At 75.1% G+C, this 57671-nt stretch carries 44 protein-coding genes and 3 pseudogenes (1 of these 47 running past the window's edge); 35 read left to right on the forward strand and 12 right to left on the reverse strand.

Annotated elements, in window-relative coordinates; all coding sequences use genetic code 11:
- Positions 1-53: 53 nt before the first annotated feature.
- Both ACFVVL_RS14740 and ACFVVL_RS14745 read right to left on the reverse strand, forming a co-directional pair.
- Complete coding sequence (locus ACFVVL_RS14740) at positions 54-884, reverse strand: PIG-L family deacetylase (RefSeq protein WP_380292379.1); 831 nt, start codon at positions 882-884, stop codon at positions 54-56.
- 244 nt (positions 885-1128) lie between these two features.
- Positions 1129-2364: a hypothetical protein gene (locus tag ACFVVL_RS14745; protein ID WP_387674966.1), complete on the reverse strand. Its 1236-nt coding sequence runs from the start codon at positions 2362-2364 to the stop codon at positions 1129-1131.
- 541 nt (positions 2365-2905) lie between these two features.
- Between ACFVVL_RS14745 and ACFVVL_RS14750 the strand changes: the two genes are divergently transcribed.
- Entirely contained in the window at positions 2906-3916 is a 1011-nt protein-coding gene (locus ACFVVL_RS14750; protein ID WP_387674969.1) for a hypothetical protein, read from the forward strand.
- Between the two features lie 209 nt (positions 3917-4125).
- Positions 4126-5142: a methyltransferase gene (locus ACFVVL_RS14755; protein ID WP_387674972.1), complete on the forward strand. Its 1017-nt coding sequence runs from the start codon at positions 4126-4128 to the stop codon at positions 5140-5142.
- A 60-nt stretch (positions 5143-5202) separates the two neighbouring features.
- On the opposite strand, the gene ACFVVL_RS14760 is transcribed toward ACFVVL_RS14755, so the two are convergent.
- A complete protein-coding gene (locus ACFVVL_RS14760) occupies positions 5203-5877 on the reverse strand; it encodes a TetR family transcriptional regulator (RefSeq protein WP_380292387.1) in 675 nt (224 codons plus the stop codon).
- 188 nt (positions 5878-6065) lie between these two features.
- Between ACFVVL_RS14760 and ACFVVL_RS14765 the strand changes: the two genes are divergently transcribed.
- A complete protein-coding gene (locus ACFVVL_RS14765) occupies positions 6066-7700 on the forward strand; it encodes an MFS transporter (protein WP_387674976.1) in 1635 nt (544 codons plus the stop codon).
- Positions 7701-7785: 85 nt separating this feature from the next.
- Here ACFVVL_RS14765 and ACFVVL_RS14770 read toward each other — a convergent pair whose 3' ends face one another.
- Positions 7786-8604: a class I SAM-dependent methyltransferase gene (locus tag ACFVVL_RS14770; RefSeq protein ID WP_380292391.1), complete on the reverse strand. Its 819-nt coding sequence runs from the start codon at positions 8602-8604 to the stop codon at positions 7786-7788.
- Between the two features lie 627 nt (positions 8605-9231).
- On the opposite strand from ACFVVL_RS14770, the gene ACFVVL_RS14775 reads away from it, so the two are divergent.
- The 11 genes and pseudogenes from ACFVVL_RS14775 (at position 9232) to ACFVVL_RS14825 (ending at position 17942) form a co-directional block, all read left to right on the forward strand.
- Positions 9232-10905, forward strand: coding sequence for an FAD-dependent oxidoreductase (locus ACFVVL_RS14775; protein ID WP_387674979.1), 1674 nt, complete (start codon positions 9232-9234; stop codon positions 10903-10905).
- 6 nt (positions 10906-10911) lie between these two features.
- Complete coding sequence (locus tag ACFVVL_RS14780; RefSeq protein ID WP_380292395.1) at positions 10912-11259, forward strand: antibiotic biosynthesis monooxygenase family protein; 348 nt, start codon at positions 10912-10914, stop codon at positions 11257-11259.
- Positions 11260-11297: 38 nt separating this feature from the next.
- Entirely contained in the window at positions 11298-11627 is a 330-nt protein-coding gene (locus ACFVVL_RS14785) for a TcmI family type II polyketide cyclase (protein WP_380292397.1), read from the forward strand.
- Between the two features lie 84 nt (positions 11628-11711).
- Complete coding sequence (locus ACFVVL_RS14790) at positions 11712-12140, forward strand: cupin domain-containing protein (protein WP_380292399.1); 429 nt, start codon at positions 11712-11714, stop codon at positions 12138-12140.
- Positions 12137-13414: a beta-ketoacyl-[acyl-carrier-protein] synthase family protein gene (locus ACFVVL_RS14795; protein ID WP_387674984.1), complete on the forward strand. Its 1278-nt coding sequence runs from the start codon at positions 12137-12139 to the stop codon at positions 13412-13414. The genes ACFVVL_RS14790 and ACFVVL_RS14795 overlap by 4 nt, the downstream gene beginning before the upstream one ends.
- Positions 13411-14661: a ketosynthase chain-length factor gene (locus tag ACFVVL_RS14800; RefSeq protein ID WP_387674987.1), complete on the forward strand. Its 1251-nt coding sequence runs from the start codon at positions 13411-13413 to the stop codon at positions 14659-14661. Before ACFVVL_RS14795 ends, ACFVVL_RS14800 begins: the two co-directional genes overlap by 4 nt.
- Before the next feature lie 73 nt (positions 14662-14734).
- Positions 14735-14977 carry an acyl carrier protein gene (locus tag ACFVVL_RS14805; RefSeq protein WP_387674990.1) on the forward strand — a complete coding sequence of 81 codons (243 nt, stop codon included), beginning with the start codon at positions 14735-14737 and terminating at the stop codon, positions 14975-14977.
- Positions 14977-15450, forward strand: a pseudogene (locus tag ACFVVL_RS14810) (SRPBCC family protein); the annotation flags it as partial. The gene ACFVVL_RS14805 and the pseudogene ACFVVL_RS14810, both read left to right, overlap by 1 nt.
- Before the next feature lie 15 nt (positions 15451-15465).
- Positions 15466-16470: a methyltransferase gene (locus ACFVVL_RS14815; protein ID WP_380292439.1), complete on the forward strand. Its 1005-nt coding sequence runs from the start codon at positions 15466-15468 to the stop codon at positions 16468-16470.
- 47 nt (positions 16471-16517) lie between these two features.
- The gene (locus ACFVVL_RS14820) at positions 16518-17549 is read left to right on the forward strand and encodes a methyltransferase (protein ID WP_380292407.1); all 1032 of its coding nucleotides are present in this window, start codon (positions 16518-16520) and stop codon (positions 17547-17549) included.
- A gap of 168 nt (positions 17550-17717) precedes the next feature.
- Positions 17718-17942, forward strand: coding sequence for a DUF6059 family protein (locus tag ACFVVL_RS14825; RefSeq protein WP_380292409.1), 225 nt, complete (start codon positions 17718-17720; stop codon positions 17940-17942).
- A gap of 50 nt (positions 17943-17992) precedes the next feature.
- Here ACFVVL_RS14825 and ACFVVL_RS14830 read toward each other — a convergent pair whose 3' ends face one another.
- The 3 genes from ACFVVL_RS14830 to ACFVVL_RS14840 all read right to left on the reverse strand — a co-directional run bounded on the left by ACFVVL_RS14830 (position 17993) and on the right by ACFVVL_RS14840 (position 21272).
- Positions 17993-19039: an alpha/beta fold hydrolase gene (locus ACFVVL_RS14830; RefSeq protein WP_387674994.1), complete on the reverse strand. Its 1047-nt coding sequence runs from the start codon at positions 19037-19039 to the stop codon at positions 17993-17995.
- 16 nt (positions 19040-19055) lie between these two features.
- Complete coding sequence (locus tag ACFVVL_RS14835) at positions 19056-20336, reverse strand: esterase/lipase family protein (protein ID WP_380292413.1); 1281 nt, start codon at positions 20334-20336, stop codon at positions 19056-19058.
- A gap of 144 nt (positions 20337-20480) precedes the next feature.
- The gene (locus ACFVVL_RS14840) at positions 20481-21272 is read right to left on the reverse strand and encodes a 3-hydroxybutyrate dehydrogenase (protein WP_387674997.1); all 792 of its coding nucleotides are present in this window, start codon (positions 21270-21272) and stop codon (positions 20481-20483) included.
- Positions 21273-21579: 307 nt separating this feature from the next.
- Between ACFVVL_RS14840 and ACFVVL_RS14845 the strand changes: the two genes are divergently transcribed.
- The 4 genes from ACFVVL_RS14845 to ACFVVL_RS14860 all read left to right on the forward strand — a co-directional run bounded on the left by ACFVVL_RS14845 (position 21580) and on the right by ACFVVL_RS14860 (position 27137).
- Complete coding sequence (locus ACFVVL_RS14845) at positions 21580-22167, forward strand: RICIN domain-containing protein (protein ID WP_387675000.1); 588 nt, start codon at positions 21580-21582, stop codon at positions 22165-22167.
- A 274-nt stretch (positions 22168-22441) separates the two neighbouring features.
- The gene (locus ACFVVL_RS14850) at positions 22442-22900 is read left to right on the forward strand and encodes a hypothetical protein (RefSeq protein WP_387675003.1); all 459 of its coding nucleotides are present in this window, start codon (positions 22442-22444) and stop codon (positions 22898-22900) included.
- Positions 22897-23628: a hypothetical protein gene (locus tag ACFVVL_RS14855; protein WP_387675006.1), complete on the forward strand. Its 732-nt coding sequence runs from the start codon at positions 22897-22899 to the stop codon at positions 23626-23628. The genes ACFVVL_RS14850 and ACFVVL_RS14855 overlap by 4 nt, the downstream gene beginning before the upstream one ends.
- Entirely contained in the window at positions 23625-27137 is a 3513-nt protein-coding gene (locus ACFVVL_RS14860; protein WP_387675009.1) for a WD40 repeat domain-containing protein, read from the forward strand. Before ACFVVL_RS14855 ends, ACFVVL_RS14860 begins: the two co-directional genes overlap by 4 nt.
- A gap of 91 nt (positions 27138-27228) precedes the next feature.
- On the opposite strand, the gene ACFVVL_RS14865 is transcribed toward ACFVVL_RS14860, so the two are convergent.
- The 3 genes from ACFVVL_RS14865 to ACFVVL_RS14875 form a co-directional block, all read right to left on the reverse strand.
- On the reverse strand, positions 27229-28197 hold the full coding sequence (locus ACFVVL_RS14865) for an LLM class flavin-dependent oxidoreductase (RefSeq protein ID WP_387675012.1): 969 nt from the start codon (positions 28195-28197) through the stop codon (positions 27229-27231).
- An 11-nt stretch (positions 28198-28208) separates the two neighbouring features.
- Positions 28209-28556 (reverse strand): hypothetical protein, encoded by a 348-nt coding sequence (locus tag ACFVVL_RS14870; protein WP_387675015.1) that lies wholly within the window; start codon positions 28554-28556, stop codon positions 28209-28211.
- A 325-nt stretch (positions 28557-28881) separates the two neighbouring features.
- On the reverse strand, positions 28882-29034 hold the full coding sequence (locus ACFVVL_RS14875; RefSeq protein WP_387675018.1) for a hypothetical protein: 153 nt from the start codon (positions 29032-29034) through the stop codon (positions 28882-28884).
- Between ACFVVL_RS14875 and ACFVVL_RS14880 the strand changes: the two are divergent.
- The 5 genes and pseudogenes from ACFVVL_RS14880 to ACFVVL_RS14900 form a co-directional block, all read left to right on the forward strand.
- Positions 28964-29386: pseudogene (locus ACFVVL_RS14880) on the forward strand (AraC family transcriptional regulator); the annotation flags it as partial. The gene ACFVVL_RS14875 and the pseudogene ACFVVL_RS14880 overlap by 71 nt on opposite strands.
- A gap of 205 nt (positions 29387-29591) precedes the next feature.
- Complete coding sequence (locus tag ACFVVL_RS14885) at positions 29592-29849, forward strand: helix-turn-helix domain-containing protein (protein ID WP_387675021.1); 258 nt, start codon at positions 29592-29594, stop codon at positions 29847-29849.
- 118 nt (positions 29850-29967) lie between these two features.
- Positions 29968-32781, forward strand: a complete 2814-nt coding sequence (locus ACFVVL_RS14890) for an SdrD B-like domain-containing protein (protein ID WP_387675024.1) — start codon at positions 29968-29970, stop codon at positions 32779-32781.
- A gap of 176 nt (positions 32782-32957) precedes the next feature.
- A complete protein-coding gene (locus tag ACFVVL_RS14895; protein ID WP_387675026.1) occupies positions 32958-33341 on the forward strand; it encodes a hypothetical protein in 384 nt (127 codons plus the stop codon).
- A gap of 131 nt (positions 33342-33472) precedes the next feature.
- A complete protein-coding gene (locus ACFVVL_RS14900; RefSeq protein ID WP_387675029.1) occupies positions 33473-33826 on the forward strand; it encodes a hypothetical protein in 354 nt (117 codons plus the stop codon).
- Between the two features lie 88 nt (positions 33827-33914).
- Here ACFVVL_RS14900 and ACFVVL_RS14905 read toward each other — a convergent pair whose 3' ends face one another.
- Complete coding sequence (locus ACFVVL_RS14905) at positions 33915-36293, reverse strand: ATP-binding protein (protein ID WP_387675032.1); 2379 nt, start codon at positions 36291-36293, stop codon at positions 33915-33917.
- A gap of 300 nt (positions 36294-36593) precedes the next feature.
- Here ACFVVL_RS14905 and ACFVVL_RS14910 point away from each other — a divergent pair, with 300 nt between their 5' ends.
- Entirely contained in the window at positions 36594-37598 is a 1005-nt protein-coding gene (locus tag ACFVVL_RS14910) for a helix-turn-helix domain-containing protein (protein ID WP_387675035.1), read from the forward strand.
- 7 nt (positions 37599-37605) lie between these two features.
- Here the strand turns inward: ACFVVL_RS14910 and ACFVVL_RS14915 are convergent, their stop codons facing one another.
- Positions 37606-39099 (reverse strand): alpha/beta hydrolase family protein, encoded by a 1494-nt coding sequence (locus ACFVVL_RS14915; RefSeq protein ID WP_387675290.1) that lies wholly within the window; start codon positions 39097-39099, stop codon positions 37606-37608.
- 324 nt (positions 39100-39423) lie between these two features.
- Between ACFVVL_RS14915 and ACFVVL_RS14920 the strand changes: the two genes are divergently transcribed.
- From ACFVVL_RS14920 to ACFVVL_RS14970, 11 genes and pseudogenes are all read left to right on the forward strand, one after another.
- On the forward strand, positions 39424-40653 hold the full coding sequence (locus tag ACFVVL_RS14920; protein WP_387675038.1) for a sensor histidine kinase: 1230 nt from the start codon (positions 39424-39426) through the stop codon (positions 40651-40653).
- Positions 40650-41309 carry a response regulator gene (locus ACFVVL_RS14925; protein ID WP_380292437.1) on the forward strand — a complete coding sequence of 220 codons (660 nt, stop codon included), beginning with the start codon at positions 40650-40652 and terminating at the stop codon, positions 41307-41309. The genes ACFVVL_RS14920 and ACFVVL_RS14925 overlap by 4 nt, the downstream gene beginning before the upstream one ends.
- Before the next feature lie 33 nt (positions 41310-41342).
- Positions 41343-41720, forward strand: a pseudogene (locus ACFVVL_RS14930) (TSUP family transporter); the annotation flags it as partial.
- Between the two features lie 39 nt (positions 41721-41759).
- Complete coding sequence (locus tag ACFVVL_RS14935; protein WP_387675293.1) at positions 41760-42593, forward strand: GntR family transcriptional regulator; 834 nt, start codon at positions 41760-41762, stop codon at positions 42591-42593.
- A gap of 383 nt (positions 42594-42976) precedes the next feature.
- Positions 42977-45835 (forward strand): LuxR C-terminal-related transcriptional regulator, encoded by a 2859-nt coding sequence (locus ACFVVL_RS14940; RefSeq protein ID WP_387675041.1) that lies wholly within the window; start codon positions 42977-42979, stop codon positions 45833-45835.
- Positions 45836-45844: 9 nt separating this feature from the next.
- Positions 45845-48793, forward strand: coding sequence for an AAA family ATPase (locus ACFVVL_RS14945; protein WP_387675044.1), 2949 nt, complete (start codon positions 45845-45847; stop codon positions 48791-48793).
- Complete coding sequence (locus ACFVVL_RS14950) at positions 48765-51506, forward strand: ATP-binding protein (RefSeq protein ID WP_387675047.1); 2742 nt, start codon at positions 48765-48767, stop codon at positions 51504-51506. The genes ACFVVL_RS14945 and ACFVVL_RS14950 overlap by 29 nt, the downstream gene beginning before the upstream one ends.
- Positions 51507-51874: 368 nt before the next feature.
- Positions 51875-52969: a cytochrome P450 gene (locus ACFVVL_RS14955; RefSeq protein WP_380296474.1), complete on the forward strand. Its 1095-nt coding sequence runs from the start codon at positions 51875-51877 to the stop codon at positions 52967-52969.
- A gap of 9 nt (positions 52970-52978) precedes the next feature.
- Positions 52979-53179, forward strand: a complete 201-nt coding sequence (locus tag ACFVVL_RS14960; protein ID WP_380296476.1) for a ferredoxin — start codon at positions 52979-52981, stop codon at positions 53177-53179.
- Positions 53180-53297: 118 nt separating this feature from the next.
- On the forward strand, positions 53298-54905 hold the full coding sequence (locus ACFVVL_RS14965) for a GMC oxidoreductase (protein ID WP_387675296.1): 1608 nt from the start codon (positions 53298-53300) through the stop codon (positions 54903-54905).
- 105 nt (positions 54906-55010) lie between these two features.
- Positions 55011-57671: the 5' portion of a type I polyketide synthase gene (locus ACFVVL_RS14970; RefSeq protein ID WP_387675051.1), read on the forward strand. It continues 20205 nt past the right edge of the window; only the first 2661 of its 22866 coding nucleotides appear in the window; its start codon is at positions 55011-55013; the stop codon falls past the right edge of the window.

The following is a 57671-nucleotide window of genomic DNA, read 5'->3' on the forward strand; positions in this document are numbered from 1 at the left end:
AGCACGTGCTTCGCCGGCCGGATCACCGGGGGCCTCGACACCGACGTCAGGGGCTAGCGCAGTCCGGCGAAGAGGTCGTTCTCGGGAAGCTCCGCGCCGGTGGTGTCGTGGACCCGGACGAAGGTCTCCACGCCCATCAGCTCGGTGAACCGCTCCTTGCCCATCTTCAGGAAGAAGATGTTCTCGCCCTGACTGGCGTGCGCGGCCAGCGCGTCGAACTTCCGGCCGCCGAACCCGGTGGCGTCCACCCAGGTGGTGATCTCCTCGTCGGGGAGGCCGATCTCGGGCATCTCCGACTCCCCGGCCTCCGGCTCCTCCCACTCCGCGCCCAGCTCGCGCATGACCTCGCCGAAGCGCGCCATCATCGAGCGCGGGGCCGTGGTCCAGTACACCTTCGGCGCCGTGCCGGCCAGCTCCAGCGCCCTCGCGGTGATGCGGTTGGCCTGGATGTGGTCGGGGTGGCCGTAGAAGCCGTTCTCGTCGTAGGTCACCACGACGTCGGGCCGGTAGTGCCGCATCAGGTCGGCGAGGCGGGCGGCCGCCTCGTCAACCGGCGTCGTCCAGAACGAGCCGGGCGCGTCATTGGCGGCCCAGCCCATCATCCCGGAGTCCCCGTAGCCGAGCATTTCGAGGTGGCCGATGTCGAGGACCTTGCAGCTGGCCTCCAGCTCCTGACGGCGCATCGCGGCGACGGCCGCCGGGTCGTGTCCGGCCTCGCCGGGCTTGACACCTCCCGGCCCGTCCCCGCAGGCGCCGTCGGTACAGGTGACGAGCACCGTGCGGATGCCCTCGGCCGCGTAGCGGGCGAGCACACCGCCGGTACCGGTGGCCTCGTCGTCGGGGTGGGCGTGAACGGCCATCAGCGTCAAGGGCCGGTCGGTCATGGGGCTCATCCTTCGGTCTGCCGAGTGTTCGGCCTCAGTCTGCGGCACGGGACCGACAACGGGGCGCCGTGCATCTGAACGACAGAGGGGAACGACGCGGCCGCGGCCCGCTATTCCGGGGAACCGCGCCGCCGCCGGGGACGGCGCGGTCCTGCAGATCCCGCGAGGGCTCCGCCCGGGTGGTCCGTGTCCCGCGCCGAGGGCCGGCACCACGACGTCGGCGCCCGAAGGGTGCGCGGGTGGCTCAGGACCCGGGCGGCAGGGTCCGCACGAAGACGTCCCAGGTGCCGTTGGTGTCACCGGGGACGATGTCGGAATCGCGTGACTCGAAGGCGAACGTGCGGCCGTCGCCGGTCAGCGCCGGCTCCCCGGGATAGCCGGCGGCCGGGTAGCCGTCCTTCGTGAGGGTCACCATCTGCCCCTGGCCGGTCTCCCGGTCCCACAGGAAGAGCGGGGCGATCGGCGTGTTGGGGCCGGGGGTGCCCGGCATGAGGAGCACGTAGCGGCCGTCGGCGCTGAGCGAGCCGAAGCTGGTGGGCCCGTTGAACGGGGTCGGCCGGGTGGTACCGGTCGCCATGTCGCGCACGAACGTGGTCGAGTTCTGGTCGTTCGCCGTCACCGGACTCGTGTCGGTGCGGTTGAAGAGCACCAGGTTGCCGTCCGCGCTCAGCGACAGCGGGCCGCTCAGGACCCGCTCCGGGGTCGATCCGTCCTGGGCGACGTCCACGATCTGCCGCCCGCCGGTGGTCCGGTCGACGAGGAAGACGTGCCCCTTCTCCGGGGGGACGGGCGGCGGGCCCCAGGGGACGGACTTGACGCTCGTGTAGGCGATGCGCTGCCCGTCGTCGCTGATGACGGGGCTGCCCACGTAGTAGGTGCCGGGCGTGGTGCTGGGGTGGCTCACCCACTGCGTCGTTCCGTCCACCAGGTCGCGCACGTACACCCGTGAGGCCTCGGCCGCCGTCGAGCCCGTGGGGCGGCCCACCGTGAACACGACGTAGCGGCCGGAGCCGCTGATCTTGGGGCTGCCCGTGCCGCCGCCGGTGAACTCGCCGAGGTCGAGGTCCACGCGCCGGGTGAGGCCGGTCGGCAGGTCGCGAACGTACAGGCCGGTGCTCGCCGCGATGACGATCCGGTCGCCCGAGGCGCTGATGTCGCGGACGTCCACCGGGACGCCGTCCAGGGTCACCCGCTCCACCGTGCCGTTCCACAGGTCGCGCAGGTACGACCTGAGTTGACGGGTCGGGACCGGATCGGGCACGAGGTTCGTCGCCCATGAGGTGAAGGCGACGTAGCGGCCGTTCCTGCTGATCAACGGGCTGAACGACCTGTCGTTGGCCTGTGTCCCGGCGGCGGTCACGCTGACCCGCACCGTCCCGGTCCCGCCGCCCCCCGGGTCGGCGCCCGCCGGTCCCGCCGGAACCAGCACCGCCAGCAGAGCGGCCCCCAGCACCCCCGCCGCGGGTGAAATCCTTCGCATGTCCCCTCCCGACCGTTCGTCGCCCCGGCCCGTGCCGAGGCACCCTGCGATGGAACCGCGTCGGCCCGGCCCGGGCAATCGGACCGATGACGTACAACCAAGGACACCCTCCGGGCGTCCCGGCCCGGCCGACCGGGCGGGCATTCACCCTTCCGGCCTATTGGGCGAGATGGTTCGAGGTCGATATATTTCCCGTATCGGGATGTTCCCCGCGAACCCGCGCACACGGGACCCGTGCCCGGCACCGTCGCCGCGACCTCCGGAACACGACCTTCCGGAACGTGGCCTTCCGGAGCGTGCACCTCCGGACCGTGAACCTCCGCCGTCCCGATTCCACCGGACCGACCCGACGCCCTTCCCGGGGGCCGCGCCCCCGACGACCACGGGACTGCCCGCCCGCCGCTGCGGATGCCGACACGCCGCCCCCGGCCGGAAGTTCCGCGACCAACGGATCACCGCCGAAGGGCCGTCCGCCCCCGCGCGCGCGGACATACCCGGGCCCGGCCGCGGTCCGGCACGCACCATCCACTCGGGAGGAACCATGAACGCCGCCGCCGGCTGGAACGACATCCTGGTCCGCGACAACTTCCCGGACGTGGGGCAGACCCCCACGTCCGACCCCGTCTGGGAGTCCCCGGACATCATCCCCTTCGGCAGCGACATCCTCGACTTCGGGCTGCTGGAGTCCAGCTACTCCGGGCCCGACCTCGGGCTGGGCCACCCCATCGTGTACGGGCAGCTCAACCGCATCTACGTGCGGGGGAAGAACCTCAGGACCGGCTGTCCGTCCTCCGGGAACGTCAGGCTCTACTACGCCCCCGGCGGGCTGCTGCTGGACCCGCGGGCGTGGACCCCGCTCACCGCCGAGGGCGGCGGCACCAGCGTGCCGCTGACCGTGCGCGGCGGCGGGAGGGAGGTCCCGCCCGGTCAGATCTGCGTCAGCCGCTCCGCCTTCCTGTGGCCGAGCAGCAATCCGCCGGGCCACTACTGCACGATCGCCACCGTGGACACGCCCGCCCACCCCGTGTCCGCCGTGCTGCCGACCTTCGGCTCGCTCGTCGACTACCTGAACTGGGTCAGGTACAACCCCAACGTCGGCTGGCGCAACATCGATGTGATCCCGTGTCAGCGGACCAGGTACGTCCTCTCCGACCTGGCCGTCTGCAACCTGAACAACACCCCGACGCGATTCGTCTTCGGGGTCTCCGGCACCGACCTGCCCGCCGGAACCGCGACCTTCTCCAACACCGACCAGCAGGCCCCGTTCAGCCTGACGGCGCAGATCTACCCGCCCGGCACCGACGAGGGGTACACGCGCTCGGTGCTCCTGCCCGCCAACTACTCCGGCACGGTCACGGTGGTGGTCCGGTTCGACCAGCCCCTCCCGTGCGACGCCCGGATCGTGCTGCGGGCCTACAACCCGGTCACCGCCCACGCCGGAGAGCGCGAGCGGCGGCTCGCGGTGCCCCTCACCGGTGTCCCCGGGCTCGCGGACGCCCTGTTCCTCGAACTCGGCGCCTACACCTTCGTCGCCGCGCCGGACGGCACGTGACGGCCGGTCCGGCGGCCCGGGTCGGCCGACGGGCCGTCCGGGCCCGCGGGCCCCCGGCCGTGCGGCACGCTCCGTCGACGTACGAGAATGTCCCGGTGAGCATTTGGGAAACACTCAGCTGGACCGAGGACGGCCAGGAGCACCGTGCCCGGTGGCGGTCCGAGAACGGAACGCCGGCCCCGAAACGGGTGCAGGTGGCCGATGACCGGATGACCGCCGACGCGGCCTTCCGGCTGGCCTGCGAGGGCACGGCGTTACTCTGGCGCGGCGACTACCACAACGCCCGGCAGCTGCTGTCGGCGATGAAGCGGCGGGCCGCCCGCAAGCCGCCGCGGACCGGCTCGACCGCCGCGGAGACCTTCCACCTCCACCGTCAGGCGCAGTCCCGGCATGCCCGGATCCTCGGCATGCTGGTGGTGCCGGTGGACCGCGGGCACATCGTGCCGCTCCGCAGGTCGCCCGACGTGCGCAGCGCCTGCGCCGAGGCCTTCGGGCCCGCCGAGGAGTCCTACGTCGTCTCGCTGCGCGAACTCCTCGGCGTCATCGGCGCCCACGAGTGGTCCCGCAAGGGGGTTCCGGTCCCCGCGCTCGGCGAGCGGATCCACCCGCGCTACGGGGTCTTCTCCCCGGTGCGCGGCGAGTACGTCGACCTGGTCGCCCGCGCCCCGCTCCCGTCGGCCGAGTCGGCCTTCGACATCGGCACGGGCACCGGCGTCCTCGCGGCCGTGCTCGCCCGCCGGGGCGTGCGGCGCGTCGTGGCGACCGATCAGAGCGCCGCCGCGCTGGCGTGCTCCCGCGAGAACCTGACCCGGCTCGGGCTCCTGGACCGCGTCGAGCTGCTGGAGGCGGACCTCTTCCCGCCCGGGCGCGCCCCGCTGGTGGTGTGCAACCCGCCGTGGGTGCCGGGCCGGCCGACCTCCCCGGTCGAGTACGCGGTCTACGACCCGGGCAGCCGGATGCTGCGGGGGTTCCTCGCCGGGCTGGCCGGCCATCTGGAGCCGGGCGGCGAGGGCTGGTTGATCCTCTCCGACATCGCCGAACGGCTCGGGCTGCGCTCGCGCGCCGAGCTGCTGGAGCTCGTCGAGGCCGCGGGCCTGCGGGTCCTGGACCGGCTCGACACCAGCCCCGTCCATCCGCGCAGCCGGGACACCGCCGATCCGCTGCACGCGGCGCGGGCGTCCGAAGTGACCTCGCTGTGGCGGCTGGTGGCCGCGCCGCCACCGTGACCGCGGACTGATCCGGAGTGGGGCGGGGGCGCCGCCGGGCAGCGCCCCCGCCCCACCCGTTCACCGGGGCGCGCCGCGTTCCGAGCGCCAGTCCCCGAACAGGTCCGGGCCGAGCAGGCTCAGGCAGGACTCCAGCTCCGCCGTGATGCTCTGCAGGTCGCCCTCGGCCCGGCGGAACCAGATGCGGGTGGCGACCCGTCCGATCGCCCCGAAGGTCGCGACGAGCACCCGCGGGCGCGGGTCGGCTTCCGGGTCGATCCCCTCCCGCCGGGCGACGACCTCGACCAGCCGGTCCTCCATGTCCTCGGTCCGCCGCAGGTGCTGCGCCAGGAGACCCGGTGTGCGCTCGATGAGCTGCATCATCGCCATGTGCAGGGTCGGGTCCACGCCGTCCAGCTCGCCGCTGTGGACCTGCTGGAGGACGGCGTGGAACGAGCCGCGCATCGCCTGCAGCGGGAACTCGTGCGCCGGGCGTGCCTCCAGCGCCGCGAGGAAGGCCTCGTCGATGGCGGTGATCGGGCTCAGCGCCACCTCCTCCTTGCTCGCGAAGTACCGGAAGAAGGTGCGCTGGGAGACGTCGACCTCGTCGGCGATCTGGTCGACGGTCGTGTTGTCGTAGCCCTGGAGGATGAACAGCCTCAGGGCTTCCCTGGCGAGTTCGTCACGGGTGTTCTGCTTCTTCCGCTGGCGTCTCCCGGCCTGCGGCGGTGACGCCACCGACTCCGTCTGCGGCACGGCCGCTCCTCCCTGCTACGTGCTGATCGTCCTTCACCTCCCAGTTTAGGGGACGGCAGCAGTGACTGACTCATGCCTGTCGTTGACATGTGTCAGCGACTGACATAGCGTCGGCGTCACACCATGTGCTCGCTTGAGCACTGATCCGATCCGACAAGCAGCACCCCTGCGGCACAAAGGTTCTGACCATGACTCAGAAAGATGCACCGGCGTCGGCAACCCCCCGGGGGAATCCGTCGAAACTGCGGGGAAGGCCGTGGCCGACCCTGCTGGCCGTGGCTGTGGGCGTCATGATGGTCGCGCTCGACAGCACGATCGTCGCCATCGCCAACCCGGCGATCCAGCAGGACCTGCACGCCTCGCTCGCGGACGTCCAGTGGATCACCAACGGCTACCTGCTGGCCCTGGCCGTGTCGCTGATCACCGCGGGCAAGCTCGGTGACCGGTTCGGGCACCGGCAGACCTTCCTCATCGGCATCGCCGGCTTCATCGTGACCTCGGCGGCCATCGGCCTCTCCGACAGCGTGACGCTGATCGTGCTGTTCCGGGTCCTCCAGGGCCTGTGCGGCGCCCTCATGCAGCCCGCGGCGCTCGGCCTGCTCCGGATCACCTTCCCGCCGGAGAAGCTGAACATGGCGTTCGGCATCTGGGGCGGGGTGGTCGGCATCTCCACGGCGGCCGGCCCGATCATCGGCGGCGCGCTGGTCGAGCACGTCAACTGGCAGTCGGTGTTCTTCATCAACGTGCCCGTCGGCCTCGCGGCGCTCGTCCTCGGGCTGCTCATCCTCAAGGACGAGCGTGCCGAGCGCGCGCCGCAGAACCTGGACGTGCCCGGTGTCGCGCTGCTCTCGGCGGCGATGTTCTGCCTGGTGTGGGGCCTGATCAAGGCCCCGGAGTGGGGTTGGGGCGACGCGCGCACGCTGGGCTTCCTGCTCGCCGCCCTGCTCGCGTTCACCGGGTTCGCCTTCTGGGAGAGCCGGGTGCGCGAGCCGTTGCTCCCGCTGCGGATGTTCCGCTCGGTCCCGCTGTCCGCCGGCACGGTGCTGATGATCCTGATGTCCTTCTCGTTCATCGGCGGCCTCTTCTTCGTGACCTTCTACCTCCAGAACATCCACGGACTGAGCCCGGTGGACAGCGGACTCCACCTGCTTCCGCTGACCGCGATGATGATCGTCGGATCGCCGGTCGCCGGCGCGGCGATCGGGAAGCTGGGCCCGCGGATCCCGCTGGTGGTCGGCATGGTCCTGACGGCGGTCTCGCTGTGGGGCATGTCCACCATGACGGCGGACAGCGGCATGGGGGTCGTGTCGCTGTGGTTCGTCCTGCTCGGGCTCGGGCTGGCCCCGGTCATGGTCGGGGCCACCGACGTCATCGTCAGCAACGCGCCCACCGAGCTGGCCGGGGTGGCCGGCGGTGTGCAGCAGTCCGCCATGCAGATCGGCGGCAGCCTGGGCACGGCCGTCCTCGGCGTCCTGATGGCCTCCCGGGTGGACACCGTGCTGCCCCGGGAGTGGGCCGACGCCCGGCTCGATCCGCTGCCCGCCGAGCAGGCCGGCCCGCTGGCGGCCGCGGCCAAGGTCGGCGCGGTGCCCCCGGCGGAGCCGGGCACGCCGCAGTCGACCGTCGACGCCGTCACCGGCGCCGTCCACGCGGCGTTCACCTCCGGGATGAGCCTGGCGTTCACCGTCGGCGGCGTGGTCGCGATCGTCGCCGCGGGTGTCGCGGTGTTCACCCGCAAGGCGCCGGAGGCCGCGGCCGGACCCCGGACGCCCGAGGCCGGAGCCCCGATTCCGGCGCAGGAGTCGAATTCCGCGAAGGTCTGATCGTCCGCATTCCCGTGGGGGTGTGCCGCCCGGTCCTCGCCGGGCGGCACACGCGCGTCGGGCCCCGGCTGGAAACCCGTTCCCGTCAGAACCGGTAGTCGAGGATGCGGTGCGCGAAACGCAGGGCCGGCACCCGCCCCGCCACCGCGCCGACCAGTCGTTCCAGCGGACTCGCCGTCCGGAGGTACGGCGAATCGTAGAGCGACCACTGTTCGACGAACCTCAACCCGGGCACCAGGCGTTCCAATTCCCGGGGATCGCCGACGCCCCAGTGGAAGCTCGCCCCGGTCGCGCGCAGGAGTTGTGAATACTTCGCGAATCCGAGGGTCCACGGCAGGACCGCGTCGAATATCATGCGGCCGGTCGGCAGGCGGTGGGTCAGACGCCTCAGCATCTCCTCCCCGTCGGCCTTCTGCAGATAGGGCGTCAGCCCCTCCGCGATGACCAGGGCCGGCCGGTCGTCCGGTATCTTTCCGAGCCATTCGCTCCGGGTGACCGAGGTGGCGATCGTGCGGTATCCCGGCGGTTTCGGATACAGCTGCTCGCGGAGTTCGATGACGTCCGGCTGATCGACGTCGATCCACTCGACGCCGGCCGGGAGGTCGAGCCGGAAGGCGCGGCTGTCCAGGCCGCAGGCCAGGTGGAGCACGGTGGCCCCGGTGGCCTCGTGCTCGATGAGGAATTGCCGCGTCCATTCGTCGAGTTTCTTTGCGCGAAATGTGACCGTTCGCTCGTCCTTCGCGCCGGTGCGCAGTCTGCGGAAGTCGTAGTCGAGGCGCCCGAGCACTTCCTCGGCCATGCCGTCGCCCAATACGGGGTCCGGCCTCCGATTGTCGATGGCTCTGGCCTGCAGAGTTGCGAGAAGCGTTTCCTGGGCTCCGGTCAATCGGATCGGTTCAACCATGCATCGAACGTACCTCACCCTTCACCGAGAACGTCAATATCGCGTTCCGCCGGCCGGTGATCAGCCGATTCCGGCCGGGCCCCGGGGAGTTCCGGCCAAGCCGGATATGAAGGGTCGATTATCCGCCATCCGGGCGGTGGGCGGACGGCCGGCCGGGGCCGCCCTCGGCTGTCGCGCAAGTGCCCATGATTCCGTGCGGCAAACCCCGAAAATGGCGTGTCCGTGCCAGCTTTATTGCCCGAACAAAGGGGGCAAACCGGGACATCCGAGGGAATGGCCGAACGCGCGTACCCCCGGCCGTTCTTGATTGACGGTCCCGACAGGCCCGTGATCTGCTCTGTGCTCGATCGAGATTGATCGGATCGAGGATCGTCCGGTCGAATTCGCCCCCCCGAGGGGCCGTCGAGTCCCCCCTTCGCCCCCGGTATTCCGTGGCCTGCCGTGCCATGCCGAGCCGCTCCCCGACGGGATCGGAAGCAACCGCGCGACCCCCCCAGGCCCGAACCCCCCGTTCCCAGAGCCCCGCCGCACCTCCGTGCCCGCCCCCGTGCTCCGGCTCCGCCACGACCGGCGCCGGCCCATGGCGGCTGCCCGGCGGCCCGCGGGGCGTGATGGATGGAGAGAGCCATGCCGCAGAACGCGCACGAGGTACCCGTACTGATCGTCGGCGGCGGACTGACCGGGCTGTCCGCCGCCCTGTTCCTCCGCCGGCAGGGCGTCCACTGCCTGCTGGTGGAGCGCCACCCCGGCACCACCGTGCTCACCCGCGCGTCGGGGATCAGCTCCCGCACGATGGAACTGCTGCGCGGCGCCGGCCTGGAGAGCACCGTGGCCGACCGCGCCCCCAAGCTGATCGAGGGCCACCGCTGGCGCGAACTCGGCCAGCCCGCCGACCAGATCCCGTGGGTCGTGCTCCGCTCGAACGGCGTGGCCGACCTGGCGAACGCCGTGATCGTCGAGGAGCCCTCGCTGGACGTGGGCCACCTCAGCCCCACCCGGCCGTACTGGTGCGGCCAGGACCGGCTCGAACCCGTCCTGCGGGACGAGGCGGTCCGGCTCGGTGCCGACATCCGCTTCAACACCGCGCTGGAGTCGTTCCAGGAGGGCGAGGACGGGATCAGCGCCGTGATCGTGGACCGCGCCACCGGCGACCGCACGACGGTCCGCGCCGACTACCTGATCGCCGCCGACGGCGTCCGCAGCCCGGTCCGGGAGACGCTCGGCATCACCCGCAAGGGCAACGGGCCGCTCGGCAGCGCCATGAGCGTGCTGTTCAGGGCCGACCTCGGCAGTTCCCTCCAGGGCAGGCGCTTCGTCATCTGCTACCTCCCCAACCCGGACGAGCCCGGCGTGCTCCAGATGCCGGAAGTCCCGGCGGTGCTCCAGCTGTTCGACGAGGAGCGGTGGATCTTCGGCTTCTTCTACGACCCCCGGGAGCACGCCGCGGAGGACTTCACCCCCGAGGACTGCGCGCGGATCATCCGCACCGCCACCGGTCTTCCGGACCTCGCCGTCGAGGTCGAGATGGCGCGCCCCTGGGAGATGTCGCACAACGTCGCCCAGTCCTACCGCACCCGCCGGGTCTTCCTCGCCGGCGACTCCGCGCACGTCCACCCGCCGGCCGGTGCCTTCGGCGCCAACGGCGGGATCCAGGACGCCCACAACCTGGCCTGGAAGCTCGCCGCCGTCCTCGGCGGCTGGGCCGGGGCGGGCCTGCTCGACAGCTACGAGGCGGAACGCCTGCCGGTCGGGACCGCCGTCGCGGACCAGGCGTGGATCCGGCACGTCTGGCGGCTCAACGACTCCCCGGAGCTGCGCCTCGCCCTGCGCGAGTCCACCCTGGTGAGCACCGGGTACCGGTACACCTCCGACGCGATCGAGGGCCCGGCCTACGACGAACCCCTCCCGCGCGAGCACGACCTGACCGGCCGGCCCGGCCACCGGGTGCCCCACGTCTGGCTGGAGCGCGACGGACGGAAGGTGTCGACGGTGGACCTGTCCGACGACGGCTACGTCCTGCTGACCGGCCCGGGCGGCGCGGCCTGGGCCGAGGCGGCGGAGTCCGTCGCCTCGCGCACCGGCATCCCGCTGGCCTGCCACGTCATCGGCGGCGCGGACGGGTTCACCGACCCGGACGGCGCGTTCGCGAGGACCACCGGCCTGGGTCCGGACGGCGCCCTGCTGGTGCGGCCGGACGACTTCGTCGCCTGGCGGGCGGAGGACGCCTCGGTGGCCGGCCTGCTCCAGGAGGTCCTGGAGCGCACCCTGGCCCGGTCCGCCTTCTCCCGGACGGAGGGCTGAACCGCGATGGCGACCATCACCGCCCCGACCGAACTGTTCACGCTGGTCAACGTGTTCACCGTGGACCCGGCGGACCAGCAGCAGCTGTGCGACCACCTCTGCGCGGTGACTGAGGACCTCATCCGGCACCTCCCGGGATTCGTCTCGGCCACCTTCCACCTGGGGCTGGACGGCCGGACCGTCATCAACTACGCGCAGTGGCGCAGCCAGGAGGACTTCCGGGCGATGCACGCCGACCCGCGGCTGCAGGACCACTTCGACCACTGCCGCCGGGTCTCCAGGCCGGCGCCCGTCCTCTGCAGCGTCGAGCGGACCTTCGACGGCCCCGGTGCCGCCGCCGACGGCGCCGCCTGAACCCCTCCCGGCAGCACCCACGAGGAAGGAGCACCGACGTGGTGTACCGCGCCCTGATGGTCCTGAGGATGAAGCCCGAGGACGCCGAGCACGTGGCGGCCGCGTTCGCGGAGCACGACCGGACCAGCCTGCCCGACGAGATCGGCGTGAAGCGACGGTTCCTGTTCCGCTTCCACGACCTGTACATGCACCTCGTCGAGGCCGACGAGGACATCATGCCCAAGCTCTACCAGGCCCGGGAGCACCCGCTGTTCCAGCGCGTCGACCAGGAGGTCGGCCGGTTCCTCGCGCCCTACTCGCCGGACTGGCAGGAGCTCAAGGACTCCAAGGCCGAGGTGTTCTACGCCTGGGAGTCCGACCACGCGTAGCCGGCGGTCCGTGGGGACGCCCACGCCCCACGGACCCCGGCGCGCCGCCGCCCAGCAGGCCCCCACATTCGCAGAGGTGATGAGATGACAGCGGGAGCAGCAGCCAAGGTGTCCGCCGCCGACGTGCAGCCGAGCCACCGGCAGGGAGGTGCCACCCGGGCACTCCTGACGCCGCGTTCGGTCGGCGCCACCGCCGGGTTCCTGGGGACGCACGACCTGGGCCCGGGGGAGTACATCAGCGAGCACTACCACCCCTACTCCGACAAGTACCTCTTCGTCTTCGACGGAGCGCTCGTCGTCCGCGTCAACGGCGAGGAGGTGGAGGTGCGCGCCGACGAGGCGCTGCTGATCACCCGGGGCCAGCGCCACCGGGTGGAGAACCGGGGTGCGGTCACCGCGCGGGCCGTGTTCCAGATCTCGCCGCTGGCCCCGGCGCCGTCGCTGGGCCACGTCGACACCGAACCGGTGCCCCACCCGGAGGCCGCGCCGCCGAGGGTCGGGGGAGTGGCGTGAGCACGCGGGAGCGCCGGGTCGCGATCACCGGCATCGGCGTCCGGGCCCCGGGCGGGGTGGGCACCCGGAACTTCTGGTCGCTGCTGACCGCGGGCCGGACCGCGACCAGGACGATCACGCACTTCGACCCCACCCCGTTCCGCTCGCGGATGGCCGGGGAGATCGACTTCGACCCGGCCGCCGAGGGCTTCTCGCCCGAGGAGACCGTCCGGCTGGACCGGGCGACCCAGCTCGCGGTCGCCGCCACCCGGGAGGCCGTCGCCGACAGCGGGCTCGACCTGGAGCGGCCGGCGCCCGGCCGGATCGGCGTCAGCATCGGCAGCGCGGTCGGCTGCACCACCGGCCTCGACCGCGAGTACGAACGGGTCAGCCGCTCCGGGTCGTCCTGGCTGGTGGACCACACCCTCGCGGTGCCGCACCTGTTCGACTACTTCGTCCCGACGTCGATCTCCCGCGAGGTCGCCTGGGAGATCGACGCCCAGGGCCCGGTGACGGTGGTCTCCACCGGCTGCACCTCCGGGCTCGACGCGGTCGGCTACGGGGCGGAGCTCGTCCTGGACGGCAGCGCGGAGGTCGCGATCGCCGGCGCCACCGACGCCCCGATCTCGCCGATCACCGTCGCCTGCTTCGACGCGATCAAGGCCACCTCGGCCAACAACGACGACCCGGCGCACGCCTCGCGGCCGTTCGACCGCAACCGGGACGGCTTCGTGCTGAGCGAGGGCTCGGCCGTCTTCGTCCTGGAGGAACTCGGCGCCGCCCGCCGCCGGGGCGCCCACGTCTACGCCGAACTGGCCGGCTTCGCCACCCGCGCCAACGCCTACCACATGACCGGACTGCGCCCGGACGGCCGGGAGATGGCGGAGGCCATCGACAGCGCGATGGCCCGGGCCGGCTGCCGGGGCGAGGACCTGCACTACATCAACGCCCACGGTTCCGGCACCCGGCAGAACGACCGCCACGAGACCGCGGCCTTCAAACGCAGCCTCGGCCCGCGCGCGTACGAGGTGCCGGTCAGCTCGATCAAGTCGATGATCGGGCACTCGCTCGGCGCGATCGGTTCGCTGGAACTCGCCGCCTCGGCCCTCGCGATCGAGTACGGCGTGATCCCGCCGACCGCCAACTACCGGGAGCCCGACCCCGAGTGCGACCTGGACTACGTCCCGAACACGGCCCGCGAGCAGCGGGTGGACGCGGTGCTGAGCGTGGGCAGCGGGTTCGGCGGCTTCCAGAGCGCGGCGGTGCTCCGCCGCCCGGTCGGGGCAGGCCGGTGACCGCCTCCGGTACGGCCGGCCCCGGGGCGGGCGCGGCCGTGGTCACCGGGCTGGGCGTGATCGCGCCCAACGGCCTCGGCGCGAAGGCGTTCTGGGAGGCGATCCTGGAGGGCCGCAGCGGGATCGACACGATCCGGCGCTTCGACCCGTCGTCCTACCCGGTCCGGATCGGCGGGGAGGTGCTGGACTTCGTCCCCGACGGCCTGCTCCCCAAACGGCTGCTGCCGCAGACCGACCGGATGACCCAGCACGCGCTGGTCGCCACCGACTGGGCGCTGGCCGACGCCGGTGTGGACCCGGCCCGGCTGGAGGAGTTCGGCGCCGGCGTGATCACGGCCAGCGGTTCGGGCGGCTTCGAGTTCGGCCAGGCCGAACTGGAGAAGCTGTGGGGCGACGGCCCGGAACGGGTCAGCGCCTACCAGTCCTTCGCCTGGTTCTACGCGGTCAACACCGGACAGATCTCGATCCGCAACGGCCTGCGCGGGCACAGCTCGGTGGTGGTGTCCGAGCAGGCCGGCGGACTGGACGCCGCGGCGCACGCCGTACGACTGCTGCGGGACGGCACGATCGGGCTCGCGGTGACCGGCGGTTTCGAGGCCTCGCTCTGCCCGTGGGGACTCGTCGCCCAGGTGCCGAGCGGCCTGCTGACCGAGGCCCTCGACCCGCAGCGGGCCTACCTGCCCTTCGACGCTGCCGCGGGCGGCTGGGTGCCCGGCGAGGGCGGGGCGGTCCTGATCGTGGAACGCGCCGACGCCGCCCGCGCCCGCGGCGCCGGCCAGGTCTACGGCCGGCTCGCCGGACACGCCGCCACCTTCGACCCGCGCCCCGGCAGCGGCGCACCGCCCGCGCTGGAACAGGCGATCCGGCTGGCCCTGCAACGGGCCCGGGTGCTCCCGGAGGACATCGACGTGGTCTTCGCCGACGGTGCCGGGGTGCCCCGGCAGGACCGGGCCGAGGCCGAGGCGCTGGCCTCGGTGTTCGGGCCCGCCGGAGTCCCGGTGACCGTACCGAAGTCGATGACCGGACGGCTCTACGCGGGCGGGTCGGCGCTGGACCTGGCCTGCGCGTTCCTGGCCATGCGGGACTCGGTGGTGCCGCCGACCGTCGGCACCCGGGAGGTGCCCGCGGACCTCCGCCTCGACCTCGTCCTGGAGCAGCCGCGGGAACTGCCCGTGCGCAACGCCCTCGTGGTGGCCCGGGGCAGTGGCGGCTTCAACGCGGCGACCGTCGTGCGGCGGCACCCGTGACCCGGGCCGCCGCGAGCCGGCCCGCCGTGACCCATCCGACATCCGAACGAACTGGAGGCCGACGATGAGTGCCATGACACTCGCGCAGCTGGTGGACATCATCAGGGACTGCGCCGGCGACTCGGACGAATTCGACCTGAACGGCGACATCGCCGAGATCGCCTTCGACGAACTGGGCTACGACTCCCTGGCGTTGCTGGAGATCTCCTCCCGGCTGCAGCAGGTCCACGGGGTGGAGCTGCCCGAGGAGGGGGTGCGCACCCCCGGGGACGTCCTGCGCCTGGTCAACGGGACGTTCGGGCAGGAGGCCGCCTGATGGCCGGACGCACGGACAACACGATCGTCATCGCCGCCCCGATCGACGTGGTGTGGGACCTCACCAACGACGTCGAGTCGTGGCCCGGGCTGTTCGCCGAGTACGAGAAGGTCGAGGTCCTGCGCAGCGACGCGGACGGCATCGACTTCCGGCTCACCACCCGGCCCGACGCCGAGGGCCGGGTCTGGCAGTGGGTCTCCCGCCGCACGGCCGACCGGGCGGCCCGAACGGTCCGGGCGCACCGGATCGAGACGGGCCCCTTCGCGTACATGCACCTGCACTGGACCTACCGGGAGACCCCCGAGGGTACCGAGATGCGCTGGCGCCAGGAGTTCACCATGAAGCCCGGCGCCCCCTTCGACGACGAGGGGATGACCGCCCACCTGAACGAGGCGACCCGGCGGAACATGGCGCAGATCAAGAAGGTCATCGAAGCGAGGACGACAGAAGGGACGGTCCCGGCCGTGGAGGCATCGGACGTGGCGACCATGGACCTGCACAGCCGGCAGCTCCTGCTGCTGGCCGGGGGCGGACGGCTGGCCCGGACCGTCCACGTCCTGGTCGAGCTCGGCATCGCGGACCTGCTCGCCGACGGGCCGCGGACCGTCGCGGACCTGGCCCGGTCCACGGCCGCCCACGAGCTGTCGCTCTACCGCGTCCTGCGGGCGGCGGCGGCCGTCGGCGTCTTCGCCGAGGGCCCGGCCGGGACCTTCTCGGCCACCCCGCTCTCCGACGGGCTGCGCTCCGACAACAAGCAGGGCGTGCTCCCCCTGGTGCGGTACAACAACCTGGACATCACCTGGCGGCCGTTCGACGAGATCCTGCACAGCGTCCGCACCGGGGAGCCGGCCTTCGACAAGGTCTTCGGCCGGTCCTTCTTCGAGCACCTGGAACGGACGCCCGCGGCCGGCGAGTTCTTCGAGCGGTTCATGATGCACTGGAGCCGCCGGCTCGTCCTGGAGGGGCTGGACGAGCTGCGGCTCGGGCGCTTCCCCCGGATCGCCGACCTCGGCGGCGGCGACGGCTGGTTCCTCGCCCAGGTGCTGCGGCGCCACCCCGAACTCACCGGCGTCCTGGTGGACCTGCCCCGGGTGGCGTCCTCGGCGCACCCGGTCCTGGAGGAGGCGGGGGTCGCGGACCGGGCCACGGTGGTCCCGGGCGACTTCTTCACCGACCCCGTCCCGACCGGCTGCGACGCCTACCTGTTCAAGGGCGTCCTGCACAACTGGTCGGACGAGCGGGTCGTCACGGTGCTGCGGCGGGTCCGCGAGGCCGTCGGGGACTCCGGCGCGACGCTCCTCGTGCTCGACCAGGTGATGGCCCCGGAGAACGAGTGGGACCACGCGAAGTTCCTCGACCTGGACATGCTGGTCCTCTTCGGCGGCCGTGAGCGGGTGCTCGCGGAGTGGCAGGACCTGTTCCACCGCGCCGGGTTCGAGCTGGTCAACGACCCGGGACTGAAGTGGACGATGCTGGAATGCCGCCCGAAGTGACCCGCCGACACCCCGAAGACCCGCGAGGCGAGAAGGTAGGGAACGACATGGCACAACCCTCTTCCGGCACCGCCGGGGGGCCGGGCGGGATCCTGCGCCTGATCATGGCCTTCTACGGCTCCCGCGCCGTCATCAGCGCCGTCGAGCTGGACCTCTTCACGGTGCTGGCCGACGGGCCGCTGACCGGCCCCGACCTGTGCCGCTCCGTGGACCTGCACCCCCGCGCGGCCGCCGACTTCCTCGACGCGCTGGTCGCCCTCGGCCTGCTGGAGCGGGAGCAGGAGACGTACCGCAACAGCCCCGAGGCCGCGCGATTCCTCGACCGCCGCAAGCCGGGGTACGTCGGCGGCTACGCGCGCCTGGCCGACGCCAACCTGCTGCCGCTCTGGTCCCGGCTGACCGAGGCGCTGCGCACCGGTGAACCGCAGGTCCCGACCGACACCGGATTCTTCGACCGGTACAGCGACAAGGAGGCGGCGCGCGGCTTCCTCGGCGCGATGGACGCGGTGAACAGCGGCGTCGCCCTCCGGCTGGCCGAGGCGTTCGACTGGAGCCGCCACTCCTCGTTCACCGACCTGGGCGGAGCCCGCGGGAACCTCGCCGCGACCCTCCTGCGCGAGCACCCCCACCTGGACGCGGTCTGCTTCGACCTGCCGGAGATGGAGCCCTTCTTCGACGAACACCTGGACGCCCTCGGGGCGCGGGGGACCCCGGCCCGGGTCCGCTTCCGGGCGGGCGACTTCTTCAGCACGCCGCTGCCGGAGAGCGAGGTCTTCGTCGTCGGCCACATCCTGCACTTCCTCGGCCTCGAACAGCGGCTGGAGCTCCTGGCCCGGATCCGCCGGGCGCTGCGGCCGGGCGGCGCCGTGCTGGTCTACGACCGCATGATCGACGACGACCGGCGGGGCCCCGCGCTCAGCCTGCTGGGCAGCCTCAACATGCTGCTGACCTCCACCGGCGGCCGGGAGTACACCCCGGCGGAGTGCCGGCAGTGGCTCCTCGACGCGGGCTTCGAGTCGCTGCGGACGGTGGCCCTGGGCGGGCCGGACACCCTCGTCGTGGGACACGTCGGCTCCTGACCCGCCGCCCCGCCGCCCCACCGTCCCGCCGCCCCACCGTCCCGCCGTCCCGCCGTCCCGCCGCCCCGGGCCGACCGACCGGCCGGCGGGCGCCGCCCCCGTGCGCCCGCCGGCCTCCCCCCGTACTGCCGCCCCGGCCCGGCCCGGCCTGTCGGAAGGACCAGCCTCGTGAGCCCGCACCGGAAGTTCTCGTTCCGCCGGACCCTGTACGTCGGCCTGATCGCCCTCGGCTGGATGTGGGCGGCCTATCCGCTGCACCCGTACCTCCGGGACCTGCGCGAGGTCGGCCTGGCCCCCCATCCCCCCGCGGAGCACCCCGAACTGCTCCGCCCCGACCAGCCGCCCACCCCCGAGGAACAGCGGCTCTGGCGCGCCCTCGGGTGGCAGCCGTGAGCCGGCCTCCCCGGGCCCGTCGCCGGGTCCGGGGACGGGCCGACGGGTCGTCAGGCCCCGTCCAGGTTCTCCACCAGTGCGGTCAGGAACTCCTCCGGCCGCTCCAGGTGCACGGTGTGCCCGGCGCCCTCGACGACCACCTCGCGCACCCGCCCGCCGGCGGCGGCGTAGCGGTCGAGGGCGGCCCTGGTCTGGGTGACCATCGGCTGGGCCGGGCAGGTCTCCGCGCCGGGCCAGCCCGGGATCGCGCCGAGCGCCCCGAGGTGGGCGAGGTCGAAGACCGAGGTGTCGGAGACGATCACGTCGGCGGCCCCGCGGATCCAGAGGATCGGCGGCTTCGGGTCGATCACCTCCAGGTCGTCGATCCGGAAGTGGGTCGGCGCCATGGAGTTGAGCACCCCGCGCTCGCCGGGGGCCGAGCCCGGCCAGGTGCCGCTGGGGCGGATGTCGCCGGGGTAGTGGTCCTCGCCGGTGCGGGTGGCCAGCATCGCGGCCACGTAGCGGTCCGGGTCGGCCAGCGGTTCGGCGGCGTAGGCGCTGTCCAGCACCGAGCGCGGCGCGAACGGTGACCCGGTGCCCGTCTCGCCCTCGCTCAGCAGCCGGACGAACTCCGGGGCTGCGCCGCCGGCGCCGGAGCCCGCGCCGTCGGGGGAGTTGAGCCTTCCGTCCGCCCCGTGGGTGCCGCCGAACCCGTACGGGGAGACCGGGTTGACCAGGGTGAGCGAGCGGACCAGCCCGGGGCGGTCGCGCAGCAGTTGCAGGGCCACCCCGCCACCCATGCTCCAGCCGACCAGGTGCACCGGGCCGAGGTCCAGCGCGTGGAGGAAGGAGAGCAGGTCCTCGCTGTGGTCGTGCAGGCCGCGGGTGGCGTCCACCGGCAGCGGCTCGGTGCCGCCGAAGCCGCGCAGGTCGGGGGCCAGCGGGCGGAAGCGCTCGGGCAGGCCCGCCATCGTCGGGTGCCAGAACACGCCGGAGGAGACGTTGCCGTGGAGCAGGACCACGGGCTCGCCCGTGCGGCCCTCGATCGCGGCGTGGTTCACGGTCAGCCGGTCGGTGGTGACCGGTCGGTCGGTGATCATCGGGCGGTCAGTGATCATGGGGCGGATCCCGTTCTCAGTTCAGCCAGCCGGCGAGCTGCGCGTTCGCCGCGCCGTCCCAGCCGAGTTGCAGGTGGTTGGCGAGGGTGATCAGCGCGGTGCCGCCGACGGTGGCGATGCCGGTGGTGTCCAGGGCGCTGGCCACGAAGACCACGCCGTCGCTGGGCGCGCGGTTCTCGTTGAAGATGCCGACGACGCTGGGCGCGCCGCCCGCCATGAGGTAGGTCGTCACCGAGGCGGGCACCCCGGCCTGGTGCAGCGGGGCGATCAGCGAGCCGGCGTCGATCGCGGCCTGGATGCCGCCGCCGTCGGTGTAGAAGCCCTGCCCGCCGTAGTAGGTGGTGTACCAGTCCTGCTGGGTCTGGTCGATGCCGACCGCCGAGTCCCAGCGGGCCAGCATCTGCCGCTGCCCGGGGTAGACGTCGTAGCCGCCCGAGGGGGCGAAGGAGAACTCCGGGTGCGCGGTGTAGGTGCCGTAGCAGGTCATCCGCAGGTGCGGCGCGGGGGCGTTGACCTGGCCGCCGCACTGCGGCCAGATGGAGAAGTCGTGCGCCCAGCCGTGCGCGAAGGGGTAGTCGTAGCCGCCGTTCGGGCCGCCGACGGTGACCAGCTTGCGGACGTCGCCCGCGTACGGCCGGCCCCAGGAGGGCTTGACCGAGGAGACGTAGGAGCGTGCGGACATCTCGCCCTTGCTCCAGCCCACCACGTCCACCTGGGGGACGCCGAGCTTGGCGCGGATCAGCGCGACGGCGTCGCCGACCGCCTGGGCCTGCATCAGGTTGTCGCCCTGCTTGTGCGCGAAGCCGACCGCGAAGACCCGGTAGCCCCGCCCGGACAGGTACTGCATCAGCCCGGTGTTCGGGCACGAGAGGGAGCCGCAGCCGTAGCCGCCGGACTCACCGGGGTTGGCCCAGGCCCGGTCGGGGTTGTCGTTGGCGCCGTGCACCAGCAGCACCGGGACCTGGTGGGCGCCGGTGTTCCAGCCCGGCGCGGAGTAGAGCAGGAAGCGGCCGGAGTAGGGCTGCTTGACGCCGCCGAAGAAGGTGAGCCGCTGGCCGTCCTGGTTGCCGCGGCCGTCCGGCGGGTACTGCTCCTGCTTGAAGCCGGGCGTGGTGTCGAGGTAGCGCTCGACGCGGTCCCAGCCGTTGGCGACGCTGCTGTAGGTCGCCTCCAGCGTCAGATGGGCCGGCACCGCCGCCGAGGCCGGCCCCGCCGGGAGGACCGCGCCGACCAGCGCGAGCACGCTCGCGAGCAGCCCGCCGAAGCCGCTGCGCCTCCCACGTCCGCTTCTCCACATGTCGCGTTCACTCCTCCACGCCGGGGTCCAGTGCGTGACACCCTATGAACGGCGGGGTCCCCTCCCTATGTCGGTGGCAGCCACCTCGGGCGTCCCGCTGTGGGCACCGGCCACCTGGCCAGGACGCGGTTGCCGCGGAACGCGTCAGCGGGCGGTCCAGCCCCCGTCCAGCGGGAGGGACGTGCCGGTGATGAAGCCCGAGTGCGGGCCGCAGAGGAACAGGGCGGCCCGGGCGACCTCCTCGGGCTCGATGAGCCGCTTGATCGCGGTGCGGTCGAGCATGATCCGCTCCACCACCTCGTCGGCCGGGATGCCGTGCGCGGCGGCCTGTCCGGCGATCTGGTCCTCCACCAGGGGGGTGCGCACATAGCCGGGGTTGATGCAGTTGCTGGTCACGCCGTGCGGCGCGCCCTCCAGGGCGGCGACCTTGCTGAACCCCTCCAGGGCGTGCTTGGCGGTCACGTACGCGGACTTGAAGGCGCTCGCCCGCAGTCCGTGCACCGAGGAGATGTTGACGATGCGCCCCCAGCCGCGCTCGTACATGTGCGGCAGGGTGCGCCGGACGATCCGGAACGGCGCCTCGACCATCACCCGCTGGATCAGCGCGAAGCGTTCGACCGGGAAGTCGTGGATCGGCGCCACGTACTGGAGCCCGGCGTTGTTCACCACGACGTCGGCGTCGTCCGGGAGGGTGTCCACCGCCTCCGGATCCGACAGGTCGACCACGTGGGCCGTGCCGCCGAGCTCCTCCGCGAGGTCCTTCGCGGCGGCGCCCGCCAGGTCGACGACGTACACGTGCGCGCCCGCCGCGGCGAAGGCGGCCGCGCACGCCCGGCCGATGCCGCCGGCCGCACCCGTCACCAGGACCTTCCGCCCGGCCAGGAAGCGGCCGTCCGGGGCGGCGGCCGGGCCGCCGGTGCTCTCGATGATTTCCATGGCCGCCACGCTAGGAACCCGGGGATGACGGGCACACGTCCCGCGGTACCACAGTTGCACCCCCGATGGTGGTGGCCGCCACCACAGCGCCGCGCCGGCCCCGTCCGCGGTGCCGCCCCGTCCGCGGTGCACCCGGATCACCGCAGCCTTCCGGCCGCGCGGTCGTTTTCGGCCTTCGTCGGACCTTCGGCGGTTCGTGCGACGTTCGATTCCCTATTCTCGTGCCCGGCCGCGGCTCCCCGGAGCCGGGCAGCACACGCGCGGAATTCCCGCTCCGACCACCCACGATGGGGGAATCCTCATGCCGATGCCCAAAGCCCTCCGCCTGCTCGCCGCCGGTGCGGCGGCGCTGCTCCCGTTCACGTTCGCGTCCGACGCGCACGCGGCGACGTACCTGCAGACCATCGCGCTCTACAACGTCACCACGGCGAAGTGCGTGGACCTGCCGGGCTACGAGTGGAACCCGCTGGACACCCCCGTCAGCCAGTACTCCTGCCAGACCGGCCCGTGGGACAACCAGATGTGGAGGCTGGAGCGGACCCGCACGGTCGACGGGCGGCCGCTCTACCAGTTCGCCAACGACAAGAGCGGCTACTGCCTCGACCTGCCCGACTACGGCGCCGCCCCGCTCGGCGCCCGGGTGTCCGTCTACACCTGCAACGCCAACCCCGAGTACGACAACCAGGAGTGGTACCTCGTCGACGTGGTCGGCAACGGGGGCTACGAGGTCGTCAACTACAAGAACGGCCTCTGTCTGGACGTCGCCGGCTGGGCCGGCGACCTCAGCGACCGGGCCAACGACCTGCCCCTGACCGTGTACACCTGCTACGACAGCTCGTGGCGCGGCGGCGTCTACGACGGCTACGACGACCACGTCTGGCGGTTCGCCGGCTGATCGGACACCGGCCCGTGGGGTCAGGAGGCGGCGCCGCGCGCCGCCTCCGGCTCCGCCACCACCCGCCCGCCCCGCTCGTCGGTCCGGCCCGGGGCGGCGGACCCGCGCGCCGGACCCGCCGTGACCGTGGCGTCCCCGCGGCGCACCACCCTCCCGTCACCGGCCGGCCGCTACGGTCGGCCGGCCCCCAGGACTGTGCAGGCTGCTGCTGACCCCGCCCGCCTACGAGCCGTCCGCCGCCGGGCCCTCGGCGCGAGCGCGCGGTAGGCGTACGATGACTGGCCGTCAGGTGCTGCTGGACGAGTCGGCCGGGGACGGGTTGATGCTGACGTGGATCGAGGCTGTGGCGTCCGGTGCGGGCGGTGGATTGATCGCTGAAGCGGTCGTCACCTACGGACGGTTGCGCAGCTGGCAACAGGCACGGCACGCGGCGCGGGCGGACGCGGCCCCGCTTCCGCCGCTCGGCAGGTTCGTCGACCCCCTCGCGGACACGCTCGCCGCACTCGCGCGGGTGGCCCTGGGCGGCGCGGCCGGCTGGCTGCTGCACACCGAAGTCACCGGCGTGTACGCAGCGGTGACCGTCGGTGCCTCCGCACCGGCCCTGCTGGCCCAGATCGGCCGGGCGACCACCCCGGCCGAGGCGCAGCGCAACCCCGGCGGAGCGGCGCCGGAGGCCCCTGCGGCGTCGGCGGCCCACCCGGGGACGGCACCCGTGGGCGGGGAGGCGTCGTGACGGCCGGTTCGATCGTCCGGCGCTCCTGGCGCTCGTTCACCTACGCGGCCGCCCGCCGCCCCCCGGCCGGGGCCCGCGCCCGCGAGGGGTACACGCTGTGGCAGCGGTTCCGGGCGTCGTTCACCGGGGTGGACCTGCCCTGCGGCCCTCCGGGAGGTGACCCCGTCCGCACCCGGGAACCGGCCGCGAACCGGCCGCCGACGGCGGTCGTGCGGGACGGGTCGCGTCCCTCCTCGCCCGGCCCGGGATGGTTCCCCCTCCCGCGGCTTCCCCGCACCGGCGGCCTGGCCGCGGCGGGAGGCGACGCCGTGCTGCTGGAGGCGTCCTCCCCGGACGGCACCGCCCGGTTCCTGGTGCGCGGTCACGGGGAACCCGCCCGTGAGTACAGCCTGGAACTGGTCGTGCTCGGCGTCGAGGACACCGTGCCGTTGATGACGGTGGTCAGGTACGCGGGCGCGACCGGCGCGGAACGGGTGCTGCTCGTTCCCGTGGTGCAGGGGCGTTTCGGCCCCGCAGCCGCCTATGTGCGGCTCCCGGACTTCGCGGGGGAGGGCTGGACGGCCTCCGCGCCGGCCCCGGTGGGTCCGGGCAGCGGCTGGGACGCCGAGGCGGTCGCGGCATCGGTCGGCGCCGCGCTCAACGGCGCGACCCGCGAGGCCTGGCGCGAGGTGCGGGCGCTGCTCTCGGACGCCGGTCTTCGTCGCGTCATCGACGAGCACCTGCGGTGACCGGGGCGGCGGAGCCGGGACAGCGCGCCGGTGGGCGGCCGGGCGCCGCCCCGGAGGCCGCGCCGGGACGCCGAACCGGCCGGCGCCGGCCGGGGATCGGGGGCCCCGCGGCCCGGACTGCGGTCGGGCACGTCCTGGAGCGGGCATCCGGGCCGCAGAGCGCCGTCCGGGAACTGCTCGGTGAGCCGGCGCTGTGGTGGAACTGCTGCGGCGAGGCACTGCGCGACGACCCGGCGTGGCTTGCCGGCCGCGACTGTGAGGAACTGCGCGGCTGGCTCAGGGCGACCGCCCCGGACCGGGACCACGAACCCGCGACGACCGCACGGGTCGAGCACCCCCTGCTCCTGGCCAGGGCGTTGACCGTGCCGGGGGAGGACACCGGCGAGCAGGACGGCGCCCTGCTGCGGCTGCTCGGGGCCTGGGAGAACAGCGGGCTGCTCTGCCCCGGGACGGCGAGCGGACCGCCACAGCCCGCCGGCAAGGACCTCGCCGTCCTCTCCCCGCGACTCGCCGGCGCAACCGACGCGCTGCTGCAGCGGATCCAGCGGCTGCGCCCCGCCGAGGCCGCGGGCGGGCCGTCATCGGCCGCCGCCGCACTGCTCGTGATCGCCGCCCTCATGATGGCCGGCCTCGCACCGCGCAGGCGTCCGGTCGTTCGGGTCCCGGTGGTCTTCGGCCGCTCGTCCCGGCCGGGCGCGGGGGCGCCGGCCGCCGAGGGCGCCACCGGTGTCCTGGAACTGCGCGAGTTCGCCGCGGGACCCGCGGGCCTGTACCCCGACCCCCGCACGATGGACGGGGTGCGCAGCGGCAACGGCCAGTTCGCCGCGGCGCTGGGTGACGCCTGGCGCCTCGCGGGCCCGCAGCGCGAGGGCCGCTGCGTGGTCTGGCGGATCGTCCTGTCCGACGAGCCCGCCGCCCCGGACCGGATCGAGGGCCCCTCGCTCGGCGCCGCCTTCGCGCTCGGGCTCCGGGCCCTGCTGCGCCGCCGCCCCGGCGTGGCCCGGCTCCGCGACGTTTTCTACGGGCTGCGCCCGCGCACCGCGGTGACCGGCGCCCTCGACGCGGACGGCCGGCTGCTCAGGGTCGCCGGGCTCGACGCGAAGCTGCTCGCCGTCCGCCGCAAGGGCTTCCGGTTGGTGGCGCCCGAGGCGAACCGGCTGGAGGTCTCCGCGGCCGCCCCCCGTCCCGGCGAGGTGCGGTTCGCGGCCACTCTGCGAGAAGCCGACCGCCACGCCCGGCAGTTCCGCACCGGCCGGGTCGCCGTCTCGGCGCTCGTCCTCGCCGCGGTGACGGCCGGAGTGTTCGCGCTGCACCAGCGTGACCTGGCGGCGGTGCGCCAGCAGAGTGCGCTGGCCAGTCAGGTCGCGGGGCGGGCCGACCAGGTGCGCGCCACCGACTCCTCGCTCGCCGCGCGGATGGACGTCGCTGCGTACCGCCTGGTCCCCACCGGCGATCGCCACACCCGCCTGGTCGAGGACGCGAACCAGCCGCTGTCCACCGTCCTGAGCGACTTCTCCGGCAGCGTCCACACGGTGGCGTTCAGCCCCGACGGGCGCACCCTCGCCACCGTCGCCACCGCCGAGCCGACCACGCGCACCCTGCGTCTTTGGGACATGGCGGACCGCGCGCACCCCGTCCCGCTCGGCGAACCGGTGCGGGTCCTGTCCAGTACCGGCACGGTGGCGTTCAGCCCGGACGGGCGCACCCTCGCGACCGCAGGCGTCAGCACCAACAACTCGGTGCAACTGTGGGACGTGACGGACCGGACCCGCCCGCGCCGGCTCGGCGCGCCGCTGCCCGACACCCCCATGGGCCCGCTGCGCTTCAGCCCTGACGGGCGGATCCTCGCCACCGGCAGCAAGCACGTCGAGGACGAGCAGTTGTGGGACGTGACGGACCCCGCGCACCCGGGGCGGCAGGGCCCGCCCCTCCCGCACACGACGGCCGTCAACACCGTGGCGTTCAGCCCGGACGGCCGCACCCTCGCCACCTCCTCCGTGGAGGACGGGGTACGGCTGTGGAACCTCGCGGACCCGGCCCGCGCGACGCCGCTCGGCAGGATCTGGGACAGCGTCGGCTCACTGACGTTCGGCCCGGACGGCCGCACCCTCGCCGTCACCGACCGCGGCAGCGTACAACTGCTGGATGTGGCCGACCCGGCCCATGTCGTCGCGGTCGGCGGCGCCCTGACCGGCTCCGCCAGAGCCAGGGGTCCGGCGGTGTTCAGCCCGGACGGCCGCCTGCTCGCCGCCGCCTTCGCGGACCACACCGTCCGGCTGTGGAACACCGCGAACCCCGGCCTCCCGACGTCCCTCGCCCCGCCGATGGCCGGTCACACCGACACCGTCTCCTCGATGGCGTTCGGCCCGGACGGTCGTACCCTCGCCACCTCCTCCGCCGACCACACCGTGCGGCTGTGGCACCTGCCGGCTGCCGTGCTGAGCGACCACACCGACCTCGTCACGGAGATGCGGCTCGGGGCCGGCGGCCGGCTCCTCGTCACTGCCTCCGTCGACCGGACGGTGCGGCTGTGGAACACCGCCGATCCGGCGCGTCCGCTGCCGCTCGGCCGGGTGGAGGGCTTCACGGACCCGGTCGGCTCGGTCGCGCTCAGCCCTGACGGCCGCACGCTGGTCACCGCGATCTTCTCCGAGAACCGGGTGGTCCTGTGGAACGTGGCCGACCCGACCCGACCCGCCGCGGTCGGGCAGATCGCGCGCTTCCCCACCGGCGTCACCGTGGTGGAGTTCAGCCCCGACGGGCGCACCCTCGCCACCGTTACCTCCAGCGGCATCGTCGGCGCGGAGAAGAGCGTGCGGCTGTGGGACGTCTCGGACCCGGCCCGCCCCCGCCAGCGGGCCCTGCTGCCCAGCGGCGCGGTCAGCGTGGGCGGCACCGTGGCGTTCAGCCCCGACGGACGGACCCTCGCCGCCTCCGGCAGCTATGCCGGCGAGACGACGCAGCTGTGGGACGTGACCGACCCGGACCGTCCGGCCCCCTCCGGCCCGGCACTTGCCAAGGGCTTCCGGTCGATGTCGTTCAGCCCGGACGGCCGGACCCTCGTCACGGTCACCGACACGGGCCACACCGACACCCCCGGTGACGGCGCGATCGAGCTCTGGGACGTCTCCGACCGCACCCGCCCGACCCTCCTCGGCCCACCGCTCGCCGGCTACACCGGCCGCCGTGTCCGGGCGGTGGCCTTCAGTCCCGACGGCCGGGCCCTTGCCACCGCCGGAGCCCAGGTGCGCCTGTGGGACGTCACGAACCCGGCTCACCCTGCCGCGATCGGTCGGACCCTTGCCATCAGCACCGAGGAGATCACCTCCCTGGCGTTCACCCCGGACGGCCGGACGGTCGTCACCGGCGGCTACGACCACCTCGTCCGGCTGTGGCCGTGGGGAGCCGAGCAGTCGGTCGAGCGGGTCTGCGCGAACACCGGCACCCCGACGCCCGCGCAGTGGCAGCGATACCTCTCCGCGCTGCCCTACCGGGACGGCTGCGGCTGACGGCGCACCACCCTCCCGTCCCCGGCCGGCCGGGTCCGTTCGCCGGCCCGGCGGGGCACGCGGGTGTTCGCGGCCGGGGGAGCCTCGTCCGCTACGCCCCGGCGGACTCCGGCACCGGGGCCGTCGGGGCGTCCGGAGCCCGGCGGGCCGGGGGTGGGGTGGAGTTCGGCCGGGTGTGCCGCACGCCTGCGCCGCCGCCCGGCGCCGTCATCAGCGCGCGCAGCTGACCGAGGGGATCCGGGCCGCAGATCCGGACCACCACCGTCTGCGCGCCCGCCTCGCCGAGCTCCTGGAGCGCTGCCGCGGCCTCGGCCGCCGTGCCCCCGGCCGCGAAGGTCGCGGCCTCGTCGCGCCCCAGCCACCGCGCGTGCCCGGCGACGGCCTCCCGCAGGGCGGCGGCCGCCGCGTCCCCCACGCCGAGGAAAGTGAACACGGTGACCGTGTGGTCCGGGCCCGCGCCGCCGCGCTCGGCCGCGGCGCGGACCGCGCCGAGGTCCTCCGGGCCGTGGCCCTCGGCCACGAGCGTGCCCTGCGCGGCCCGGCCGGCCAGCTCCAGGGACTTGGGCGAGACGACGCCCGCGATCACCGGGGGAATCGCGTCCGGCGCGGGCGGGTGGACCAACTGCACTCCGTCGAGCTGCAGTTCACGTCCGTCCACGGTGACGCGCTCGCCGCGCAGCAGGCCCCGCACCGCGGTGAGGGCCTCCTCCAGCAGCGCCAGCGGTGAGCGCGGCGCCACGCCGGCCTGACGCATCCACTCCCGCACGCCGTGGCCGATCCCGGCCACCAGCCGGCCGGGGAAGACCCGGGCCAGGGTGGCCACCTCCATCGCCAGCAGCGCGGGACTGCGCAGCGGTGCCGGTGCGATCCCGATGCCGACCCGCAGCCGCTCGCTCGCCCCGAGCGCCACCGCCGCCGCCGAGACCCCGCCGTTCCACCCCAGGTCCTCGACGACCCACAGGTCGTCCACCCCCAGTGCCTCGGCCTCCCGCGCGAAGGCGGGCAGCCCGGCGGGGTCCCAGGAACGGTCGAACATCACACCCATGCGAAAGGCCGTCATGACCGGCCAACCTACCTCCCTCGCGCACCACCGGTCGCAGGGGTCGGTCCGCAGCCCTCGAACGCGCCCCGCGACGCGAGCGCGTCGAGCCGTTCCAGTGCCGCCGGCGCGGACGGCGAGGGGTGGGCGGGGAGGTGGGCCCTGGTCGGTCCGGGTCCGCGGCCGAGGAGGGGCTCGATCCCGATCGAGCACGCGGCGTCGAAGCCGGCCCCCTTCGCGTCCCGGACGAGGAGGGCGTCGCCGAGGTCGCCGCCGGTGAAGAGCCGGACGCAGCAGGGTTGCATCAGCTCGCCGTCGCCGTCGCCGTCGCCGTCGCCGTCGCCGTCGCCGTCGCCGTCGCCGTCGCCCTGAGCGCGCACGCGCCCCGCGTCCGCAGCCCGGGGTGTCGGCGCGGCCGACTTGCCCGTGCGTGCAGTGGTCCTTCGTCTGCGTGCACGGGTTCCGCCCGCCGCTGTCCCGGGCGGGGCCGGCGAGGGCCGCCGGGGGCCCGGCGTCGGTGCGACCGGCCCGCCGTGCAAGGCGGCCGGCCGGCGGGCGGGGCTGCGGTGAACGCGGCTCCCGGGCCCTCCTCCGGTGGCATGATGCGGCTCGCACGGGCCCGGACCTGCGGGCCGACGAGGGTGAGGAGCGGAGCAGCGTGTCGTTGGAGACGTCGGGGGCGGCGCCCGCAGACGGGGCCGCGCACTACACGACCGAGGGGCTGCCGGTGTCGGGCCGGCGGGCGTACTGGCGTGAGGCGCTCTCGCGGACGTTCGGATCGGTGGACATGAAGGTGCCCGAGGAGGTCCGGCACGGCTCGATACGCACCTCGCTGCTGGGCCCGCTCCAGGTCGTCACCGTGGAGGGGGATCCCCATCGGGCGCAGCGGACCCGGCGGCTCATCGCGGGCAGTGACAACGAGGAGTTCGTGGTCGTCAAGTTCCTCAGCCGGGGTGCCGTGCGCGTCGAGCAGGACGCCCGGGACGCCTGCCTGGAGGCCGGCCGGCTCTTCGTGTACGACATGGCGCGGCCGGTCCGGCTGACCGTGCCCGAGCGGTTCCGCACCGAGTCCCTGGTACTGCCCCGCCGGGCGCTGGGGCTGGGCGAGTCCGAGCTGCGGCGGATCACTGCGCGGCCGCTCGGCGCCGACTCGCCGCTCGGCCGGCTGGTTCCGCCGCTCCTGTCCCACCTCGCCGACACGGCGGACGCCTACCGGCCGCAGGTGGGGGCGTCGGTCGCCCGCCACGCGGTGAACCTGATCCGGACGCTCGCCGACGAGCACCTCGGCGTCGATCCGCGGGACACGCCCGACGCCCCCCCGGGCGACCCTGCTGCGGATCCAGGCCCACATCGGCGAGCACCTGACCGACCGGGAGCTCACCCCGGAGGCCATCGCCCGCCACCACCACATGTCCGTGCGGTACCTGCACAAGCTCTTCGAACGGGAGGGGCTCACCGTCCGCCGCTGGATCCAGCAGCGGCGCCTGGAACAGTGCCGTCGCGCCCTGGGCGGCCGGCAGGAGCGGGGCAGCAGCATCGCGGCCGTGGCCCACCACTGGGGCTTCGCCAACGCCTCGCACTTCAGCCGCTCCTTCAAGGCCGCCTACGGCCTCTCGCCGCGCGAGTGGCGCGACTCGGAATCGCGGACGCCGGCGCAGCTGCCGCAGAGGTGAATCGGCGTCAATTCCGCTCCATGATCACCCGCTTGTCGGGACTGCCCTAGGCTTCGGCCCACGAAGGCGGATCATCGCCTGAACGATGAGAGCGGGAATGACAGCAACAAGTGAAGAGATGAACGGCGCCGCACGCGGGCCGGGCCGGCGGTGGGCGGTGCGGGTCGCCGCGCTGGCCCTGGGGACCGGCAGCTGCTCGATGCTGGCGGCTCCGGCGGCGTACCCGCAGGCCGGGGACGGCTCGGTGACGGTGCGGGTGGTGCGGGCGGTCGGCACCACCGGAGTGTGGAGCCCGGTGCTGGAACCGGGCATCGGCGGGGTCACGGTGACCCTCACCGGCGACGACGGGGCCGGGACCAGCGGAGTGACGGCCGCCGACGGCACGGTCACCCTGACGCCGGGCCCGGCCCGGTCCGCCGGCGGCAGGTACCGGGTGCAGGTGGTGAACCCGAAGCCGGGTGTGCTGTTCCCGGCGTTCGCGTCGCGGGAGGGCCCGGACGGTGGACCCGACCGGCTGAGCAGCAACGAGGAGTTCGTGGACCTCGGCGGCGGCCGGAACGTCGCCCTCACCACGGGCCTGTGGAACCCCGGCGACTACTGCCAGAAGAACGCGCCGCTGGTCACGGCCTGCCAGCCCGCGACGAACGAGACGAAGAACCCGCGCACGCTGGTGACGTTCCCCTACGGCGCGCGCGGCGAGAACACGGACACGACCGACCTCTCCACGAACGCCGAGACCGGCACCGTCTACGGCATCGGGTGGAGCAAGCCCGGGAAGCGGCTGTTCAGTTCGGCGCTGGCCAAGCGGGACACGGCGTACGGCCCCGGCGGTGCCGGCGCGGTCTACGTCACGGACGTCACGGGCAGGACGACGTCGCTGTTCACCACCGTCCCGGACGCCGGGGCGTCGGTGCACGGCGTCGGCGCCGCCGACGACGCCTTCCTCGCGGCGCCGGGCAAGGAGAGCCTCGGCGCCCTGAAGGTCTCCGAGGACGGCCGCGACCTGTTCGTGGTCAACCTCAACAACCGCCGGCTGTACCGCTACGACGCCACCGCGGCGACCGCGGCGGCACCGGAGGCCTCCTACGCCGTGCCGGACCCGGGCTGCCCCTCGCCGGTGGACTGGCGTCCGTTCGGCCTGGGCATGCAGGACGGCGTCGGCTACCTCGGCGGTGTCTGTTCGGGCGAGTCGACCGGGAAGGTCTCGGACCTGCGCGCGGTCGTCCTGCCCTTCGACCCGGCGACCGGGGCCTTCGGCCCGGCGGTGCTGGACCAGCCGCTCGACCACCCCCGCGAGATCAGCGCCAAGGGCCTCTGCCCGGGGGCGGGCTGGTTCCCGTGGACGGACACCATCCCCGCCGAGCAGAACGGCAAGGCCTGCACCGGCACCGGCTTCTACGCCAACCCCGAGCCCGAGCTGGCCGAGATCGCCTTCGAGACCGACGGCTCCATGCTGCTGGCCTTCCGCGACCGGCACACCGACAAGGCGACGGCGTTCCCGCGCACCGGGGACCCCACGACCTACCACAGCTTCGCCTCCGGGGGTGACCTGAACAAGGCGTGCCGCTCCGAGGGCGGGTACGTGATGGACACCAACCTCGGCTGCGGGTCGACCACGCGCGGGACCAGGTTCTTCAGCGTGGGCACCTTCCAGGGCTACCACCCGAACGCGGCCTACGCGGGCATGGCGCTGTCGAAGGTGGAGGACTCCGTCGCGATCTCGGCGGTGGACCCGACCGACACGGCGTGGGTCGTCGGCACGATGTTCACCAAGCGTGACGGGACCAGGGCCGCCGGTTCCGGCCTCGGCCTGAACACCTCGACCGCCAGGCCCGCCTTCGGCAAGGGCGCCTCGATGGGCGACCTGGAGGTGCTCTGCGACCAGGCGCCGCTGCAGATCGGCAACCGGGTCTGGTACGACGCCGAGCGCCGGGGCGTGCAGAGCCCGAGCCAGCTGCCGGTGCCCGGTGCCACCGTCAACCTCTACGACGAGTCCGGCAAGCCGGTCGCCTCGACGAGGACGACCGCGCGCGGTGAGTACTACTTCGACGACTCGAACGTGCCCGGAGGCCTGAAGCCGAGGACCACGTACACGATCCGGATGGACAACCCGGCGGACTACGCGCCGGGCGGGCCGCTGTACCGGTGGGTGCCGACCGAGGCGGGCGTCGGGGACAACCGCTTCGTGGACTCCAAGGGCATCGTCCCGCCGGGCGCTCGCTACCCGGAACGGACGCTGACCACCGGCGGGCCGGGCGAGAACGACCACACCCTCGACCTCGGCTTCCGCCGGCAGGAGGGCGCGGTACGCCTGGTCAAGCACGATCAGGACGGAAAGCCGCTGGCCGGGGCGGAGTTCGCGCTGTGGCGGGAGACGAACGGCACCGACGGGGCGCAGACCTCCGGGACGGCGCCCGACACCCGGGTCGGTGACCCCTGCACGACCGGGGCCGACGGCGTCTGCACGGCCACGGTCGAACCGGGGACGTACTACTGGCAGGAGGTCGGCCCGCCCCGGGGCTACGCGGCTCCGGACGATCCGGTGTCCGGTCCGCTGGTGCTGGACTCCGGGAACCTCGACGCCGGGGTGTCGGTGACCGTGGTCAACCGGCTGCTGCCCGTGCCCACGCCGACGGCGGCCCCGACGCCGACGCCGACGCCGACGGAAGCGCCGGCGACGCCGACGACGCCGGCACCGGTGGCGGCGACGACCCCGGCGCCACCGGCGGCACCGGCCGCGGCGGTGACCCCGGTGGCGCCGACGACGCCGGGCGCACCGCGTGCACCGGGGGCGCCCACCGCCGCGCCCGGCGCGCACCTCGCCAGTACCGGCCAGGACCAGGTCGTCCCGCTGGCCGTCGCGTCGGTGGCCTGCGTCGCCCTCGGCTGGGCCCTCGTGGAGCTCCGCCGGCGCAGGGCGCGGAACCGCTAGCCGGGCCGCCCTCGGGACGTCCAGTGGCGTCCCGAGGGCGTCCGGAGGTCGTCCGGAAGCGTCCGGGAGTGTCCGAGGCGGGGCCCGACCCGTTGTTCCGCACCGCGCCGGCTGCTGAGGTTCGGGGTGTTCCCGGGGCCGATCCCGGGGCGGAACCGACTGTTCGGAGGAGCACCATGCGATTCACCAGGACCGGCAAGCGCGTCGTCGCCGCCGCGATCGCCACCGTGGCGACGGGCGTGATCGGGATCGGGACCGCGTCGGCGTCCCAGACCGCCGAGGGGCAGTGGGCCTTCGGTACCGGCGGCTGCGTGGCGATCGAGGACATCCAGCTCATGAGCGACCACCACGACTACATGAGGATCATCCCGACCGCCAATCCCGGCCACTGTCTGTTCGGCGTGTTCGACCGCAACGCCTGGAAGTGGCTGGGCCCCGCGGGTGCGACCCCCAGCAGCAACCCGTCCCAGTGGTGGTACGACGGGCCGGGCCAGAGCCTGGAGGCGTGCCTGATCGACACGGCCAACAACAACACCTGGGCGTGCGGCCCGATCAACTGAGCCGGAGCACGGTGCGACGAGCGTGGGGGGAGCGGGCCCTCGCGGCCCCTCCCGCCGCTCGGCCCGGTGACCCGGTTCCCGCCCCGGCCGGTTCCGCGGCCGGGGCCCGACCTCGCGACAGGAGGAGTACGGTGCGCATCATCACCACCGCCGGGCTTTCGGCGGCCGTCGCCCTCGCCGTGGCCGCCCTCGGCCCGGGCGCCACGACCTCGGCCCGGGCCGTCCCGATCGGCGGCGGCACGACCGTCGTCAACGGCGGATGCTCGGTGCGTCTGACGCTCACGGGCGGCGGCGTCATCGTCCGGTCGACCGTCGACAACGACACGTGCACCCTCACCGTCATCGACGCGACCACCTCGACCCGGTACGTCTCGGGCCCCCTGGGCAACGGCGTCCAGGTGGTCGTGGTGGGGACGGGCGACGAGCTGACCGGGTGTCTGCTGAGCCGCACGACCGGCCGGCAGGTGTGCGTCCCGGTCACCTGAACCCGGGGCCGGGACAGACAGGACCGGGACGGCCCGGCCCGGGACACCGCCCGGTCATCGCGACAGCCCGGTCCGGGACACCGCCCGGTCACCGCGACAGCGCGTCGAGCAGGGCCCGGGCCTCGTCCGCCTCCGGCACGCCGAGGGCGGTGTGGATCCCGACCGCCTGCCGGGCGTGCGCGCGGGCGGCGTCGGGCTCGCCCAGACGCCGGTGCGCGCGCGCCAGCCCGAGGTGGATGCGGCCCAGGTTGTACCGCTCACCGGTGTGCGGCAGGAACTCGAACGCGGCCCGGTAGTGCCGCAGGGCGCTCGCCGGAGCGTCCATGGCCAGCAGGGCGTCGCCGAGCAGGGTGTGCGACTCGGCCTGGCCGAAGGTGTCACCGAGGTCCCGGAGCAGCTCCAGGGCCTCCTGGTACAGGTCGAGGGCCTCCGGGTGGCGGTGCAGCTTCTGCTGGTGCTCGCCGAGCTGGTTGAGCGCGATGGCCACGCCGAGGCGGTTGCCGGCCCGCCGCTGGGACTCCAGCGCCTCGCGATGGTGCTCCAGGGCCTCCGTCATCCGTCCGAGCCCGGTCAGGACGGGGCCGAGGTTGATCAGGGCGATCGCCTCGACCGCCGGCTCGGGCAGCTCGCGGCCGAGCCGCAGCGCCCGACGCTGGTGGTCGAGGGCCTCCTCCAGACGGCCCGTCCGGGCCAGGGCGAGGCCCAGGTTGGTCAGGACGTGGGCCTCGCCGTTGCGGTCCCCGGTGCTCCGCCGGATCTCCAGGGCCCGGTGGAGGAGGTCGAGCGCCTGCGGGAGCTCGCCGAGCTGGTAGTGGACCAGCCCGAGGTGCCGCAGCGCGGCGGCCTCGCCGGCCGGCTCGCCGAGCTGCCGGGCGGCCCGCAGGGCACTGACGCCCAGCTCGCGTGCCTCGTGGGCGGGCATGCGGCGCTTGAGGTGGCGCCAGAGGATCGCCGGCAGGTCGGCCGCGTACCGCGGCAGGCCGGCGTCGGCGGCGTGCCGGGTGAGCGCCAGCAGGTTGGCCTGTTCCCGGGCGAGCCAGTCCGCCGCGTCCGCCGGGTCGGCGAGGACCAGGGGGGTGCCGGCGGGCGCGGTCGGGCGCGGTCGGTGCCGCCGTTCCAGAGGGGCCAGCAGGTCCATCGCCGAGGCGGCGGAGTGCCGGTAGTGGTCGAACAGCCGGACGAGCGCGGCGCGCCGGAGGGGCTCGGACTCCTCCCGGGCCAGCAGTTCACCGGCGAAGGCGCGCAGCAGGTCGTGGAAGGTGTACCGGAAGGCCGTGTGCTCGATCAGCAGATGGTGGTGGTGCAGCGACTCCAGGAGCTCCTCGGCCTCCTCCGGCGGTGCGTCGACCAGGGCGGCGAGGGCGTGCGGGGTGACGTCCTCGCCGGGGTGCAGCGCCGCCAGCCGGAACGCGCGCCGCTGCGCCGGGGCGAGGGAGCGGTAGGAGTCCACGAAGGCCGCCGCGACGCTCCGGTCGTGGTGGGAGAGCTCGGTCAATAACTTCTGCGGACGCCGGATCCGCCGCAGCAACTCGACGGGCGTCCAGGCGGGGTGGTGGGCCAGCCGGGCGGCGGCGATCCGCAGTGCCAGCGGCAGCCGTCCGCACAGCGTGACGATCTCGTCCACGACGGCCGCGTGGCCGGCGACCCGGTCCCGGCCGGCGACCCGGGCGAACAGCTCCACGGCCTCGTCATGGCCGAGCACGTCCAGGGAGACGCCGACGGCGCCGTCCAGCCCGGGCAGCCGCCGCCGGGAGGTCACCAGCACGAGGCAGTGCGGGCCGCCGGGGATCAGCGGACGGACCTGCTCGGTGTCGACGGCGTTGTCCAGCACGACCAGGTAGCGCCGGTCCGCCGCCCGGCTGCGCCACAGCTGGGCGCGCTCCTCGGTGGCCGACGGCAGCGCGGTCTCGCTGACGCCGACCGCCCGGAGCAGGCTCGCCAGCGCCGCGCCCGGGTCGAGCGGCCGTTGGCCGGGGGTGAAGCCGCGCAGGTCCACGAAGAGCTGGCCGTCGGGGAACCGGCCGGCGAGGGCGTGCCCGACGTGGACGGCCAGGGCGGTCTTGCCGACACCGGCCATGCCGTCGATGGCCGAGATCACCAGCGGCCGGGCCCGGGCGCCGCCCGGTCCCGCGGCCAGGGCGAGCAGGCGGTCCACCTCGCCGCGCCGTCCGGTGAAGTCCGCGACGGCGTACGGCAGCAGCCGGGGAACCGGGTGATCGGCCGGCTCCCCGCCGGGCCGCGGCTCCGGCTCCCCGCGTGCTGCGGAGAGCAACCGGTCACGGTCGGCGGCAGCCAGGCCCAGGGCCGTGGCCAGCCGCGCCACCGAGGACAGGCGGGGCCGGCGCCGCCCCGACTCCAGCACGCTGATCGCGTGGGCCGAGACGCCCGAGCGTTCCGCGAGCTCCTCCTGCGTCCACCCGGTCGAGTGCCGGAACCGGCGCAGCAGCGTTCCGAAGTCCCCCAGCATGATCGCCTCCGATGGGTGGTCATCCGCGGGCACGACGAGGGCAGGGGCGGCCGGGCGAACGGCCGGGTGCCGGGACCGCGTCCCCCGTCGTGACTCCCAGGCTGTGGCCCTGACGGGCCCCTGACAACAGATCATCATAGAACGCCAAGCGAACGCCATGGAGCGGCCGGTGGGGGTTGGCCAGGATGGTCCCCGGCGCACGCGCCGCGACCGGACGAGGGAACCGGTCGGCCGAGGGGGGATCAGATGCGGGACATCACGGGGGACCCGGACCGGTTACCGGAACAGGCTCCGGCGACCATGCCCGATCCGGGGGGAGCGACCACGCCGCAGGAGTTCGTGGACCGGCTGCGGGCGGTCAAGGCGTGGTGCGGCAACCCGTCGCTGCGCGAACTGGAGCGCCGCACCGGCCTGCCGCGCAGTACCCTCGCGGGGGACATGAGCCCGCGGCGCAGCCGTCTCCCGCCCCTGGAACGGGTGCTGGCGCTCGCCACCGCCTTCGAGGTGCCCGCCGGGGAACTCGCGCGCTGGCAGTCCGCCTGGCAGCGCATCCAGGTGCGGCAGCAGTCGGCGGAGCCGCCGGTCCCGCCCGCCGCTGCCGAGCCGCCGGTGCCTGCGCCGTCCGCTGCTGCCGGGCCGTCGCCCGCCCCCGTCCCCGTCCCCGCCCCCGTCCTCGTGCCGGAGCCGGAGCCGGCCCCGGGGCGGGCCGGGCGGGCGGACCGGCGGGCGGGACGCCTCCGCCTCGCCCGCCGGCGCCTGGTGCGGCCCGCGCTGTCGGTCAGCGGTCTGCTCGCCGCCCTGCTGGCCCTGCCCCTGACCGCCGCCCCGGTCGCCGACGGGGGAGTCCCGGTGGCCGGCGAGCGACCGGTCCCCCCGGCCGGTGCGCGGCTCCCGGACCGGTGCGGCTACCTCGGCCGGGTGAGCGACAACGTGGCCGCCTCCCCGCTCGACGCGTCCGCCACCACCGGCGAGTCACTGCCGGTCAGGAGCCCGGTGGCCGCGGGGGACACCCTGATCGTCACTCTGATCCTCGCCGGAGCCGGCACCGGCCCGATCACCGTGCGCGACACGGCCGGGAACCGGTACCGGGCCGTCCGCGACGAGACCGCCGACGGCACCCGGCTGGCGGTCTTCGCCCTGTTCGACGCCCGGCCGCTGGACGTCCTGGACCAGATCACCTTCCTCTGGCCGCGCTCGACGCACGACTACACCGCGGTCGACGAGTTCCGGAGCGTCCGCTCCACCGGCCTGCCGGAGGCGTCGGACGGGCGGCCCGTCGGCGCCCGGGGCGCGGAGCAGTGCTGACGGCCGGTCAGGGGCCGGTGCCCGGGCGGTGGACGGTGAGCTCGCCGTAGGAGGACAGGGCGCCGGCCGGGTCACCGGGCTGCTGCCGCAGGGTGGCGTCCAGGAAGGCGAGCGTGGCGCCGGCGACGATGCGCGCACCCTCGGTACGGCCCAGGGAGCCGACCAGCGAGGGCACCGGCGGCAGGTACAGCGGGCCGTCCATGAAGGTGAGGTGGGCGGCGCCGGGGACGGTGAGCCGGTAGCTCGTCGTGGTGTCCAGCGTGAGGACCTCGGTCAGGCGGGGGATGTAGCGCTCGTCGGTGCCCGGTCCGATGGCCTGGGTGAGCGCGAGCGCCGGCTGGTGGAAGGGGAGCCGCTCGGGGTCGCGCGGGTAGCCGTCGAGGTCGATGACGGCGGCGAACCGGGCGTCCTGGCGGGCCGCCCGGAGTGCGGCGGCGCCACCGAGGGAGTGGCCGGTCACCGCGGCCCGGCCGGTGTCCAGCCGGCCGGTCAGCGGGTCGTCGCCCTCGCCCCGGTCCAGCCCGACCAGCCGGGTGAGGACGAAGCCGAGGTCCGCGGCCCGGATGCGGGCGGTCTCGGCGGCCCGCCGGTCGTCCTCGTCGTCGTCGCCGGTGGAGGCGACCTCGGTGGTGATCGTCCGGCCGTCGGCGAGGACGACGGCGGCGGAGTCGTACGGGTGGTCGAGGGCGGCCACCACGTAGCCGTGGCTGGCCAGTTCCTCCGCCCAGGCGGTGTTCTGGGTGCGCACGCCGCCCAGGCCGGGGGAGAACAGCACGACCGGGAAGCGCGCGCCGTCGCGGGCCGCCGGGGCGTCGGGAACGGCGTGGGTGCGGGCCCGCGGGACGCCGTCGACCAGGAAGCCGGGGAGGCCGGAGTAGCGCGCGAGGGCGCCGGCGACGGTGCGCGCCTCCTGCTCCGTGCGGCCGAGGTACCGGGCGCGCGGCGTGCCGGGCGCACTGTGCTGCGCGGGGTACCAGAGCTGGACCACGACGGTGCGCCGGTCCCCGGGGTCGGGGGTGGCGGTCTCGGGGCGGTCCTGGTCGGTCCACTGCACCACCCGGGTGCCGACCGCGAAGCGGCCGGTCGGCTCGGGGAACACCGGGACCGGGAAGGCCCAGGCGGCGGCCGGGCCGGTGGCGGTCAGGGCGACGCAGGCCAGCGATCCCGGCAGCGCCACCCACCAGCGGGCCCGCCGCGCAGGGCGCCGGCCGGTCCGGCGCCGGACCAGCGGGGCGAGGGCGAACGGCAGCGCCAGGGCGCCGCCCGCCAGGACCGGCAGCAGCTGCCAGCGCAGTCCCGTCACGCCCAGCACCAGCGCGGACAGCACGAGGAGCGAGCCGGCCGCGACGGTGACGGGCGGTCGGGCGGCGGGCGGCAGCCAGCGCGCCGCCACCAGGGCGAGGGTGCCCAGCAGGGCGAGGATTTCCAGGGGGGACAGCTGAAGTCCCGTGATGAGGTCGGTCACCCGGTCATCGTCGGCGCCGGGGCCGGGCCGCCACATCGCCCCGGGGGCGCCGTCGCCTGCCACCGCGGACGCGCTGCGGGCCGCCCTCCGTGCCACCGCGGTCGCAGGCGAACACGCCCGGACGGCCGGCGCTCTGCGACTCCGGTCGGTACCGGGACTCCTCCTGCGGTCGTACCCGGCCGCCCCGGCGTCCGACGGTGGACTCATGTGCGCCGCCGCACCGTGGGCCTACCGTGACAGGGCCGCGGTGCGCGCCGGCCGGAACGGGGCCCGTGCCGCCCGTCCGGGGCCCGGCTCCGGCCGTGCGCGGCGGCGGCCCCGACCGGGGCCGCGACGACGCCCGACCGACAGGAACGTGTGATGACCGAGGCGGCCGTGGAAACCCGCACCGCCCCGCCGGCCCGCCACCGGGACCGGCCGGCGCGACCGCCGGGCGCGGCCCGGCGCCGGGGCTCCCGGCTGCCGCCGGTGGTGTGGGACGCACTGGTGCCGGCGCTGCTCCTGGCCAACGTCGTGACCACGCACGAGCCGTCCGGGCTGCCGCCGGCCGTCGCCCTGACGGCCGCCCTCACCCTGCCCCTGCTGTGGCGGCGCCGGGCGCCGCGCACGGTGTTCGCCGTGGTGGCCGCGGTGGCCCTGGTCCAGTGGCTGGTGGACGTCCAACTCCCCGCGGACGTCGCCCTGCTGGTGGCGCTCTACACGGTGGCCGCGCACTCGGGGCGGCGCGGCACGCTGCTCGCCGGCGCCGTCGTGGAGGCGGGGGTCCTCCTGGCCTGCCTGCGCTGGGCGCCGGCGGACGCGTTCCTGACCCCCTTCGTGGCGGTGACCGCGACGGCCGTCGCCGCCGCCGTCCTCGGGGTGAACGTGCGGACCACGCGCGCCTACCTCGCGGCCGTGGAGGAACGGGCCGCGCGCCTGGAGCGGGAACAGGAGCAGCAGGCGCGGCTGGCCGTCGCCGAGGAACGGACGCGGATCACCCGGGAGATGCACGACATCGTCACCCACAACCTGTCCGTGATGGTCGCGCTCACCGACGCCGCCGTCCACGCGCAGCACCGTGCGCCGCAGAAGGCGACCGCCGCGATGCTCCAGATCTCCGAGACGGGCCGGCAGGCGCTGACCGACATGCGGCGCTCGCTGGGCGTCCTGCGCACCGACGAGCCGGACGCGCAGCGCCACCCGTTGCCCGGCATCGGCCAACTGCGCTCGCTCGCCGACCAGATGGACGCCGCCGGGCTGCCGACCCGGCTGGAGGTGGACGGTGCGCACGGCGGCGTTCCCGCCACCGCCCAGCTGACCGTCTACCGCCTGGTGCAGGAGGCCCTGACCAACGCGCTCAAGCACACGCCCCCCGGCACCCGTGCGACGGTCCGGGTGGGGTGCTCGGCCGAGGCCGTCACCGTGGACGTCACCGACAGCGGGCCCCGCCCGGCGGAGCCCGCCGCCACGCCGTCCGGCCACGGCATCCCCGGGATGCGCGAGCGCGCGGCCGCCTACGGGGGGACGCTGCGGGCCGGACCGCTGCCGGGCGGCGGCTGGGGGGTCGCCACCCGTCTGGACCTGCGCAGCGGCGGGGAGGCGCGGGTATGACGATCCGCGTCCTGATCGCCGACGACGAGGCGTTGCTGCGGATGGCCTTCAGCACGGTCCTGGACGGCCGGGCCGACATGGTGCCGGTCGGCGAGGCGGCGGACGGCGCCGAGGCCGTGCGCCTGGCCCGGGAGCTGCGGCCCGACGTCGTCCTCATGGACGTCCGGATGCCCGGGACCGACGGGATCGAGGCGACCCGGCAGCTCGTGCGGACCTGCCCGCAGAGCCGGGTGCTGATCCTCACCACCTTCGACCTCGACGAGTACGCCTTCGCCGGGCTGAACGCCGGGGCCTCGGGCTTCCTGCTGAAGAACACCAGGCCCGAGGAGCTGCTCACCGCGATCCGCAGCGTGGCGGCGGGCGACGCGGTGGTCTCGCCGCGGGTGACCCGGCTGCTGCTGGAGAACTTCCGTCCGCACATCCCCGGCGGCGGCTCCGGCCGGGACGAGCGGCTGGACCGGCTCACCCCGCGCGAGCGCGAGGTGCTCGTCCAGGTGGGCCGCGGCCTGTCCAACACCGAGATCGCGGCCGCCCTGCACCTCGCGGAGGCGACCGTGAAGTCCCACCTGGGGCGGATCCTGCACAAGCTCGGGCTCCGCGACCGGATCCAGGCCGTGGTCTTCGCCTACGAGAACCGCCTCGTCCACCCGGCGTGACGCGGCCCGGGGCGGGCGGAAACCCTGCCCCGGAGCGCCCCGGCCGGGGGCGGGCGCCCGGGCGGCGGGTACCCGGGCACGCTCGCGGCCGGCGCCGGCCTCGGGGCGGTGACCGGGCTGCTGGGGGTCGGCGGCGGCTTCCTCGCGGTGCCGGCGCTGGTGTCCGTGCTCCGGCTGCCGATGCGCAGGGCCGTGGGCACCGGTCTGGTGGTGGTGCTCGTCAACTCGGCCGCCGCGCTGGCCACCCGGCTGACGGTCACCGGCGTCTCCCTCGACCCGGCGGTCTTCGGGCCGTTCGTGGGCGCCGCCGTCCTCGGCGCCTGGGACGGCAAACGGCCGGCGGCCCGGCTCTCCGGCGCCGCGCTGCAGCGGGCCTTCGCGTTCGTCCTGCTCGCGGAGGCCGCCGCCATGCCGGCCGGCGTCCTGTTCTGTCCCCCCGGAGGGACGAACATGCATGGCGTGCCCCGCACCACCCGTCCCACCCGTGACCCCCAGGACGGCGCCGTGACCACCGAGGCCGGCCCCCGGCCCCTCACCCGTGCCGCGGGCAACCCGCTCTGGGCGCAGCTGCGCGCCGACCTGCTGCGCCGGCTCGACGCGGGGGAGTTCCGCGACGTCTTCCCCGGCGAGCACGACCTCGTCGCCGAGTGCCGGGTCAGCCGGCACACCCTCCGCGAGGCCCTGCGCACCCTCCGCGAGGAGGGCGTGGTCAGCGCCCAGCGCGGCCGGGCCTCCAGGTTCACCGCGAGCCGTCCGCCGGAGCAGGACGTCGGCGAGGCGTACAGCCTGTTCCGCGCCGTGGAGGAGGTCGGTGCCGTGCAGCGCAGCGTCGTGCGCGCGCTCGACCGGCGCGCCGACGGCGTCATCGCCGCCCGGCTGGGCCTGGAGGAGTCCACGCCGCTGGTGTACCTCGAACGCGTCCGGCCGGCCGACGAGGAGCCGCTCGCCGTGGACCGGGTCTGGCTCCCCGCCGACCTGGCCCACCCGCTGCTGGACGTCGACTTCACCCGCACCGCGCTCTACGACGAACTCGAACGCCACTGCGGCAGCCGGATCTGCGGCGGCTGGGAACGCATCCGCGCCGTCGTCCCCGGCCGGGGGGAGCGGATCCTGCTGGACTGCCCGGCGACCACCGCGCTGCTCGCGATCGAGCGGCTCGGCCGCGACACCGGCGGGCGCCTGGTCGAGTGGCGCCAGACGCTGGTGCGCGGGGACCGTTTCGCCGTCGCCGCCGCGTTCTCCGCCGACGACTACCGGCTGGGTGCCCCGGTCCAGACGCCCTGACCGGGACACGCCCGGCGGGCGGTGAGCGGATCGTCACATTGGGAGGATCCGCATGGTGCAGTTCGCGCCGTTGTGTCCGGGCCGGATCCCGGCCCGGGAGGCCGGGCCGCCCGGGCCCGGTCGTCCACGAAGCAGCGGCGGGCGGACTGGCCGCGGCGGCCGGGGCGGGGGCCGCGGCCGGGTGGGGGGACGGCGTGGCGGACCGGGGGATTCCGTGTGCCCGTTGGGGCAGGACTCCGCCGCGTCTTAGCTCAAAGTTGATCATTGATCACCGGCGGTGAGGTTACTATCGATCCGATCAGGCCTGGCCGGCCTCGTCGGCACGCCGACGCCGAGCCGGATCGCGTCGATCAAACCGGGGGTGGGGATGCAGGGTTTCGGGGATGGGAGACGTCATGGGCGTGCACAGCGCCATGGGCCGGAGGACCGGGATACGGGGGACCGACCGGGCGGCTGAACTGACGGGACTGCTCGAACGGGCGGAACAGGCACGCGGGGGCGTCGCCCGGGCCGTCCTGGTGCGCGGGCCGGAGGGGATCGGGCGCACCGGGCTGCTGGACGAGGTGACCCGGTGGGTGTCGGAGCGCGGGGTGACGGTGTGCCGCTCGGCGGGCCGGGCACCGGGGGGAGAGCCGGGCGAGGGCGTGAACGGCTATCGATCCGTTCGTGAACTCTTCGGCATGGAACAGGACTTGGGCCGGGCAGCGGCCGCCTTCGCCGTTCAGCGCGAGGTGTACGGGCACGCGGTGGACCTGCTGGCGGCCGGGCCGCTGGCGCTCGTGCTGGACGACGCGCAGTGGTGCGACCAGGAATCGCTGCGGTGCGTCCACTTCCTGCTGCGCCGCGCGGCCGCGCGTCCGCTGCTGGTGCTGCTCTCCCAGCGCACCGGCTGCGAGGGCCCGGGCACCGCGATGCTCTCCGGGATCCTCGCCGAGGGCTGCTGCACCGTGCTGGAGCTGGGGCCGCTGAGCGAGGCCGAGACCGGCCGGGCGGTGGCCCGCGCCCTGGGCGGCCCGCCGGACGAGCGGTTCGTGCGACGGTGCCGCACGCTCTCCGGCGGGAACCCGCTGCTGCTGGAACGCCTGCTCACCACCCTGGCGGCGGCCGGGGTGCGGCCCGACCCGAGTGGGCTGCACCGCCTGCGCGTGCTGGGCGAGGCGGTCGGCGTCGAAGCCGCCCGCGTCGCCCTGGCCGGCGGACCGGGCCAGGTGTGCGAGGTGGCCCGGGCCCTGGCCGTCCTCGGCCGCGCCGACCCCGAGCTGCTCGGGGCGCTGTGCGGGATCGGCGGCACCCGGCTGACCCTCGCCATGGAGGAGTTACGGCGGGTCGAGGTGATCGGCTCCGGCGCCGGGGCGCCGATGGCCGAGGCGGTGCGGGCCGCGGTGCTGGCCGATCTGCCGGCGCCGGAGCTGGAACGGCTGCGGCTGCGCGCGGCCCGGGTGCTCAACGACGCCGGACGCCCGGCGGCCGAGGTCGCGGCCCAGCTGGCCCTACTGCCCGAGCTGCCGGAGCCGTGGATGCTCACCGTGCTGCGCGAGGCCGCCGCCCAGGCGCCCGGCGGGCCGACGGCGCGGGCGGCGGTGCGCTACCTGCGCCGTGCCCTGGGCGCCGGACTCGGCCGGACCGAACGCAGGAACGTACGGATCGAACTGGCCAGGGCCTCGGCACGGGTGGCGCCGGCCGCCGCCCTGGAACAGCTGCGGCAGGCCCTGGGGGAGAGCGACGGCGCGCGGGAGCGGGCGTCGATCGCGATGGAGTACGGCCAGGCCGCCCTCGGTTCGCGCGACGTCCCCGAGGCGGTCCGGGTGCTCGGCTCGGCCCTCGTCGACCTGCGGCAGCAGCTGGGCACCGACCCGCTCCCGGCCGACCGGGAGCTGCGCACCTCGCTGGAGTCCGCCCTGCTGGTCGCCGCCGTGAACGGGAAGTCCACCATGGCCCCGATCGCGGCGCTGGTCAGGCGCTGGCCGGTGCCCCGGGGCGACAGCCCCGCCGAGCGCCAACTGCTCTCCGGCATGAGCGTGTTCGCCGCCCTGGACGGCCGACCGGCCGGGCAGGCCGTGGCGCTGGCCCGGCGGGCGCTGCGGGTGGAGGAGACCACGCCCGCCGGATGGGAGGTGCTCGCCTCCTCGCTCGTCCTCGGCCTGGCGGACGAGGTCGACGAGGCCCTCGCGGGGCTGACCCGGTCGCTGTCCAACGGCCTGGCGCAGTACGAGCCCTGGATGCGGCTGTCCGTCCTGGCCGGACGCGCCCACACCCTGCACGGGGTGGGCGACCTCGCCGGGGCGCAGGCCGTCGCCCGCACGGCGGTCGCCCTCGCGACGCGCGGCGACCGGGCCACGACCTGGCCGCTGCCCGCCGTCGAGCTGGGCAGCGTGCTGCTCTCGCGCGGCGAGGTGGCGGAGGCCGCCGTCGTGCTCGACCGGATCCGCCCGGCCGGCCTGGAGCAGCAGATCTGGGAGTGGCACCAGTACCTGTACGTCCGGGGCAGGCTCCGGCGCGCGATGGGCGACCTCGACGGCGCGGTGGAACTGTGGCGGCGGTGCGGCCGGAGCCTGGCGGAGGCCGGGGTGGCCAATCCGGTGCTGGCGCCCTGGTGGTCGGCCGCCGTCACCACGCTGGCCGCCCAGGGCCGGGCCGCGGAGGCGGCCGGCATCGTGGCGCAGGTCCAGGAGACGGTGGCCGGCTGGGGCACCGCCCGCGCCCGCGGGCTCGGCCTGGTGGCCGAGGGCGTGATCGCCACCGGAGCGGCCCGCACCGAACTGCTCGCCGAGGCCGTGGAGGTGCTGGAGCACTCCCCGGCCCGCCTCGCCCGGGCCGAGGCCCGCTACCGGCTCGGCCAGGAGCTGCTGCTGCGCGACGACCTGCCCGGCGCGCGCCGGCACCTGCGGCAGGTGATCGAGACCGCCACCCGGTGCGGCTACCACCTGCTCAGCGCCGCCGCGCGCCGGCTGCTCGCCGACGCGGGCGGCCGGATGCCGCAGATCGCCGTCTCGCCGCTCGACTCGCTCACCCGCAGCGAGCGCCGGATCGCCACCCTCGCCGGGACCGGGGTCAGCAACCGGGAGATCGCCGAGCAGCTGTTCGTCACCCCCCGCACGGTGGAGATGCACCTGACCAACATCTACCGGAAGCTCGACGTGCGGGGGCGCACCGACCTGGTTCCGGCGCTCGGACCGGCCGGAGGGACCTCAAGATGCCGGCCGGGGGGCGGAGCGGAGAACATCCACGTACCGAGTCGCTAGGGGCGGGCAGTGGCCGAGGGGAACAACGGGGAAACGATCCTCCCGGGGCGGGCCGGCAGCAGCCCGGCGGGCGGGCGGCTGGTCGAACGGGAACACGAGGAACGGCTGCTGGACGGACTGCTGCGCGGGCTGCGGGCGGGGCGTTCGGCACTGGTCGAGGTACGGGGCGGGCCCGGCGCCGGACGCAGCGCGCTGCTGCGCCGGGCCGAGGAGCTGGCCGGCGCCGCCGGGGTGCGGGTCGCCGGCGCGCAGGCGTGCTGGGAGGAGACGGGGGTCCGCCACGCGGTGGCCGCCCAGCTGTACGCGGCGCTCGCGCCGCGGGCCTCGCCGCTGGTGAGGGAACTGCTGCACCCCGGTACGGCGGAGGGCGGCGCGCTGTCCGGGCGGCTGTGCCGCGCCTTCCTCGCGGCGGCCCGCACCCAGCCGCTGCTGGTCGTGGTCGACGACGTCCAGTGGGCCGACCGGGAGTCGCTGCGCTTCCTCCAGGCATTGGCACGCCGGCTGGCCGGCGCCCCGCTGCTGCTGGTGACCGCCCGCAGCGACGCCCTGCCGCCGGGGCCCGGCGAGCGGATCGAGCTGTGTCCGCTGGCCGATCCGCGGGTCGTCGCCCGCCACGGCGTCGACCTCGCCCCGCTCTCGGCGGCCGGGGCGGGCCGGCTGCTGGCGGGGACGCTGGGGGAGCCGGTCGAGCCGGAGCTCGCCGCGGCCGCCGCGCTCGCCGCCGACGGCAACCCCGCCGTGCTGCGGGCGGTGGCCGAGCGCTTCGCCCGGCCCGGCCGACCGGCGGCGCAGGACCGCGAGGCACGGGAGCGGGACGCGCGGGACCGCGAGGCGAGGCTGCTCCGGTGCGCGGCCGAGGCGGTCCGCGACCGTGCGGTGCGCACCCTGGCGGTGCTGCCGGAGGACCTGGTGGAGGTGCTGCGGGCAATCGCGGTGTGTGGGCCGCACGGCTCCCCGGCGATGATCGCCGCGCTGGCGTCGCCGCGCACGGTGGACATCGCCCAGGCCCTGGAACTCCTGGCCGGAACCGGCCTGTTGGCGCCGGGGGAGCGGCCGCGGTTCCGCGCCGAACGGGCCGCCGAGGCCGCCCTGGCCGGCCTCGGCGCCGAGCGGCGCGAGCACCTGTTCGCCCGCGCGGCCGAGGTGGCGAACCGGGCGGCGCTCCCGGACGACGCGCTGGCCAGGATGCTGCTCGGCGCCCGGGTGACCGGTGCGCCCTGGGCGGTCGCGGTGCTGCGCCGGGAGGCGGCGCGGCTGCGGGTGGCCGGCGACCCGGCGGCCTCGGTGCGGCTGCTGCGGCGCGCGCTGCGCGAACCCGTCGGCCCGCGGCTGCGGGTGGAACTCCTCACCGAGCTGGGCGTCCTGGCGCTCCCCGGTTCGCCGGAGAGCAGCGACCGCTTCCTGCGGCAGGCCCTGCTCGCCCCGGCCGACGCGAGCGCCGGGCCCGCCCGGGTGCGCGCCGCCGACCTGCTGGTGGCGCGCGGTGACTACGCCTCGGCGGTGCCGTTGATCGCCGGTGCCGGAGCCCGCCCGGGTGCCGGCGGCCGGGAGCGCGCCGCGCTGCGGGCGCTGTACTGGCTCGCCAAGCACGGCCAGGACGGGTCGGCGCAGGAGCCGCACCGGCCGGAGATGGCCGCTCTGCCCGAGCGGCCCGAGGACCCCGCCGAGGCGGGCGCCGCCGCCTGGCTGGCGGCCCTGCACGGGCGGGACCTCGCCCGGGCCCGGGAGCTGGCCCGCGCCGCCCTGTCGCCCGCGGCCCCGGACGGGACGTCGCTGACCGCCCGGGTGGCGGCCTGCCACGCGCTGCTCCTCACCGAGGACGTGGCCGAGGCGCAGTCGGGCCTGGACGCCGTCCTGGCGCGCGCGCACCGCGCCAACGCCCCCGCCGTCGTCGCCCTGGCGCTGCTGATCAAGGCGCTGGCGACCCTCGGCGAGGACCGCGCCGAGGAGGCCGAACGCCTGCTGGAGCGGGCCGAGGAGGCGCTGCCGGAGCGGTGCTGGCACCCGCAGACGGCCCCGGGCGTGCGGGCCGTGCGCACGCTGGCCCGGCTGGCGCGGGGCGACCTCGACGGGGCCGAGCGGGCCGCCGCGCCGGCGCGGCCGGAGGAGGCCGGGGGCAGCATGGCCCGGGCCTTCCTGTCCTACGCCCGGGGCCGGGTGCGGCTGGCCCGCGGCGACGGCGCGGGGGCGCTGGGCGAGTTGCGCGAGTGCGGGCGGCTGCTGCTCGCCCGCCAGATGACCAACCCCGCCCTGCTGCCCTGGCGTTCGGCGTCCGCGCGGGCGCTCGCCCTGACCGGGGACGACGCCGGCGCCGCCGAACTGGTCGCCGAGGAGCGTCGGCTCGCGCTGGCCTGGGGGGCGCCGCGCACGCTCGCGCGGGCCCTGCGCGCCGCGGGCGACGCCGACCCGGAGCACGGCGGGGAGCCGGCCCCCGGCGCGGCTGCGGCGCGGCTCGTCCCCGGCGGACCCGCGAGCTGGCAGTTCCGCCAGGCGCTGGTGGCGATGGGGACGGCGGCGGTCTCCGGTCCGGGCGCCATCGACAGTCTGCTGCGCAGCGGCCTCGCGCCGGCCGCTCCGGTGCTCCGGGTGGGGCCGCCCGCGCCGGATCCCGCAGCCGGCCCCGCACCGGCGTCCGCGCCCGGTTCCGCACCGGCGCCCGCCCCGGTCGCCGTCGCGCCCCCGGGGCCCGGCGGCCCGCGGCCGGTGGCGGGAGGGCCGGCGCCCGGCCCGGCCCGGCCGGAACTGACCGCCGCCGAACGGAGGGTCGCCGCGCTGGCCGCCGAGGGGCTGGCCAACCGGGTCATCGCGGCCGAACTCTCGGTGACGCTGCGCACCGTCGAACTGCATCTGACCAAGGCGTACCGCAAGCTGGGCATCTCCGGTCGTCCGGAGCTGGCCCGGGCGCTGGGGCGCGACGAAAGGAACGAGAATGGCGCGCCTGTTCGGCCGGCGGCGTGAACTCGCCGCACTCACCGCGGCGATGGAGGCGGCCGCCCGCAGCCGGGGCTCGCTGCTCGTCGTCACCGGCGGGATCGGGACCGGCCGGACCGCGCTGCTGCGGGCGCTGCCCCCGCTCGCGCGCCAGCGCGGCCTGCGGGTGCTCAGCGCCAGCGGCGCCCCGCTGGAACGGGACCTCGCCCTCGGGGTGGTGGACCAGCTCCTGGAGCCGCTGCTGCCCGGGACGGCCTTCGAGCCGCCCCACGACGCCCGGTTCCTCGCCGAACTCCTCTTCTCGGTGGCCGAGTTCAGCTCCCGCGAGCCGCTGCTGCTGCTGGTGGACGACCTCCAGTGGGCCGACCCCGCCTCGCTGCGCTGGCTCGACCGGCTGACCCAGCGGCTGGCGACCCTGCGCATCGTCCTGGTCGTCGCGGTGCGCGAGGGCGACCCGGACGCGGAACAGCCGCGGATCCACGGGATGTCCGACCGCGCCGCGCACGTGCTGCGGCTGGAACCGCTCTCCCCGGCGGACACCGCGGCGCTGGTGGCCGCCCGGCTCGACCGGCCCGCGGACCCGGTGCTGGCCGCCGCCTGCCACCAGGCGTGCGCCGGGAACCCGCTGCTCCTGACCGCCGTCCTGGCCGAACTCGCCGAGGCGGGCGGGACGTTCGCCGACCCGGCCGGGGCGGTCGCGGGCCTGCGGCTGCCCGCCGTGCGCGAGCGCCTGCTCGTCGCACTGGACGCCCAGCCCGCCCCCGTCAGGGCCCTGGCCAAGGCGCTCGCCCTGCTCGGCGACCACGCCGACCCGGAGCTGGCGGGCCGGCTGGCGGGGCTCGACGAGACCGGCCGCTCCGAGGCGGTCGGGGCGCTGTGCCGGCTCGGCCTGTTCTCCTGCGGCCGGTCGCCGGCCTTCGTCCACCGCTACGTGCGCGAGGCGGTCGAGGAGTCGCTGTCGCCGGCCGAGCAGGAGGACGGACGGCGGCGCGCCGCCGTCCTGCTCCACGACGCCGGCTACCCGGCCGAGCAGGCGGCCGCGCAACTGCTGGCCACCTCCTGGTGCCAGGACGGCTGGGCGACCGAGGTGCTGCGCTCGGCCGCGACGGCGGCGGTGCGCCGGGGGGCGCCGGAGGACGCCGCGCGCTACCTGCGGCGGGTGCTGCTGGACGGGGCGCCGAGCGGGCCGGAGCGGGCCGCCCTGCTGCTGGACCTGGCCGCCATCGAGCGGGCCTTCGACCCGGCGGCCGCCGTGCGGCACGTCATGCAGGCCCTGTTGCTCCTCCCGTCGGCCGAGCAACGGGCGCTGGCGGTGCGGTGGATCCCTCCCGCGCTGCTCGGCGGCTGCCCGCCGCCCAGCGTCGAGCTGGTCGCGAAGACGGCGGAGGAGCTGTCCGGGGCGCCGCCGCGGGCCGGCGCCGACCGGGAACCGGGCCTGCGGATCGAGGCCCGGCTGCGCCATGCGACGGTGGCCGGCCCCGGGCTGCTCGCCGGGTCCGTCGACCGGTTGCGCGCCCTCGGCCCAACCCCGCCGCTGCGCACCGCGGCCGAACGCGAACTGGTCACCGTCCTGCTGCACGGGGCCACCGTGGCGCAGCGGCTGACGGCCGCGGAGGTCGCCCCGCTGGCGAACCGGATCCTGTGCTACGAGCCCGCCTCGCCGGCCCATGTCCACACCGCCCTGCCGCTGCTGACCGACACGCTCGTCGCGGCGGACGCGATCGACACCGTCGGCCCCTGGCTGGAGGCCGCCGGGGAGGCCGCCCGCCGCGAGCGGGCGCCGGTGCCGCAGGCGCTGATCGGCCTGGAACTCACCCAACTGATGCTGGCGCGAGGGCAGTTCGCGCGGGCCAGGGCGCAGGCCCGCGAGGTGCTGGACCTGGGGGCGGCGCGATGGGCGCCGATCCAGTCGATGGCCGCCGTGGTGCGGGCCGCCATCGAGACCACCGACGGCGAGCTGACGGACCGCCTGCTGGAGGCGTACGGGGAGAGCATCGACCACGGCCACAGTCCCTCGATGCTGCAACTGGTGCGGGCTTCGGGCGCGGCGGCCCGCGGCGACCTGCCGACCGCGCTGGAGTACGTGCTCGACTGGGGGCGTTCGGTCGAACGGGCCGACTGGCGCAACCCCGCGGTCGTCCCCTGGCGGACCTGGGCGGCGGGCCTGTGGCTGCGGATGGGGCGGGCCGCGCAGGCCCACGACCTGGTCGACGAGGAGCTGTCCCGGGCGCTGGCCTGGGGCGCGCCCGGGCCGGTCGGGCGCGCCCAGCGGGTCAAGGGCGAACTCGTCGGGGGCGAGGGCGGCATCGAGCTGCTGCGGGCCTCGATGGCCACCCTGGAGGGGGCGGTCAACGAGATGGAGCGGGCCAGGACCGGGGTGGTGCTCGGCCAGCGGCTGCGGGCGCTGGGCCGGCCGGAGGAGGCCGAGGCGCACCTGCGCCGGGGCCGGGAACGGGCGCTGGCCTGCGGCGCCCCCCGGCTGGCGGAGCGGGCCGCACGGGAACTGCGGGAGCTGGCGCAGTCGCTGGGGCCGGCCGCGCTGACCCGGGCCGAGCGCCGGGTCGCCGTACTCGCCGCGCAGGGGGCGTCCAACAAGGAGATCGCCACCAGGCTCGCGGTGGGCACCCGGGCGGTCGAGAAGCACCTGACCCAGGCGTACCGCAAGCTGGACGTCGCGGGGCGGGCCGAACTCGCCGCCGTGGCGCACCTGTTGCCGAGCGACCCGCAGCCGCTCGGCTGAGCCGCCGACCGAACCGAAGCGCGACCGGCCGTACCGGCGGCCGACCGAACCGAACCGTACCGAACCGAAGTCCCCGCCGGACCCCGGGGCGACCGAACCCCCGGCCCCGCCTCCACAGGGTTAGTGCCGCGGGTATTGGATTTCGTTGACAGTCTTCACTTTGCCTTCCTAGTGTCATGACCGCGGCTGACACGGCACATTGCGGTACGGGGTGAGGCGGCCCCCGTGCCCGTGCACAATCCTCGGGAACTCCTGGAAGGCGAAACATGACCGCGGCACAGCCCACGACTTTCACCACCGTCCGCGAGGGATTCTTCAATCCGCCGGCCGAGATCCGGAAACTGCGCGAAGAAACCCCGATTACCCGGATGGCTTTCGCGGACGGCCACCTCGGCTGGCTGGTGACCGGATATTCCACCGCCCGCGCGGTGCTCTCCGACAACCGTTTCAGCGCCCGGGGCGAACTGAAGCACCCGCCGGTTCCCCGCTCGGCGGTGCTGGAGGAAGCGCCGGCGGCCCCGCCCGGCATGTTCATCCAGCACGACGCCCCCGAGCACCAGCGCTACCGCAAGCTGCTCGTCGGCGAGTTCACCGTCCGCCGGATGCGCCTGCTCACCGAGTGGATCGAGCGGATCGTCGAGGAGCGGCTGGACGCGATGGAGAAGGTCGGCTCCCCGGCCGACCTCTTCGAGCACTTCGCGCTGGCGATCCCCACCCTGGTGATCACCGAACTGCTCGGCGTGCCCTACGCGGACCGCGCGCAGTTCCACCGCGACGCCGAGGTCTGGAGCAGCTTCGGCGCCTCCGTCGAGGACGTCACGGCGGCCTTCGCGAGCCTCGGCTCCTACCTGCACGGCCTGGTCCTGGCCAAGCGCGCCGAGCCCGGGGACGACATCCTGAGCGGCCTGATCACCGGGGAGGGCAACCTCACCGACGAGGAGCTCACCTCGATCGCCTTCCTGCTGCTGGTCGCCGGGCACGAGACCACCGCCAACCAGATCGGCCTGAGCACTTTCGCCCTGCTCAACCACCCCGAGCAGCTGGCCGCGCTGCGCGCCGACCCCTCGCTGATGGACGGCGCGGTGGAGGAACTGCTGCGCTACCTGAGCATCGTGCACCACGGCCCGACGCGTGCCGCGCTGGAGGACGTCGAGATCGAGGGCAACCTGATCAGGGCGGGCGAGGTGGTGATGATCTCGCTGGCGGCCGCCAACCGCGACCCCGAGCGCTACACCGAGCCCGAGGACCTCGACGTCACCCGGGTGATGGCCAACCACCTCGCCTTCGGCCACGGCGTCCACCAGTGCCTGGGCCAGCAGCTGGCCCGGATCGAGCTGCGCTGCGCCCTGGGCGCGCTGCTGCGGCGCTTCCCCGGCCTGCGCCTCGCGGTGCCGGCCGAGGAGGTCGGACTCCGCCACGACATGCAGGTCTACGGCGTCTACCGGCTCCCGGTGGCCTGGTAGCCCGGGCCGATGCGGATCGAGATCAGCGAGGAGCTCTGCTGCAGCGCGGGCATGTGCACGCTGACCGCGCCCGAGGTGTTCGACCAGGACGACGAGGACGGCACCGTCGTCCTGCTCGACGCCGAGCCGCCCACCGACCTCCACCCCGCCGTCCGCGAGGCGGCGCACCGCTGTCCGTGCACGGCCATCACGGTGCACGAGAACGGCTGAACCCCGGCGGTCCCCACCCAGACCACCCGTTCGACGAAGACCCGGTCCCCGGGTCGGAAGGCCAGGTACAGAGAGCGTGTCCGAGAACCAGAACCTGTCCCGCCGCCGCCTGCTCGGCATGGCCGCGCTGAGCGCGGCCGCCCTCGCCGGCACCACCACGATCGCCGCCCCCGGCCGCGCCCACGCCGCCGGCCCGGGCTCCGGCTCCGGCTCCGACGTCACCTTCGTGCCGGCCGTGGTGATCGGCACCGGCTACGGCGCGGCGGTCTCCGCGCTGCGCCTGGGCGAGGCCGGCGTCCAGACGCTGATGCTGGAGATGGGCCAGCTGTGGAACCAGCCCGGCCCGGACGGCAACGTCCACTGCGGGATGCTCAGCCCGGACAAGCGCTCCAGCTGGCTGAAGACCCGCACCGAGGCGCCGCTGGGCTCGTTCCTCTGGCTCGACGTGGTCAACCGCGACATCGAGTCGTACACCGGCGTGCTGGACCGGGTCGCCTACGACCAGATGTCCGTCTACGTCGGGCGCGGCGTCGGCGGCGGCTCGCTGGTCAACGGCGGCATGGCCGTGCAGCCGCGGCGCTCGTACTTCGAGGAGGTCCTCCCGCAGGTCGACTCCCAGGACATGTACGACCGGTACTTCCCGCGCGCCAACACCATGCTGCGGGTGAACCACATCCCGCCGGGCTGGTTCGAGCAGACCGAGTGGTACCAGTACGCGAGGGTCTCCCGGGCGGCGGCGGCCAAGGCGGGCCTCGGCACGGTGTTCGTGCCCAACGTCTACGACTTCGGCTACATGCAGCAGGAGGAGGCCGGCACGGCGACGAAGTCCGCGCTGGCCGGCGAGGTCATCTACGGCAACAACCACGGCAAGCAGAGCCTCGACAAGACCTACCTGGCCGCCGCGCTGGGCACCGGCAAGGTCGTGATCCAGACGCTGCACCGGGTGCGGACGATCACCCGGCAGGCCGACGGCACCTACCTGCTGGGTGTGGACCGGATCGACACCGGCGGGAAGGTCGTGGAGACCAGGCGGATCTCCTGCCGCCACCTGTTCCTGGGCGCCGGCAGCCTCGGCTCCACCGAACTGCTGGTGCGCGCCCGGGAGACCGGCACGCTGCCGAACCTCAACGCCGAGGTCGGGGCGGGCTGGGGCCCCAACGGCAACATCATGACCGCGCGCGCCAACCACGTGTGGAACCCCACCGGAGCCCGCCAGTCCTCGATCCCCGCGCTGGGCATCGACGACTGGGACAACGCCGCCGCCCCGGTCTTCGCGGAGATCGCGCCGATGCCGGCCGGCCTGGAGACCTGGGTCAGCCTGTACCTGGCGATCACCAAGAACCCCCAGCGCGGCACCTTCGTCTACGACGCCGCCACCGACCGGGCCCGGCTCCAGTGGACCCGCGCCCAGAACGCGCCCGCCGTGGCCGCCGCCAAGTCGCTGTTCGACCGGATCAACGCGGCCAACACCACGATGTACCGCTACGACCTCTTCGGCAGCTCGCTGAAGAACTTCGCCGACGACTTCTGCTACCACCCGCTCGGCGGCTGCGTGCTCGGAAAGGCGACCGACGGCTACGGCCGGGTCGCCGGTTACCAGAACCTGTACGTCACCGACGGTTCACTGATTCCGGGGTCCATCGGTGTCAATCCGTTCGTGACCATCACGGCGCTGGCCGAGCGCAATATCGAGCGCATCATCCAGCAGGACATCACCGCCCGCTAGAACGGCTGTTCGGCCCTCGGCGGATTTCCGCGCGGACGCGGCGCTGCGTCCGCGCGGAAAATGCACGGTTCTGGCTGTCATTCATCAGGTCGATGGAGCATGGTAATGAGCGAGTTCGATTCGGTTAAACCCGCGTTCGACATGATGACCGGGGAAGCGGTCGCCGTCATCGGCGCGGCCCGCCGCCCGGCACGGCCCTCCGACGGGATCGACGCGGAGTTCTTCGGGCTCCCGTCCGCCGGGTCCGCGGTGGCGGGCCCGGACCGGGCCGTGCTGCTGGAACCGCTCTGGGAGGCCCTGGAGGACGCCGGCGTCGTACCCTCGGCGCCGGCGGGCTCGGGCACCGGTGTCTTCCTCGCCCTGCCGCAGGGGCCGGACGACGACGGCGGCGAGGACGCCTTCGCCGCCCTGGTCGGCGCCGCACTGAGGCTGGCCGGCGGCGGCGCGGGCGTCGCCGTCACCCGGTCCGTGCGGGAGGCCCTGCACGCCGCCCGCGCGAGCCTGTGCAGCGGCGCGCACGAGCTCGCGCTCGTCGCCGGACCGGACCCGCTGCTCCCCGGCCCCGACGGGCCGGCGGAGCAGGACGGCCACGGCGCCGTCCTGCTCAAGCCGCTCGCCCGCGCGCTCGCCGACGGCGACCGGATCCACGCCGTGCTCGACGGCGAGGACCTCCTGCCGGCACCCGGCCCCGCGACGGCGGCCGGCCCCGACGACGAACCGGCCACCGCAGCCGCGCCGCACCCGGTGGCCTGGGTCGTCTCCGCGCCCGACCCCGAGGCGCTCGCCACCCAGGCGCAGCGCCTCCACGCGGACCTGACCGGCCGTCCCGCGCTGCGGCCCGCCGACGTGGGCCACGCCCTGGCCACCACCCGCCACCGGTTCGCCGAACGCGCCGTCGTCCTCGGCGACACCCGCGAGGACCTGCTCGCCGGGCTCGCCGCCGCGGCCCGCGGCGACCTCGCCGCCAACCTGGTGCGCGGCACCGCCGGCCCGGCCCGCGCCGCCCTCCTGCTGCCCGGCCAGGGCGCTCAGTGGGCCGGCATGGGCGCCGAACTCCTCGACACCTGCGCCGCGTTCCGCGAGTCCGCCGAGGCCTGCCGGGCCGCCCTCGCCCCGCACCTGGACTTCGACGTGCTGGACGTGCTGCGCGACGCCCCCGGCGCCCGGCCGCTGGAGGGCGTGGAGGTCATCCAGCCCGCCCTGTTCGTCTTCCAGGTCGCCCTCGCCGACACCTGGCGCGCGTTCGGCGTGCGGCCGCGGGCCGTGGCGGGCCACAGCCTCGGCGAGATCGCCGCGGCCCACCTCGCGGGCGCGCTCACGCTGGCCGACGCGGCCCGGGTGGTGACCGTCTGGAGCCGCTGGGAGGCGACGCTGGCCGGCCGCGGCGCGATGGTCGTCATCCCGCTGCCCGCCGGGGAGGTCGCCGCCCGCCTGGCCCGCCGGGACGGCCGACTGGTGATCAGCGCGTACAACGGGCCCGCCTCCGTGGTGGTCTCCGGCGACGCCGACGCCGCCCTCGACCTGCTCGCCGAGCTGAACGCCGAGGGCGTGCGCGCCCGCCGGGTGGCCGTCGACGTGGCCGCGCACTCGCCCCAGATCGAGGAGATCCGCGCCCAGGTGCTGGACGGGCTGGCCGGCCTGCGCCCGCGCACCGCCCACACCCCCCTCTACTCCTCGCTGGACGGCGCCCGCATCGACGGCAGCGAGGCGGACGCCGACCACTGGTACGCGCTGCTGCGCCGGCCCGTGCAGTTCGAGCGGACCACCCGCGCACTGGTCGCCGACGGCCACGACCTGCTGATCGAGGTCGGCCCGCACCCCTCGCTGACCGCCGCCGTCCAGGACAGCGCCGCCGCCGAGGGCCGCGAGGCCGCCGTGCTCGGCTCGCTGCGCCGCGAGCAGGGTGGGCTGCGCCGGCTGCACACCGCGCTCGCCGAGGCCCACGTCCGGGGCGCCGAGGTCGACTGGCCCGCCGCGGTCGCCGCCGCCGGCGCCCCGGCCCCGCGCCCCGTGCCGCTGCCCACCTACGCCTTCCGCCGTCCGGGCGACGAGCGGGCCCGCCCGGCCGGCCGCACGGGCCTGCGCGAGCGGCTGCTCGCCCTGCCCGCGAGCGAGCACGAGCGGGTCACCGGAGAACTGGTGCAGGCCGTCGTCGCCACCCTGCTCGGCTCCGCCGGCCCCGGCGCGATCACCGCCGAGCGCTCCTTCCGCGACCTCGGCCTCGACTCGGTCGGCGCCGTCGAACTGCGCAACCGGCTGGGCGAGGCCACCGGACTCGCCCTGCCGCACACCGTGGTCTTCGAACACCCCACGCCCGCCTCCCTGGTGCGCCGTCTGCTGACCGAGGCGCTCGGCGCCGGCGAGCGGGCGGCCGAGGACGAGACGGCGGCCGCCTGGGACGAGCCGATCGCGATCGTCGCGATGAGCTGCCGCCTGCCCGGCGGGATCAGCACCCCCGAGGAGCTGTGGCGGGTGCTGAGCGCGGGCGAGGACACCCTCTCGGCCCTCCCGCGCGACCGCGGCTGGGACGTCGACGGGCTCTACGACGCCGAGCCCGGCCTCGCCGGGCGCTACTACCAGCGCGAGGGCGGGTTCCTGCACGACGCCGCCGACTTCGACCCCGAGTTCTTCGGGATCTCGCCGCGCGAGGCGCTGGCCATGGACCCGCAGCAGCGCCTGCTGCTGGAGACCGCCTGGGAGGCCTTCGAGCGGGCCGGCATCGTCCCGCGGAGCCTGCGCGGCAGCCGCACCGGCACCTTCGTCGGC

The organism is Kitasatospora sp. NPDC058115 (assembly GCF_042884635.1).
Classification (GTDB): domain Bacteria; phylum Actinomycetota; class Actinomycetes; order Streptomycetales; family Streptomycetaceae; genus Kitasatospora.

Bases quoted from the DNA above. Each gene is read 5' to 3' on its own strand.
- ACFVVL_RS14740 (WP_380292379.1), bottom strand. From the start codon at position 884: ATGACCGACCGGCCCTTGACGCTGATGGCCGTTCACGCCCACCCCGAC.
- ACFVVL_RS14745 (WP_387674966.1), bottom strand. From the start codon at position 2,364: ATGCGAAGGATTTCACCCGCGGCGGGGGTGCTGGGGGCCGCTCTGCTG.
- ACFVVL_RS14750 (WP_387674969.1), top strand. From the start codon at position 2,906: ATGAACGCCGCCGCCGGCTGGAACGACATCCTGGTCCGCGACAACTTC.
- ACFVVL_RS14755 (WP_387674972.1), top strand. From the start codon at position 4,126: ATGACCGCCGACGCGGCCTTCCGGCTGGCCTGCGAGGGCACGGCGTTA.
- ACFVVL_RS14765 (WP_387674976.1), top strand. From the start codon at position 6,066: ATGACTCAGAAAGATGCACCGGCGTCGGCAACCCCCCGGGGGAATCCG.
- ACFVVL_RS14770 (WP_380292391.1), bottom strand. From the start codon at position 8,604: ATGGTTGAACCGATCCGATTGACCGGAGCCCAGGAAACGCTTCTCGCA.
- ACFVVL_RS14775 (WP_387674979.1), top strand. From the start codon at position 9,232: ATGCCGCAGAACGCGCACGAGGTACCCGTACTGATCGTCGGCGGCGGA.
- ACFVVL_RS14780 (WP_380292395.1), top strand. From the start codon at position 10,912: ATGGCGACCATCACCGCCCCGACCGAACTGTTCACGCTGGTCAACGTG.
- ACFVVL_RS14790 (WP_380292399.1), top strand. From the start codon at position 11,712: ATGACAGCGGGAGCAGCAGCCAAGGTGTCCGCCGCCGACGTGCAGCCG.
- ACFVVL_RS14805 (WP_387674990.1), top strand. From the start codon at position 14,735: ATGACACTCGCGCAGCTGGTGGACATCATCAGGGACTGCGCCGGCGAC.
- ACFVVL_RS14815 (WP_380292439.1), top strand. From the start codon at position 15,466: ATGGACCTGCACAGCCGGCAGCTCCTGCTGCTGGCCGGGGGCGGACGG.
- ACFVVL_RS14820 (WP_380292407.1), top strand. From the start codon at position 16,518: ATGGCACAACCCTCTTCCGGCACCGCCGGGGGGCCGGGCGGGATCCTG.
- ACFVVL_RS14830 (WP_387674994.1), bottom strand. From the start codon at position 19,039: ATGATCACTGACCGCCCGATGATCACCGACCGACCGGTCACCACCGAC.
- ACFVVL_RS14835 (WP_380292413.1), bottom strand. From the start codon at position 20,336: ATGTGGAGAAGCGGACGTGGGAGGCGCAGCGGCTTCGGCGGGCTGCTC.
- ACFVVL_RS14840 (WP_387674997.1), bottom strand. From the start codon at position 21,272: ATGGAAATCATCGAGAGCACCGGCGGCCCGGCCGCCGCCCCGGACGGC.
- ACFVVL_RS14845 (WP_387675000.1), top strand. From the start codon at position 21,580: ATGCCCAAAGCCCTCCGCCTGCTCGCCGCCGGTGCGGCGGCGCTGCTC.
- ACFVVL_RS14850 (WP_387675003.1), top strand. From the start codon at position 22,442: ATGACTGGCCGTCAGGTGCTGCTGGACGAGTCGGCCGGGGACGGGTTG.
- ACFVVL_RS14865 (WP_387675012.1), bottom strand. From the start codon at position 28,197: ATGACGGCCTTTCGCATGGGTGTGATGTTCGACCGTTCCTGGGACCCC.
- ACFVVL_RS14890 (WP_387675024.1), top strand. From the start codon at position 29,968: ATGAACGGCGCCGCACGCGGGCCGGGCCGGCGGTGGGCGGTGCGGGTC.
- ACFVVL_RS14895 (WP_387675026.1), top strand. From the start codon at position 32,958: ATGCGATTCACCAGGACCGGCAAGCGCGTCGTCGCCGCCGCGATCGCC.
- ACFVVL_RS14905 (WP_387675032.1), bottom strand. From the start codon at position 36,293: ATGCTGGGGGACTTCGGAACGCTGCTGCGCCGGTTCCGGCACTCGACC.
- ACFVVL_RS14910 (WP_387675035.1), top strand. From the start codon at position 36,594: ATGCCCGATCCGGGGGGAGCGACCACGCCGCAGGAGTTCGTGGACCGG.
- ACFVVL_RS14915 (WP_387675290.1), bottom strand. From the start codon at position 39,099: ATGTGGCGGCCCGGCCCCGGCGCCGACGATGACCGGGTGACCGACCTC.
- ACFVVL_RS14920 (WP_387675038.1), top strand. From the start codon at position 39,424: ATGACCGAGGCGGCCGTGGAAACCCGCACCGCCCCGCCGGCCCGCCAC.
- ACFVVL_RS14925 (WP_380292437.1), top strand. From the start codon at position 40,650: ATGACGATCCGCGTCCTGATCGCCGACGACGAGGCGTTGCTGCGGATG.
- ACFVVL_RS14935 (WP_387675293.1), top strand. From the start codon at position 41,760: ATGCATGGCGTGCCCCGCACCACCCGTCCCACCCGTGACCCCCAGGAC.
- ACFVVL_RS14940 (WP_387675041.1), top strand. From the start codon at position 42,977: ATGGGAGACGTCATGGGCGTGCACAGCGCCATGGGCCGGAGGACCGGG.
- ACFVVL_RS14950 (WP_387675047.1), top strand. From the start codon at position 48,765: ATGGCGCGCCTGTTCGGCCGGCGGCGTGAACTCGCCGCACTCACCGCG.
- ACFVVL_RS14955 (WP_380296474.1), top strand. From the start codon at position 51,875: ATGGCTTTCGCGGACGGCCACCTCGGCTGGCTGGTGACCGGATATTCC.
- ACFVVL_RS14960 (WP_380296476.1), top strand. From the start codon at position 52,979: ATGCGGATCGAGATCAGCGAGGAGCTCTGCTGCAGCGCGGGCATGTGC.
- ACFVVL_RS14965 (WP_387675296.1), top strand. From the start codon at position 53,298: ATGGCCGCGCTGAGCGCGGCCGCCCTCGCCGGCACCACCACGATCGCC.